Genomic DNA, 55810 nt, shown 5'->3' on the forward strand with positions numbered 1-55810 from the left:
CTGGTTTCTGGCGGTGATCCAGATCGTCAACAACATCACCATCCTGGCCATCGTCCTGACCGGCACTGCGCTGCTGCGCGAGCGTGAACACGGCACCCTCGACCACCTGCTGGTCCTGCCACTGACGGCACTGGAAATCATGCTCGCAAAAATCTGGAGCAACATGCTGGTGGTGGTGCTGTGTACCTGGATATCGCTGGAAGTCGTGGTGAAATGGGCCCTCGGCGTGCCGCTGGCGGGGTCGTTGACCCTGTTTTTACTGGTAACGGCACTTTACCTGTTTGCCAGTACCGCACTGGGAATCTTCCTCGCGACCCTGGCCCGCTCAACGCCGCAGTTCGGTTTGCTGGCGATCCCGGTGATCATTCCGATGCTCCTGCTATCGGGCGGGAGCACCCCGCTGGACAGCATGCCCGAATGGTTGCAATGGGTGATGCAGTGCTCGCCCTCGACGCACTTTGTGAGCCTGAGTGCGGCGATATTGTTTCGCGATGCGGGGGTAGAAGTGGTGTGGCCGGACCTGTTGGCACTGACCACTATTGGCCTGGTATTTTTCGCCATTGCCCTTGCGCGGTTTCGCAAGAGCCTGGCGTCTTAGTCATGGGACTGAACACATGCCTGCAGACGCCAGGCCCGGACACTTACTGAACGATTAAATTGTTAAACAGCAAATCCTCGACCATCGGCTTGCCGGTCTCTTCGAGCATCACCTGCTGAATCTGTTTCAAGGCCTCCTGGCGCAGCTTCTCCTTGGCTTCAACGCTGCCCAGGCTTGCGCTGGTCTGCTGGGTAAACAAACCCACCAACTGATTACGAATCAACGGATCATTGGCTTTCACCGCCTTGGCCGCCTCGGCTCCGGACACGCGCAACGAAATGTCCGCCTTGTACACCTTGAGCCTGGAACTGCCATCGAGCCCGTAGTTACCCACGAACGGCGGGTTCAGGGTGACATAGCTGACCTTGGCAGCGCCCTCTTCGGCTTCTTCTGCAAGCGCCACCATCGGCCAGGACAGGGCCAGCATCAATACAATCCACGCTTTCACAATTCGCTCCTCGGTACGGGTTGAAGAAGCAGCCGGGGCTGCTTGCACATCTATTTCTGGTTATCGGCCAGTTAGCGCAAAGCCGTAGGGCTCCGATCCTGGCGTGAGACAGATCCGAATAAACGGACAGACCTGCCCTTTAATTTTTTATCCACAGCCCGTTTCTCCAGGCCTGTGGACAGTTTGACCCGTTGCGTCTGCCAAGCGGGCTGTGGAAGGTTTCACCCCCGGGCAACAGGTTCACAAATGAAAGTGCTCTGTGGGATTTTTCCTATAACAGCAGAAAGTAAGGCCTGTCATTTTCAGTAACGAAAATGTAACGTTCGCGCTCGCTGATATAACAAGAAATTTGGAGCTCTTGAATGTTTGCTTTCTTTCGACCTGCCGCACACCAGGCGCCCCTGCCTGAAGAAAAAATCGACAGTACTTATCGACGTCTGCGCTGGCAGATTTTCGCGGGTATTTTCTTTGGCTACGCGGGTTATTACCTGCTGCGCAAAAACTTCTCGCTGGCCATGCCGTACCTGATTGACGAGGGTTACACCCGGGGTCAACTGGGTCTGGCCATGTCCGCGATTGCCATCGCTTATGGTTTGTCCAAGTTCCTCATGGGGCTGGTGTCCGACCGCTCCAACCCGCGCTTCTTCCTGCCCTTCGGCCTGCTGATTTCAGCAGGCGTGATGTTCATTTTCGGTTTCGCACCCTGGGCCACCTCCAGCGTCACCATGATGTTCATTTTGCTGTTTATCAACGGCTGGGCCCAGGGCATGGGCTGGCCGCCAAGCGGTCGGACCATGGTTCACTGGTGGTCGCAGAAAGAACGCGGCGGTGTAGTGTCAGTCTGGAATGTGGCGCACAACGTTGGCGGAGGCTTGATCGGGCCGCTGTTTTTGCTGGGTATGGCCTGGTTCAACGACTGGCACGCGGCATTCTATGTACCGGCTACCGTTGCCCTGCTGGTCGCGCTGTTTGCGTTTATCACCATGCGCGACACCCCGCAGTCCGTGGGCTTGCCACCGATCGAGCAATACAAGAATGATTACCCGGCCGGTTACGACTCCAGCCACGAAGACGAATTCAGCGCCAAAGAGATTTTCGTCAAATACGTGCTGCGTAACAAAATGCTGTGGTACATCGCCCTGGCTAACGTATTCGTTTATTTGCTGCGCTACGGCGTCCTGGACTGGGCTCCGACTTACCTCAAGGAAGCCAAACACTTCACCGTGGACACCACTTCGTGGGCGTACTTCTTCTATGAGTGGGCAGGTATTCCGGGCACGCTGCTGTGCGGCTGGATGTCAGACAAGATCTTCCGCGGCAATCGCGGCCTGACCGGCATTGTGTTCATGTCCCTGGTGACCGTCGCCACGCTGGTTTACTGGCTCAACCCGCCGGGTAACCCGAGCATTGACATGATCGCGCTGTTCTCCATCGGCTTCCTGATTTACGGCCCGGTGATGCTGATCGGCTTGCAGGCCCTGGAACTGGCGCCGAAGAAAGCAGCCGGTACTGCCGCAGGCTTTACCGGGCTGTTCGGCTACCTGGGCGGTTCGGTGGCAGCCAGTGCGGCCATGGGCTATCTGGTTGACCACTTCGGCTGGGATGGCGGCTTTGTACTGCTGATCAGCGCATGCCTGTTGGCGATTGCGTTCATGATCCCGACCCTGCGCCACAAGAATGTCGCCAGTGCCGAGCGGGCAACCGACGCTTAAGACAACGACATGCAACGCTTGAGCCGCGCCTCCAGATTCAGATCTGGCATGGCGTGGCTACGCAGGGCGCTTACGGTCTGCTCGACATAATCGCGAGTAGTGCCGTAACGCCCGTTGGCGTTGGCCAGTACCTGGCTGAGTACACCGTCCGACAGGTTGCCCGCATAGCTGGGTAGATGTCGCTCCAGCACAAACCCCAATGCCTGCACCTGACTGCCATCCTCCAGCCGGCAGGTGAGCCAGTGCGGCCGATAAGACGGCACCGGCATTTCACGCAGCCACAGGGCATAGAGCGAGGCATCGAGGTTGTCTTCAGGCAGCCGATAGGCAAAACCGCTGCACGAACCGCCCCGGTCCAGACCAAACACCAGCCCCGGCCATTGCGGCGTGCCACGATGTTCGTGGGACCACAGATACAGCCCGCGATGATAGCCATGCACCCGCCCGCGCTTGCGCTCGACCGCCGAACACTCGGGGCGCCAGATCAGTGAGCCATAGGCGAATAACCAGACGGGGCCGCCTTGATGACAGGCCATGGTGGCTTGCAAGGATTGCTGAAGTTGTTCTGGGGTCAACGGCGCCCCAAGATCGAGTCGCGGAGGGTAATCCGGGTTTAAACACACAGATTCAATAACAGTCATAACTAAGGCTTTTGGATCCTGCTCGCATTACATGATGTAAACGAAAGTAACGACCTGAATGGTATAGCACTAAAAAGCAAATGACTTGCAGGTCCGGACCTGTGGCAACCTAGAAAAACCGGCCTGGCTTATTACACTTTTGTAAGGCGCAGGTTCAGGTAACTGGCACCACAGATCTCTATAGTGTTGCGCCCCAATATAATGACAGAGGCCACCCTATGAGAAAGTCAGGAATCTGTTGCCTGTTTATGTTGGCTCATGCCAGCTTTGCGCTGGCCCAGGATGACACGCAGCAAAAAGACAAAGACTTCTGGTACGTGCAGACCAGTGTCTATACCAGACACTTTTCGCCAGACCCCGAGCACAATAACAATCAGGATCTGATCGGCCTGGAATATAACGACGCTTCAGGCTGGCTTGCGGGCGGAGCAACTTTTCGCAATTCATTTAGCCAGCGCTCTTATTACGCCTATGCCGGCAAACGCTTTGACAGTGAAAACTACCCGGTCTATTTGAAGCTGACCGGTGGCTTGCTGGAAGGCTATCACGGCGAGTATCAGGACAAGATCCCGCTCAATCGCTTCGGAGTTGCGCCGGTGATTATCCCCTCGGTCGGGGCCTATTACGGGCCCGTGGCGGCCGAGCTGGTGTTGCTCGGTTTCAATGCCGCCATGATCACCGCCGGACTGCGGATCTAAGGCTTGAAAACCTGCAGGAGCGAGCTGTTGGAAGCTCGCTCCTGCACAGATTTCAAGGGCGCGGGCAGTAGGCAAATACATCCGCGCGCATCTGGTGCGGGTCCATCCCGGCATTGACCAGTGCATCGAGGGTTCCATAGATCATCGCCGGGGAACCGCTGGCATAGACATGCACCGCCTTCAGATCGCTGATGTCTTCACACACGGCTTCATGCAACAGACCACAGCGGCCCTCCCAGCCACACAGGTCACTGACGACCTTGTGCAGGAACAGATTGGGAATCTTCTGCCAGGCGTCCCATTCCTCCAGGGTGTAGAAGTCTTCAGGGCGACGCACCCCCCAATACAAGTGCACCGGGTGCTGGAAACCCTTCTCACGGCAATGCTCGATCAGGCTGTGCATTTGCGCCATGCCGGTACCGGCTGCGATCAGGACCAGCGGGCCGTCCGGCAACTCGGACAGGTGCGTGTCGCCAAACGGCAGCTCAAGGCGGACCATCCTGTTACGCTGCAACTGCTCGATCAGGCTGCGGGCGCTGTCTTCGCGCACCAGTACGTGCAGCTCAAGATCACGCCCGGAGTGCGGGGCACTGGCCAGGGAAAAAGCCGATTTCTCGCCATTTTCCCGCTCCAACATCACGTACTGTCCTGCGTGATAACGCGGCGGTTTGCCCGCCGGCGCACGCAAACGTACGCGCCAGACATCGCCGCCCATATCGACACATTCAATCAACTGACACGCCAGGCTACGCACCGGTAACTCTCCCAACGCAAGCACCCCGTCCCACAACACCACGCAGTCTTCAAGCGGCGCTGCCAGGCAGGTATAAAATTCGCCGTGATCGCGGACTTCTCCCGCCTGCTCCACCTGGCCTTCAACCAGCAAGGCCGCACAGACATGACAATTACCATTGCGGCAACTTTGCGGGCATTCATAGCCCAGGCGTTGCGCCGCATTCAGAATCCGCTCTCCAGGCAAAGTTTCCAGCACCGCGCCTGAAGGCTGCAAGGTTACACGCATCAATCTATTCCTAATTGATTCCAGATGTCATCGATCCGGCGTGTGACCGCCTCATCCTTGACGATGACCCGACCCCATTCACGGGTGGTCTCACCCGGCCATTTGTTGGTTGCATCCAGCCCCATTTTCGAACCCAGACCGGAAACCGGCGAAGCGAAATCGAGGTAATCGATTGGAGTGTTGTCGATCATTACCGTGTCACGCTTGGGATCCATGCGCGTGGTAATGGCCCAGATCACGTCATTCCAGTCCCGGGCATTGATATCGTCGTCTGTCACGATAACGAACTTGGTGTACATGAACTGGCGCAAGAACGACCACACACCCAGCATGACGCGCTTGGCGTGGCCCGGATATTGTTTCTTCATGGTCACAATGGCCATGCGGTACGAACAACCCTCTGGCGGCAGATAGAAATCGGTGATTTCCGGGAACTGCTTTTGCAGAATCGGCACGAACACTTCATTGAGCGCCACACCTAAAATCGCTGGCTCATCCGGTGGCCGGCCAGTGTAGGTGCTGTGGTAGATCGGTTTGATCCGATGGGTGATGCGTTCAACGGTGAACACCGGGAAGCTGTCGACTTCGTTGTAGTAGCCGGTGTGGTCGCCGTAAGGACCTTCGGGGGCCATCTCGCCAGGGTGGATCACGCCTTCAAGGATGATTTCGGCAGTGGCAGGCACTTGCAGATCATTGCCACGGCACTTCACCAGCTCGGTGCGATTGCCCCGCAGCAAGCCTGCAAAGGCGTACTCGGACAGGCTGTCAGGCACCGGCGTTACGGCACCGAGGATGGTCGCCGGGTCTGCACCCAGGGCCACCGCTACCGGGAACGGCTGACCCGGGTGTTTCTCGCACCAGTCACGATAGTCCAGCGCGCCGCCACGATGGCTCAGCCAGCGCATGATGACTTTGTTGCGGCCAATGACCTGCTGGCGATAAATACCCAGATTTTGACGGTCCTTGTTCGGACCCTTGGTCACGGTCAGGCCCCAGGTAATCAGCGGCGCCACGTCGCCCGGCCAGCAATGCTGAACCGGCAGCATGGCAAGGTCGACATCGTCACCTTCAATGACCACTTCCTGACACACCGCGTCCTTGACGACTTTCGGGGCCATGGCAATGATCTTGCGAAAGATAGGGAGCTTGGACCACGCGTCTTTCAGACCTTTAGGCGGCTCAGGCTCTTTGAGGAAGGCCAGCAGCTTGCCAATTTCACGCAACTCGCTGACCGACTCGGCCCCCATGCCCATGGCCACGCGCTCAGGCGTGCCAAACAGGTTGCCGAGTACCGGGATCGTATGTCCTGTCGGGTTTTCGAATAGCAGCGCCGGGCCCTTGGCCCGCAGCGTGCGGTCGCAGATTTCTGTCATCTCCAGCACAGGAGACACGGGAATCTGGATGCGTTTCAACTCTCCGCGCTGCTCTAACTGCTGCACGAAATCCCGAAGATCCTTGAATTTCATTGACGTTGGCACCCTCAAAATAGGCGTACATCCTACCTGCTATGGCGTGAGCTGGCAGCTTATCGCTGCTCAGCGGGCCGTATTCACCTCACTCACGCCGGTCAACTCTTGAGCTGCCGCCTCTTCGAACACCGGCGCCAACACTGGCAGCATTAACCGGGCACCCGCCTCTGACAGATGATTGTCGTCGGTGTACAACGAATGACCATCGCGCTGCGCACGACACAGACCCGAGGCGTCGCAAAGCGCCGGGGTCGGATCCAGCACCATGACACCGGCGTCAGCTGCTGCAATTTGCGCGAACAAGCGGTTAATGAATGCTTTTTGCTTGAGGTGGTCGGCCAATGGAAATCCAACGTCGGCTGTCGGTTTATGCAGCATGGCCAGGCGGCTTAGTCGGTACGGCGGATTGAACGGCTGCAGCGGTACATCTTTCATGAGCCAGACCCGATAGCCGGCCTTGCGCAACTGCTCCACCCTGGCCCGCACGCCGTCAGCAAGCCTCTGCTCGGCAACGGCTGGGTCATAACGGCCATCGGCACCCTTCAGTGCATGGCCGTGATCGCCCTTGGCGTCGCCATATAGGTACAGGCCCCAGCGGGCCACCAACAATACATCCGTGAACGGTTCCGTCTTCAGGGCCTGCTCCACGCGACGGTTGTAATTGGCACAGCGCTCGCCATGTTCCAACCCCTCAAGGGGCAAACAGCCCGCCGAACTGGCCAGCATCACGTTAACCCCGTGCTGCCGGGCGTTGGCGTCCAGCGCCGGAATCAATGCCGTGGCATGACTGTCCCCCCAAACCAGCAACTGCGCGGGCTCGAACCCGGAAGCGCTATTGCCGTAGCGGCAAAAAGGCGTATCGGCAGGGCTCTTGTCGTCGGTGATACAGGCCATCAACTCAGGACGCCAGTGGCTGGCATTGGAGTACTGCAACGCATGCTCGGACAAGCGGGACGGCAAACCGTCAGTCCAGCGCAGCGTTTGCCCGGCCAGTCCCAGTACCAGGATACCCAGACCCGCAGCGAGCAAAATCTGACGCCGCCCTGCCAACAATCGACGCTCACGAAACGGGGTTTCGATGTAGCGCCAGGACAAATATCCAAGTACCAGTGTCAGTGCGATCAACGCACCGGTGAGGACAGGACCTGGCTCATCCACGTCGGCATAGCTGGCGAAAACAAACACCGGCCAATGCCACAGGTACCAGGAATACGAGATCAGGCCGAGCCCTACCAGCAGGCGGGAACTCAAAATACGCCCTACCCAGGTGCTGTGATGCTCATTGGCCCAAATCAGGGCAACCACACCCAGCACCGGCAACAGTGCTGCTGCTCCAGGGAACGGGGTGTTTTTGTCGTAAGCGAAAACCGCGATAAGGATCAGTCCGAGCCCGAGCAAGCTTATGCATTGCGCGGCGGCGGCTGTAAGGCGCGTCTTACTGACCGGTGCGACCGCCAGCATCGCGCCAGCCAACAGCTCCCAGGCCCGCATCGGTAACAGGAAAAAGGCCTTTTCAGGGTGTTGCGCAACAGCCCACACGCTTAATCCGAACGAGATCAGCAACACACCAAACAAGGCCAGACGCCAATGCCTGAAGCGACTGGCCAACAGGGTCAGCAGCAGCGGGAAAACAATATAAAACTGTTCTTCAACCGCCAGCGACCAGGTATGAAGCAGCGGTTTTAAATCGCTGGCCACATCGAAATAGCCATCCTGGCGCATGAACAACAGGTTGGAGGCGAACATCACCTGGTATCGAACTGACTGGCCCAGTTGCTCGTAGTCCTTGGGTGCCATCAAGAACCAGCCCACCGCGAGCACGACTGCAATCATGGCGAACAATGCGGGCAGGATACGCCGCGCACGCCGGGTCCAGAACTCGACGAAACTGAAGCGACCGGCCTCGCGCTGGCGCCAGATGATCGAGGTGATCAGATACCCCGAGATCACGAAAAATACGTCGACGCCGACGAACCCGCCGGTCAGCCCCGGCACCCCGAAGTGAAACAAGACGACAGCAATGACGGCAATGGCGCGCAAGCCATCGATGTCCCGGCGATATACAAGAGAGCTCATCAATGTCCAAATCCAGAAATATTGTTTTTATTGACCGGTACCAGCCCAAAAGCTTCCTTTTAAATGCAAAAAAATGGCGCCCCTAGGGACGCCATTTTTTAAGACCCGAAAACGTATTACTTACGCTTCATCGACAAGAAGAACTCATCGTTGGTCTTGGTCTGCTTCAACTTGTCGATCAGGAACTCGATGGCTGCAACTTCGTCCATCGGGTGCAACAGCTTGCGCAGGATCCACATGCGTTGCAACTCGTCATCGGCAGTCAGCAACTCTTCGCGGCGAGTGCCGGAACGGTTGATGTTGATCGCCGGGAAGACGCGCTTTTCAGCGATCTTGCGGTCCAGAGGCAGTTCCATGTTGCCGGTGCCTTTGAACTCTTCGTAGATCACTTCATCCATCTTCGAGCCGGTTTCAACCAGCGCGGTAGCGATGATGGTCAGCGAGCCGCCTTCTTCGATGTTTCGCGCAGCACCGAAGAAACGCTTTGGCTTCTCAAGGGCGTGAGCATCGACACCACCGGTCAGTACCTTGCCGGAGCTAGGGATAACGGTGTTGTAGGCACGAGCCAGACGGGTAATGGAGTCGAGCAGGATCACCACGTCTTTTTTGTGTTCGACCAGGCGCTTGGCCTTCTCGATCACCATTTCAGCAACCTGCACGTGGCGGGTTGGTGGCTCGTCGAACGTGGAAGCAACCACTTCGCCACGAACGGTACGCTGCATTTCGGTAACTTCTTCCGGACGCTCGTCGATCAACAGAACGATCAAGTGCACTTCAGGGTTGTTACGCGAGATGTTGGACGCGATGTTCTGCAGCATGATGGTCTTGCCCGCTTTTGGCGGAGCAACGATCAGACCACGCTGACCTTTACCGATCGGGGCGCACAGGTCGATCACACGACCGGTCAGATCTTCGGTGGAACCGTTACCGATTTCCATCTTCATGCGTACGGTCGGGAACAGCGGGGTCAAGTTCTCGAAGAGAATCTTGTTTTTCGCGTTCTCTGGACGATCGTAGTTGATCGTGTCGACTTTCAGCAGGGCGAAGTACCGCTCGCCTTCTTTTGGCGGACGGATTTTACCGACGATGGTGTCGCCGGTGCGCAAGTTGAAGCGTCGAATCTGGCTTGGCGAGACATAAATATCGTCTGGGCCGGCCAGGTAAGAAGCGTCAGCGGAACGGAGGAAGCCGAAGCCGTCCTGGAGAATCTCCAGCACGCCATCACCGGAGATTTCCTCGCCGCTTTTCGCGTGCTTTTTGAGCAGGGAGAAAATCACGTCCTGCTTGCGCGAACGGGCCATATTTTCTATGCCCATCTGTTCGGCCAATTCGAGCAGTTCGGTAATCGGCTTTTGCTTGAGTTCAGTCAGGTTCATATAGGAATGACGTAATCATTTATGGAGGGGGAAATTAAGCTTTTGGCTTAATGAGGCCGCGCCGCAGAGAAGGCGACAGGATCGCGTACTAATTCGATAAGGAGTGCGTCGGCGACGGCTTGCAGGGGGCAGTGGAGAAACCAGTGCGGGGCCGAATGTACCACTTGAGTTTCATAGCGTCTAGTCCCTGAGCCATGAAAAAGCCCCGCATTTTGCGGGGCTTTTATCGACGCTTAAATGTTGGCGTCGAGGAATGCTGCCAGCTGCGACTTCGACAATGCACCAACCTTGGTGGCTTCGACGTTGCCGTTCTTGAACAACATCAGCGTTGGAATACCACGTACGCCGTGCTTGGCCGGGGTTTCCTGGTTCTCATCGATGTTCAGTTTGGCAATAGTCAACTTGCCTTTGTAAGTCTCGGCGATCTCGTCCAGAACTGGCGCGATCATTTTGCAAGGGCCACACCATTCAGCCCAGTAGTCGACCAGTACAGCGCCTTCAGCCTTGAGAACATCGGCCTCAAAGCTAGCGTCGGTGACGTGTTTAATAAGATCGCTGCTCATGGAAGTCTCCGTGGTTGTAAGCAAAAACGTAGCACATCATAGCTGTCATCACCGCGTTCAGGAAGCTGACCCTTGATTGACTCTTACTATAGAGCTGCTTGAGCAAAGGTATCGCCCGTACCTTTGCCCCGGCGCCATCGACGGGACGGGCCCGATTGCGGCGACCCATGAAATGCGCTTCGCCCGGGAAGTCGGGGACAAACGGGGGTTTATGCATCAGGGTAAAGCCCACGGAGCTGGCGAATTTCATCGGCACCAACCCGCTGCAGGAACGAGCTTGCTCGCGAGCCGTGCAAAGGGATTAACAGCACGCTTCTACAAAAAAGAAGAATCGCACAGCAAAATACGAACCGGCCGGGAGCAGCTAACGTCATTGCTTACGTGCGCCACATCAATGCATCTGATACTACGCGTTGGCGCGAGCGTTTGATCGTGGCACGATGGCGAAGTTATCGACCGAGACCCTTCAACCATGCCCCAATCCCAAAGCAAGAATCCATCCCTGATCGCCGCTATTGATCTGGGTTCTAACAGCTTTCACATGGTGGTGGCCAAGGCCCAGAACGGAGAAATCCGTATCCTGGAGCGACTTGGTGAGAAGGTTCAATTAGCTGCCGGCATCGACGAAGAACGCAAACTCAACGAAGAATCCATGCAGCGCGGGCTTGATTGCCTGAAGCGCTTTGCCCAACTGATCAACGGCATGCCGTTGGGCGCCGTGAGAATCGTGGGCACCAACGCCCTTCGAGAAGCCCGCAACCGCAACGAATTCATCGTGCGCGCAGAAGAGATCCTGGGTCACACCGTCGAGGTCATTTCTGGCCGAGAAGAAGCGCGCCTCATCTATTTGGGCGTATCGCACACCCTCGCCGATACTCCGGGCAAACGCCTGGTCGCTGACATCGGCGGCGGCAGTACCGAATTCATTATCGGCCAGCGCTTTGAACCGCTGCTGCGCGAAAGCCTGCAAATGGGCTGCGTGAGTTACACCCAGCGCTATTTCCGCGACGGCAAAATCACTCCGGCCCGTTACGCCCAGGCCTATACCGCTGCCCGCCTCGAAATCATGAGTATTGAGCACGCGCTGCACCGCCTGACCTGGGACGAGGCTATCGGCTCCTCCGGCACCATTCGCGCCATCGGCCTGGCCCTCAAGGCTGGCGGACACGGCAACGGTGAAGTCAACGCCGAAGGGCTGGCCTGGCTCAAGCGCAAACTGTTCAAACTGGGCGAAGCGGACAAAATCGACTTTGAAGGCATCAAGCCTGACCGTCGTACCATTTTCCCGGCGGGCCTGGCGATTCTTGAGGCCATCTTTGACTCCCTCGAACTGCAGCGCATGGACCATTGCGACGGCGCGCTACGTGAGGGCGTGCTGTATGACCTGCTGGGCCGTCATCACCATGAAGACGTGCGTGAGCGCACCCTCAGCTCGCTGATGGACCGCTACCACGTAGATCGCGAACAAGCCGCAAGGGTCGAGCGCAAAGCGCTGCGTGCCTTCGATCAAGTGGCCAAGTCATGGGAGCTCAAGGACGGGATCTGGCGTGAACTGTTGAGTTGGGCGGCCAAGGTGCATGAAGTCGGGCTGGATATCGCCCACTACCACTACCACAAACACGGCGCCTATCTGATCGAGCACTCCGACCTCGCCGGGTTCTCCCGTGAAGACCAGCAAATGCTCGCGCTGCTGGTACGCGGCCATCGCCGTAACATTCCCAAGGACAAATTCGCCGAGTTCGGCGCCGAAGGCATCAAGCTGATTCGCCTGTGCGTGTTGCTGCGCTTTGCGATTTTGTTCTACCACATCCGTGGCAATCAGGAAGCGTCGCAGGTGAAGCTGCGTGCCGAGGGCGACCATCTCGAGGTGATCTTCCCCGAAGGCTGGCTGGAGCAAAACCCCTTGACCCAGGCCGACTTCGAGCAAGAAGCCCAATGGCTGACCCGGGTCGGGATTGTTCTGACAGTGTCCTGATCAAGCAAACACTTCTGCAGAAACCAGCTTGCCTGGCGATGGTATCAACGCGGTGCTCAAGAATAACCGCGGCTTATTCATCGCCAGGCTGGCAGGCTGCTGCAGGGCCGGGGTTTACACCGATGGGCCGGTGCTCACCGTCAACACCGGCAGGCTCAGACGCTCCAGCAGGGTTGCCTGGGCACTGCGCGGGTTTTGATTCCCGGTGGGCGTGTTACGAATGTAACGGCCGTCCGATTGCAGGCTCCAGCTGTGGGTGTTGTCCGTCAGATAGCATTCCAGCTCCTTCTTGACCCGCAGAATCAGCTTTTTGCCCTCCACCGGGAAGCAGGTTTCGACCCGCTTATCCAGGTTGCGCTCCATCCAGTCAGCGCTCGACAGGAACATCTGCTCTTCGCCGCCATTGAGGAAGTAGAACACCCGCGTGTGCTCCAGGAAGCGACCAATGATCGAGCGCACATGAATGTTGTGCGAGACCCCCGGAATACCCGGCCGCAGGCAACACATCCCGCGCACTACCAAATCGATCCGCACCCCGGCCTGACTGGCCTTGTACAGCGCCCGGATGATTTTCGGGTCGGTCAGGGAGTTGAACTTGGCGATGATATGCGCAGGTTTGCCCTCCGACGCGAACTGGGTCTCACGGGCAATCATGTCGAGCATGCCCTTCTTCAGGGTGAAGGGTGCATGCAAGAGCTTTTTCATGCGCAAGGTCTTGCCCATGCCGATCAACTGGCTGAACAACTTGCCGACGTCTTCGCAGAGCGCGTCATCCGATGTCAGCAAGCTGTAGTCGGTGTAGAGCTTGGCGTTGCCCGCGTGGTAGTTACCGGTACCCAGGTGCGCATAACGCACGATCTCCCCCGCCTCACGGCGCAGAATCAGCATCATTTTGGCGTGGGTCTTGAAACCGACCACGCCATAGATCACCACGGCACCGGCAGCTTGCAGGCGGCTGGCCAGCTGCAGGTTGGACTCTTCGTCAAATCGCGCACGCAGTTCCACAACGGCAGTCACTTCTTTGCCGTTACGCGCAGCATCCACCAGCGCATCAACGATTTCAGAGTTGGCACCGCTGCGATACAGGGTCTGGCGCACAGCCAGTACATGCGGGTCTTTGGCGGCCTGACGCAACAAATCAACCACAGGGGTGAACGACTCAAACGGGTGCAGCAGCAAAATATCCTGCTTGCTGACGACGCTGAAAATGTTCTCGCTGTTCTGCAACAGCTTCGGAATCGCCGGAGTGAATGGCGTGTATTGCAGCTCGGGATGGCTGTCCAGACCGGTGATGCTGAACAGGCGCGTGAGGTTTACCGGGCCATTGACCGTATACAGCTCGGTCTCATGCAGGTTGAACTGCTTGAGCAGGTAATCGGACAGATGTTTGGGGCAAGTGTCGGCCACTTCCAGACGCACCGCATCGCCATAGCGACGCGAGAACAACTCGCCACGCAGGGCGCGGGCCAGGTCTTCTACATCTTCAGTGTCCACCGACAGGTCAGCGTTGCGGGTCAGGCGGAACTGGTAGCAGCCCTTGACCTTCATGCCCTGGAACAGGTCATCGGCGTGGGCATGAATCATCGAGGACAGGAACACGTAGTTGTCCCCTGTACCGCCGACGTCTTCAGGCAACTTGATCACCCGCGGCAACAGGCGCGGGGCCGGGATAATTGCCAGACCCGAATCACGGCCGAAGGCGTCGATGCCTTCCAGCTCGACGATAAAGTTCAGGCTCTTGTTGACCAGCAACGGGAAAGGATGCGTCGGATCAAGGCCGATCGGGGTGATGATGGGCGCAATTTCGTCGCGGAAAAACTTGCGCACCCAGGCTTTGATCTTGGTGTTCCAGTGGCGGCGGCGAATGAAGCGCACCTGATGCTTTTCAAGCTCGGGCAACAGGATATCGTTGAGGATCGCGTACTGGCGGTCGACATGGCCATGTACCAGCTCACTGATCCGCGCCAGCGCCTGATGCGGCTGCAGGCCGTCAGCGCCCGCCTGCTCTCGGGCGAAGGTAATTTGCTTCTTCAAGCCCGCGACACGAATCTCGAAAAACTCATCCAGGTTGCTGGAGAAAATCAGCAGGAACTTCAATCGCTCCAACAACGGATAGGACTCATCCAGCGCCTGTTCCAGCACGCGAATGTTGAACTGCAACTGCGACAGCTCGCGGTGGATATACAGACTGCTGTCATCCAGACCCGGAATGGCAATCGTCGGGTGCGCCGCAGGCGCCTCAGGCACGACAGCGACGTGACCTTGCGGCACGGGCGGGGTCTGAGCGACCGGTTCAACAACCGGCTCGGCCTCTGTAGCAACGAGTTCTGTCTGTCCTTCGGTATTCATTGAGTGTTCCTGTAAGAGCGGGTTTGACTCTCGTAACAGTTAAGCGGCGCGTGCAATCGAGCTGCCAGAATGCCACCAACGCCAGTGGGTTTAAACCGCTCGAAGTCGCTTTATGCGGGCTGGAGCCGAGTTAGAGGGTGATTTGTCGAAATTGTTCTGAGCTATGGCCGCGATCTTCAGTGAGCCGGCCTGCCGGCGACCGTGACTGCCCGGCGTTGCAGGATCGTGGGCCTGCCAGCCGCCACAGGTTGAGCACTCAAAACAGCTACGCGCGATGGTTATATCCACCCGCCATGAACACTAGATGACAACACCAATGATGTAAGTCAAATACACACCATTTGTAGGAATTGTTAACGCCAAGACACATTTCGATACTTTCCTGAATGTCCCTTAAGGCGTAGGCTGCGCGTTCATTTCGCCAGCATCCAGACAATGCTCCAACAATTTCTTCAAGAGTTTGGCTACTTCGCCCTGTTCCTTGGGACGTTCTTTGAAGGTGAGACCATTCTGGTTCTCGCAGGCTTCCTGGCGTTCCGCGGATACATGGACCTCAAGCTGGTGATGATCGTGGCATTCCTCGGCAGTTATGCCGGCGACCAGCTGTGGTACTTCCTGGGGCGCAAGCACGGCCGCAAATTACTGGCGCGAAAACCGCGCTGGCAACTCATGGGCGACAAGGCACTGGAGCACATTCGCAAGCACCCGGATATCTGGGTCTTGAGTTTCCGCTTCGTCTACGGCCTGCGTACCGTCATGCCTGTAGCCATTGGTCTGTCGGGCTACCCGCCGGGCCGCTACTTGCTGCTCAACGGTATTGGTGCAGCCATTTGGGCCATTGCCCTGGCAACCGCCGCCTACCACTTCGGTGCCGTGCTTGAGGGCCTGCTGGGCAGCGTCAAGAAGTATGAGCTATGGGTGCTGGGCGCCTTGCTGGTACTGGGCCTGGGCTTGTGGGCGCGTCGGCGCTTCAAAAATGCCCGTCTGACCAAAAAGGCTGCTCTCGAAGAAAAAATCCGGGCCGCTGAGGAAGCTAACAACCCGCCAGCTGAGTAACCCGGTTTCTGCACATATAGAGACCGGCCACGCTTAACAGGCTGTAGCTGAACAGGCCGGCCCAGCCCAGTGCGCTGGCCGGCCATAGTCCCGCCCACGGGGCGAGCCACAGCAGTGGCAGGTTCAGCGCCAGGCGCAGCCATTCAAGCTTCAGTGCCCAGGGCCGGTTCTCCAGCCCGGCCCCCAGCACAAACAAACCCAGCCCCATATATCCCCACCCCAAAATCAACGCCGTCGGCGGCAAAGTCTCGCCCAGATTCAGCAGATAACTGCCGAGCGCCACATAGACCACAAATTGCAGCGCGATATACAGCTGCTGGCGAGGCGGCAATGCCACTTCGAATTTCTCGAACTGGCTCAGGTCCGACTTGTGCAGCGGGTACCTCGCGGCGACATCCGCAGGCCGCCAACCGGTGGGCATAAACCAGATACGCAACTTGTCCCGCCAGCGTTGGGTGCGCCGCGCATCCGCCAGCAACTGACCATAGAACTGCCAGTTGGCCCACAGCGGATTCCAGCTCTTGAGCGGTGTCGTGACCCCGAAAATCACTGGCTCGGCGTCGTCCTCTTCCTGAAAGGTACCAAACAGGCGATCCCAAAAAATGAACACCCCGCCGTAATTGCGATCCATGTAGAGAGCATTTTGCGCATGGTGAGCCCGGTGATTGGACGGCGATACAAAGAACCACTCGAACCAGCCCAACTTGGGGATATGCCGCGTGTGGACCCAGAATTGATAGAGCAGATTGAGGGTCGCCACCGTAACGAACACCAACAACGGCACCCCCAAAACGGCCATTGGCAGGTAGAAAATCCAGCCAAATATAAAGCCGGTGCTGGTTTGGCGCAGGGCCGTGGACAGGTTGTAGTCCTCACTCTGGTGATGCACCGAGTGCGCGGCCCACAGCACGTTGCGCTCATGCCCCAGACGGTGATGCCAGTAGTAACAGAAGTCGTAGAATACAAAGGCAAACAGCCAGACCCACAGGCTGTCTTCAGGCAGTTCGGTAATTGCCAGATATTTCAGGGCGACGCCGTAAGTAACCAGTCCTACACCCTTGGTCAGCAACCCGGTGGTGGTCGACAGCACCCCGGTGCTCAGGCTGTTGATCGTGTCTGCAAGGCGATAGGTAGGCATTGCACGCCAGCGGTCGACCAGCAACTCCACCGCGATCAGCACAAAGAAGAACGGCACTGCATACAGAATCAGCTTCATTGCACACCTCACCCCAAGATCAACCAAGCGTAGGCGTTCCCGGGACAACCCCCTATGGCGTCAAACGCCAAATCAGGCGACATTAACGCCACGAACAAGGAGACCCAACATGACCCACAAAAAAGTTGCCGTGATTCTCTCTGGCTGCGGCGTCTACGACGGTGCCGAGATCCACGAAAGCGTCATCACCCTGCTGCGCCTGGACCAGCGCGGCGCCAAAGTGCAGTGTTTCGCACCCGACATCGCCCAGCATCATGTGATCAACCACCTGACCGGCAACGAGATGCCCGAGTCGCGCAACGTGCTGGTGGAGTCGGCGCGGATCGCGCGCGGTGAGATCAAGGATATTCGTGAAGCCAATGTCGATGACTTTGATGCGCTGATCGTTCCGGGCGGGTTTGGCGCGGCAAAAAATCTTTCTGACTTTGCCGCCAGGGGCGCCGAATGCACCGTGCAACCTGACGTGCTGGCCCTGGCCGAAGCCTTTGCCCAGGCCTGCAAGCCAGTGGGGTTGATGTGTATTTCTCCGGCCATAGCCGCCAAGATCTACGGCCCTGGCGTGACCTGCACCATCGGCAAAGACCCTGAAACAGCAGCAGCCGTGGGCAAAATGGGTGCAACCCACAAAGAGTGCGAAGTGACTGACATTGTTGAGGACAAAGCCCGAAAACTGGTCAGCACCCCGGCCTATATGCTCGCCCAATCGATCAGCGAAGCAGCTTCAGGCATCAACAAAATGGTCGACCGGGTACTGGAGCTGACCCACGAGGCCTGATCAGCCCCGCGCCAGCCGGGTCAGGATCCGGTCCAGTGAATTGGCGAACGCCTGTTTTTCGCGTTCGCCATAGGCGCCCTGCCCGCCGCCCATCTGGCCTTGCTCGCGCAGATCAGTAAACAGATTACGCACCGCCAGCCGCTCGCCCATGTTTTGCGGGTCAAACTCCTTGCCCCGCGGGTCCAGCGCGGCCACGCCCTTCTTCACCAGCCGGTCGGCCAAGGGCACATCGCTGCAAATCACCAACTCACCGGGCACCGCGTGCTCCACCAGATAATCATCCGCCGCATCCGGGCCGCTGGGCACCACAATCAGTTTGACCAGCGCGTACGTCGGCTTGACCTGGCTTTGCCCCGCCACCAACACCACCTCAAACTGACGTTTGAGCGCGAATTTGATCACTTGATCCTTCGCGGCCTTGGGGCAAGCATCTGCGTCAATCCAGACACGCATGGGGAAACTCCTTTATCAAATGACTTGCAGGCGCGAGCTGTTGAAAGCTCGCGTCTACAAGATATGGGGGCAATTACGCGGTGTGCACGGGGCGCTTGCCACCCGGCTTGCTGCGGCCGTAGAGCACAATAATCGCCACGATTGCCAGCGCCTGCGCGCCCAGCGAGTAAGCATCGGCATGAATGCCCAGCCAGTCAAACTCGAAGAATGCCACTGGCCGCGTGCCAAAGATCCCGGCTTCTTGCAGTGCTTTGACGCCGTGACCGGCGAATACCACCGACAGTGCGCACAGCAATGCGGCATTGATGCCGAAGAACAGGGCCAGCGGCAATTTGGCCGAGCCGCGCAGGATAATCCACGCCAACCCCATCAACAGCACCAGCGCCGTGGCACCGCCCGCCAATACCGCGTTGTGGCCTGCCGGACCGGCTTGGAGCCACAGGGTCTCGTAGAACAGGATCACTTCGAACAACTCCCGGTAAACCGAGAAGAACGCCAGGATCGCAAAGCCGAAACGCCCACCACCACCGACCAGGCTGCTCTTGATGTAGTCCTGCCACGCTGCCGCATGGCGGCGGTCGTGCATCCACACCCCCAGCCACAGCACCATGACGCTGGCAAACAAGGCCGTGCAGCCTTCCAGCAGTTCGCGCTGGGCGCCACTGACATCAATCACATAGGCCGCCAACGCCCAGGTCGCAAGGCCTGCAACCAGAGCCAGGGCCCAGCCCGCATTGACGCTGCGCACCGCCGATTGCTGGCCGGTGTTACGCAGGAAGGCGAGGATCGCCGCCAGCACCAGAATCGCTTCCAGGCCTTCGCGCAGCAGAATCAGCAAGCCCGAGATAAAGCTCAGGGACCAGCTCAAGCCATCGCTGCCCAATAGCCCGGCGGACTGCTTAAGCAAGGCTTTGGCCGCGTCCAGACGCTGCTCCACCTGTTCGGTGGGCAAGCCGTCCTGCAACGATTGCCGATAAGCCATCAGGGCTTTTTCGGTACTTTTACGCACGTTGCTGTCGACGTTATCCAGGGAACTTTCGACCAGCTCAAAACCTTCCAGGTAAGCCGCTACCGACAAGTCGTAGGCTTGTTCGCGATCACCGGCACGATAGGCCGCCAGGCTTTTGTCGAGGGTTTGCGCGGTGTAATCGAGCAACTGCGCCGGGCCGCGCTTGACCTGTGGTGGCACGGCGCGCTGAGCACGGAAAGTGGCGGTCGCTTCAGGCCCCTCAGCAACCAGCACCTCGTTAGGTGTGAGACGGGCAAGGTCTGCCAGGTTGTACGTCTTGTCCGCTTTGGCAGCCGCCGGATTGACACTCAACCCCGCGATATAGGTCGCCAGGTCCCAACGCTGACGCTCATCCAGCTGATCGGCAAACGACGGCATATCAGTGCCTTCAATGCCCAGGCCCAGGGTGTTGAAAATCCCATAGAGGCTCAGACGATCAAGGCGTTGTGCATCGCGCAGGTTGGCCGGTGGTGGCGTCATGCCGACGCCTGCCGGGCCATCGCCAGCCCCGGTCGGGCCATGGCACACCGAACAATGCTGGGCAAACAATGGTGCACCGCGGGTCGGATCCGGGGTGATGACAGGGGCCTGGCTGACCTCGTAGGCCAGTGCCAGTCTGGCGCCCAACTGGCGCGCCTCGCGGGCCACGCTCGCACCATCGGTACGCTGCTCAATGGCTGACTGCAAGGCACTGACGCCCTGCACCAGTTCCGCACGCTCAGGGCGGTGCGGCAAGTCTGCGACCAGACCCTTGAGAACCGTCAAAAACTCCAGCTGTTCGCGGTACTCGGTGTCATCGATGACCTTGCCATCTTCAACTGTAGGCGGGTAGTCCGCACCGATGTAGTCGATCAGATGCAGCGCTTGTGAGGCGCCTTCCGGGGAGTTGGCATACACAGCAAGGCTGCACAACGCGAACACTGGCACTATCAGCCAGGCTAAAAAACGCGAGCGGGCGGTCATTAATAAATCCGGATGGAAATGAGAAGTAACACATTGTTCACTTCCAATGACCGTGACTCAAGATCTTTAGCTGGTGGCGCGGTGCAGCGTCGCCAGAAAGCCTGCCGCACCGACGAACAAACCGGCAAAAGTGCGGTTCATGCGTCGCTGTTGCGTAGGCGTGCGCAGCAAGCGCAGGACTTTCGAAGCCAGACCGGTGTAGCCGGCCATGACAATAAGGTCGACACAAATCATGGTCACACCCAGGGTCAGGTACTGGCTCACCAGCGGTGCACTCGGGTCGACGAACTGCGGCAGGACCGCAAGCATGAATACCAGCGCCTTGGGGTTGCTGACATTCACCAGAAATCCTCTGAAGATCAGCGCCAGCGGCTTGCCAATGGGGCGCACGGCAGCGTTATCGCTGAGGTCCGCCGGCAATGCACGCCATTGTTTGACCGCGAGGTAAACCAGGTAAGCCACGCCAAACCATTTGATCGCATAGAAAGCGGTGGACGAGGCGGCGAGCACTGCGCCAACACCGGCGGCAATAATCGCAATCTGCAGTGCCAGACCCAGTTGCAGGCCCAGGGCATTCCAGTAACCACGCCAGAAACCGTATTGCAGGCCACACGACATCGAAGCAATAGCACCCGCACCGGGCGACAGGCTGATGACCCAGCAAGCAGCGAAAAAGGCCAACCACGTTTCCAACGACATCCCACACCTCGGACAAATGCTGTAACAAGTCCTTAAGCTAATGCGCTGGCTGAAAATTGACCACTGATTTTTGTAGTTGGCCGCTATCTGTGGGAGCCGGCTTGCCGGCGATGCTCACGACACGGTCTGACCGGGCTGCTGCAGGGTGCTATCGCTGGCAAGCCAGCTCCCACATCGGGCAGGGTCAAAGATCGCCTTCGCGCCAGCGCCGTACAGAGCGCTGGAAGAACAGGCTGTTGGGCACTTGCACCATGCTGCTGCCACTGCCGGATTCTGCAGGCTCGATCAGGGTGGTGTAGAGCAGGTTGATGGCCACGACCCGGCCTTTGACCCCTGGCTTGTCCAGGGTGTCGAGCAGTTCCACCACGTCGCCAATCCGAAACGGGCCCACGGTGAAGATCAACACCGCACACAGCAGGTTGGACAGCACGCTCCACATGGCGAAGAAGGCAATCGCCGCAACCGCGACAAAACCCGAGAGGGCCGTCCACAGCACCGTGGCCGAAACGCCGAGGCGCTCGAGAACGAAGATCAAGGCACTGCCCATGATGAACCAGCGCAAGCCGCCCCGCAGCGGCATCAGCAGCTGCGGCGGGAACGGATAACGCTCGCTCAGTCGGGTCAGGAACCGGGCCACGATGCGCTGCGAGAAGTACCCCGCCAGCAGGATCAGCAAGATCTGCAGGGCAAGCCACAGCGGTGCTATCAGCTCGGCGGGGACTGGCAAATGCAGGGCTTCCATCAGGACAGGGCTTCCAGCTCGGCCTGCAGGGTTTCCAGCAGCTCCAGGGCTTCCATCCAGCGCTCTTCGAGCTGACCTTCCAGCTGTTTGAGCTTGGCCTGATCGGCCAGCAACTCGCGCAATTCGTCTTTGCGCGCGGCTTCGTAGACGCCGCTGTCGCCCAGACTGGCTTCAATTTTGGCCAGTTTTTCATTGACCTTGCCCAGTTCGCTTTCAAGCTTGTCAGCTTCGCGCTTGTGCGGTGCCAACTGCTGACGCAGCGCTGCTGCAGCCTGACGCTGAGCCTTTTTATCGGTCTTGTCAGGATTGACCGGCGTGTTGCTGGCCGGCGCGTTGCGCAAGCGATAATCAGCCAGCCAGCGGGCGTAGTCTTCGAGGTCGCCGTCGAATTCCTGCACCTTGCCGTCTGCCACCAGCAGGAACTCATCCGTGGTGCTTTTGAGCAAATGCCGATCGTGGGACACCACCAGTACCGCACCGCTGAACTCTTGCAGAGCCATGGTCAGCGCCAGACGCATTTCGAGGTCAAGGTGGTTGGTGGGTTCGTCGAGCAGCAGCAGGTTCGGCCGGCCCCAGGCGATCAGCGCGAGGGCCAGACGGGCTTTTTCGCCACCCGAAAAATTCAGTACCGGCTCGTCGATGCGCGCACCACGGAAATCAAAACCGCCCAGGAAGTCGCGCAGGGTTTGCTCGCGCTCGGCCGGCGCCAGACGCTGCATGTGCAACAACGGGCTGGCTTTTGAGTCCAGCGAGTCGAGCTGATGCTGGGCAAAATAGCCGACAACCAGGTTCTCGCCTCGGGCCAGACGGCCCGACAACGGCTCCAGCTCGCCTGCGAGGTTTTTGATCAAGGTCGATTTACCGGCGCCGTTGGGGCCGAGCAAACCGATACGGGCGCCCGGGACCAACTGCAGCTTGACCTTCTCCAGGATGGTTTTGTCGCCATAGCCCAAACGGGCATCGGACAAATCCAGCAGCGGGCTGGACAGTTTGACCGCCTCGCGGAACACGAAATCGAACGGCGAGTCGACATGGGCCGCGCTCAGCTCTTCCATGCGTTCCAGGGCTTTGATCCGGCTCTGGGCCTGACGTGCCTTGGTGGCCTGGGCCTTGAAGCGGGCAATGTAGCTTTCCATGTGCGCACGTTGCGCCTGCTGCTTCTCGTAGGCCTGTTGCTGCTGGGCCAGACGCTCGGCACGGGCGCGTTCAAAGGCGCTGTAACCACCGCGGTAAAGGGTGATTTTGCGCTGGTCAACGTGGGCGATGTTGTCGACCACGGCATCGAGGAAGTCCCGATCGTGGGAGATCAGCAGCAAGGTGCCCGGATAATTCTTGAGGAAGTCTTCGAGCCACAGGATGGCGTCGAGGTCCAAGTGGTTGGTCGGCTCATCGAGCAGCAACAAGTCGGACGGGCACATCAAGGCCTGCGCCAGGTTCAGGCGCATCCGCCAGCCACCGGAGAAATCGGCTACCGGCCGATCCATCTGTTCGTTGGTGAAGCCCAGCCCGGCGAGCATTTTGCGGGCGCGGGCATCGGCGGTGTAGCCGTCCGCGCTGTCCAGCTCGGCATGCAGGCGCGCCTGTGCGGCGCCATCCTCGTCGGCTTCGGCCTTGGCCAGGTCGGCCTGCACCTGGCGCAGGCGCAAGTCGCCATCGAGCACGTAATCGATCGCGATGCGGTCGAGGGTGTCGATTTCTTGCCGCATGTGGGCAATCCGCCAGTCGGCCGGCAGCAGACAATCCCCGGAATCAGGCGTCAACTCACCCAGCAACAAGGCGAACAAAGTGGATTTACCGGCGCCGTTGGCGCCGACCAGACCGGCTTTGTGGCCGGCGTGCAGGGTCAGCTCGGCGTCTTCTAGCAGACGTTGCGGGCCACGCTGTAAAGTCAGGTTCTGAAGTCGGATCATAATGGCGGCGGAGTCTACCAGCTTCCCTCTCAACTGGCGCGAATTGCACTATGCAGACTGACCTGTGGAATTACTGTTTGAACCTCTATGCCCGGCCCGGGGTAGAGCAAGCGTGTCTGAGCCTGCAAGCGCAGGGCCTGGATGTGTGCCTGTTGCTCTGTGCGGCCTGGTTGCAAGAGCGCGGGGTGGCTTGCAGCGAAGCGCGCCTTGAACATTTAAAAGTCTGCGCCGGGCCATGGCAACGCGAAGTGGTGCAACCGTTACGCCAGCTGCGGATCCGGTGGCGCGATGCGGCCGCACAGGATGATTCGCTGAGCGCGCTACGCATGCAAGTCAAGGCTTTGGAGCTGGAGGCTGAGCGTACGTTGTTGCAACGCCTGGAGGCGGCAACACAAGGCTGGTCGTCAACCCGGTCCGGGGACAATTGCGACTGGTTGAACAAGATGGCGAGCAGTGCCAGCCATCCTGATTGCGACGCGCTGCACAGGCTGCGCGCCGCAATCAACCGCGCTTAGGAAGCGCTGGAGGGGGTTGTAGCCGGGGTTGCTGCAGGTGCCGGAGTTGGCGCCGGCGCAGTGGCCACTGGTGCCGCAGCGGGGGTTGTAGCCGGTTTGGCAGCAGTGGCGGCCGGCTTGGCTGCCACAGGCTTTTTAACAGCCGGTTTGGCTGGTGCCTTGGCGGCTGGTTTAACCACAGGCTTGGCCGGCGCTTTGGCGGCTGCGGCAGGCTTGGCGGCAGCAGGTTTGGCGGCGGGCTTGGCCGCTACGGCAGGCTTGGCTGCTGGTTTGGCCGCAGGCTTGGCGGCAGCGGTTTTGACCGCAGGTTTGGCCGCGACTTTGGCAGGGGCTTTAGCCGGTGCTTTGGCCGCAACCGCTTTGGTCGCTGCCGGCTTGGCCGCAGGTTTTGCAGCAGCTGTTTTGGCGGCTGCTGGCTTGGCGGCAGGGGCTTTGGCTGCTACCGGCCTGGCCGCAGGTTTCGCTGCCGGCTTTTGTGCAGGCGCTTTGGCGGCAGGTTTGGCGGCTGCTTTGACCGGGGCCTTCGCGGAGGATTTAGCGGAGGCTTTTGCTGCCGATTTTTTGCTCGACGCTGCAGGCTTGGCATCGCGAGTCGACAGGGCTTTGCTTACTGCCTCTTTGACCCGGCCAATGCCCTGGGCCAGTTTCAGGCTTTCCTGGGCATCGCGTTTGAGCTGCAAAATGTAGGTACGGGTTTCGGTCTGACGATCCTTGAGTGTATCGAGCAGATGCTCGAGCTCTTTAACCCCAGCCTTGGCTTTGGACTGCGCCTTGGACTTGCCTGCGTTAGCAGCGTCCTGCAGTTTTTCACGCGCCTTGTGCAGTTTTTCCTGAGCTTTGCCGCGCTGTTTTTCAAGCTTGGCGAGCAGTTTCTCAGCATCAGCCAACGCTTGAGAACAAGCGTTTTCCAAATGCTCAAGCAGACTGCCTGAGAGCTGTTGGAGCAGGTGCAACGGCGTATTAACAGGCTTCTTGTTGGCCGACATGGTTTACCTCCTGGCTGAAGTGAGTGCGGCTCATACTAGACCTCTGTAGTAAGCGCCGCTAGGGCATGTTGACACTAACGATAGCTGTGGGTTGCATGGCACTGAGAAACTTGTGCCAGATCAATCTTTAAGCTGCGCCCCGAGTAATTTTGTCGGGTGGCCAAACGTTTTTAAACCCCGAATAAAATCCGGAGTGCGCGCGTCAGCGCTGGCATAATCCCCCGCACTTCAGGCCGGAGAGTGCCCATGCCGCGTTACCTATTCTTGACGTTGTTGTGCCTTGCCCCTTTGACCCATGCGGCCACAACGCCAGGCTCCGATGCTGCCCATGACCTCGCTTACAGCATGGGCGCAAGCCTGGGTGAGCGTCTGCGTCAGGAAGTCCCCGAACTGCAACTGCAGGCGTTGATCGAAGGTCTGCGTACGGCTTACCAGGGCAAACCGCTGGCCTTGAGTGATGAGCGCATCGAGCAGATCCTCACCCTGCATCAGGCCCAGGCCGAAACCGCGTCAGCCCGCCCGCAGAGTGAAATGGCACTCGGCGCCGAGCGTGACTTTTTGTTGAAGGAAAAACAGCAACCACAGGCACGGGAGCTGGCTGACGGCATCATCCTCACCGAGCTCAAGCACGGCACAGGAGCCAGACCCGGCGTACAGGATTCGGTGTTGGTGAACTATGTGGGGCGGCTACCGGACGGCACCATATTCGACCAGAGCACTCAGCCTCAGTGGTTTCGCCTGGACAGCGTTATCGCGGGCTGGCGCAGTGCGCTGGTGCAGATGCCGGTCGGCGCCAAGTGGCGGCTGGCAATACCTTCCAGCCAGGCTTACGGCACAGAGGGTGCGGGAGATCTGATCGCGCCCTACACGCCCCTGGTATTTGAAGTCGAGTTGCTCGGTATCAGAAAGTGAGCGGCCCATAACGAAAAATGGCGCGCCATGCGCACCATTTTCAACCCCGCCCCACCTAAGCCTCGATGGCTTGAACTTCTTCTTTTTGCTTGTGCGCGTTGTGCAGCACTTCAATCAGACAGTCTTCGAGTTCAAACCGCTCATGCAGCAGCTCTCCAAGCACCTGGAATTTCGCCGCCAGCTTTTCGCAGTCCGGACGGTGTTCCTTGCCATCGCACTGGTCGTTAAAATCCAGCGCGGCTTGTGTAATGGCTTCAAGTCTTGGGTAAATGGTACTGGCGACTTCAAGGCCTTTATCGTCTTCGAACGCTTTGGCTTCGTCGTTCAGCTGCTCATAAATTTCGAAATGGCCTGCCGAAACGTAATCGACCAATACCTGGCAAAACTCCTTTTGGGTTTTACGCTTGGGATTGGAAGACCTTTGCTCTACATCGACGGCATCGTAAGCCTTCACAAGTTCGCGGCGCTCATGCAACCAGTTATCAATTAGCTTGTGGACGCCATTAAAACGTTCCTGAGCACTCTGACATCTTTCTAGCATGACGGTCTCTCTTCCCTTGTGGGCCCACGCCGCCTGACTGTAGCCAGGCCTGTCTGAACCCAAATGTGCAAAGCGCACCGGTATTGGGCGGCATAATTCCAATAATGCGTGCGGGCCAGATTATGCCCGCACGGCAACTGCTTCAAGGTACCCACGAGAGAATGTTCATACAAGCGTTTAATACTTACTGCTACTCCGGGTCGCAGGCGCACGGGGTTTGCGATAGTAAATCGAGCTGACGACCTGAAAGCCGCCAGCGATACTCAAGCCGACAAAGGCCAGCAGGCTTAGCTCGGGAATGCTCAGATCAAGCACGGTCCAGCTAATGTGTGCGCATACATCGTTTCCCCGATAGATCATCGAGAAAATTTCATTCAGGGACAGGTCGCGCCAGATACTGGCCAGATCGGGTTGGCAAAACATCAGCTGTTCGGGCGCCAGACGTTGCATCAGCACCTGCCTCAGTGCGCTCGCAGCGCCACCCAGGGCCAGCAGCATGGACGCAATGGAATAGCCCCACATGCCCGCACGACGCGGGCCATGCACATAGCCCATCAGGTTGACCAGGCATATCCCCAGCAAAAAGCCGCGTTGCGCCTGGCATAACAGGCAGGGCTCGAGCCCCACCCCGTATTCCAGGAACAATGAAGCGCCCATGGTCAAAGCCGCGGCCAGAAACACTAAAAGAAAAATGAACCGTGAGCATGCCAGGGACATGGCTTTTCCGTAACAAAATAGACAGTCGATTACGGTAGATGAAAGCCATCAGCCCTTTCAAGGTCGCCCGCTAGGAACTGTCCGAAAGAACGTACGCAATTGCCAATAGATCAGGTAATCCTTACGAATGGTCTTCGTAAGACATGTCAGCCAGTATCGCGCAATCTGACCTGCAACGTCCGGCTTGCGCCCATGCGCAAGCCGGACTGCGCCATTTACAGGCTGGTGGCCGTAGCCGGCAAAGGCAGCGCCAGCAAACGCTCATCCAGCAGATTCAAACCTTCCTGAAACAACTGGTTGCTGCGTGTCGTGTCGCCCAATTGCGCCAACAGTCGCGCCAGCTCGGCACAGGCTTCAGGGTTGCGCTCGATTTTCAGGCTGCTTTCAAGATAGTCCCGCGCCTTGCCCCACAGACTGTTTTGCAGACACAAACGACCCAGGGTGAGCAGTAAACTGGCGTCGCCGGGATGCGTCTTGAGCCAGCCTTCTGCGGTCTGCAACTGCTTCACTGGATCGCTGCCCCGCAGCAGGCCATAGAGGCGCACCAGATGGCTGTCGTAGTTGCGCTTGAGCGCTCCACGCAGGACTTCCTCTGCCTCGGCTTGCGCACCCAGACGGCGCAATTGCTCAGCGTATGCCAGCACCAGAGCGGGCTCCTGGCGCTGAGCTGAGGTGAGTTGTTGCCAGGCGCGCTGAAGCGATTGCAGCCCTGCTTCGCCTTCGGTTTCGCGCTGAGCCGCGAAGCTGAGATTCTTGCCCCAGGCACGACGCTCCAGTTCCGCCAGCTCACTGGCCGGCAGCACTTTGTCTTTGCGTAACTCGGGCAGTAACCGGATCAGTGCCGTCCAGTCACCACGCTGTTGATACAGGCGCTGCAACTGACGCAATACCTGAGCATTGTGCGGATGGCGCTCATGCATGGCTTGCAAGGTGGTCAACGCACCTTGGGTGTCAGCGCGATCCATCTGCAACTGGGCATGACTCAGCGCTATCGCCAGTTCGGCCTGGGGCTGACGCTCCAGAGCACGCTCAAGCAAGTTGTCGCTCTCTTCGTAGTGCCCCAGTTCGCTGGCTGCCCGTGCCGCCCCCAGGTAGTACAGCAAAGGCTGGCGCTCGGCTTCGGCGGCGCGTGTCAGGTGTTTCTGGGCACTGGCCCAGCGCCCTTCAGCGAGGTCAATTTGCCCATTCTCGATGGCAATCTGCGTGCGCCGGCTGCGGTTGCGCCGCGACCACGGATTGACCAGACCGGTCGACGCCGTGACCAGCTCGACCAGCAGCTTGATGCCCCAGACCAGCAACCAGAGCACCACCAGCAGCGCCAAAGTGGCCCATAGGCTGGATTCGTAACGGAAGCTTTTGTAGGCGATTAATACGTAGCCCGAGTCTTCGGCGATTGCCAGGCCGATGCAGGCCGCAGCTGCAATCAACAAAAACACAATCACATAAAAGCGTCTCATGGGCTGGTCTCCTGCGCCGGGTTGGCAGCCGCCTTGCCCGGTTCATCAGCATTCACGTTGCGACGCTCAAGATAGGCCTGTACCGCACTCAAGGTGCCAGCAAGATCCGGGGTTTTCACCGTGACCGGTTGCTTGCTCAGCTCAATCACCTGTTCAAGGATTTTTTTGCTTTGCGTATTGTCCGGATTGAAGTTGCCCTTGAGCACTTCTTGCGCTTGCGCCAAAGCCTGGGCGTAGACCGCTTCCTGGCCGTTCAGGGCGGCCCACTGGGCCTGTTCCAGCGCCAGACTCAGGGCCAGGCGCACCTGCGTCAGGCTCTGACCTGCCAGCAGTGGCCGCACATTTTTATCGGCGTTGAAATCAATGCGGATGTAGTGCGAGATTTCATCCCACCATTGCGCCCAGCGGCTCGCACCATCGCCATCGGCCGTAAGGCCCAGCAGCGAGTCGCCAGCATCCTTGTATTGCGGAGCCAATGCATTGAGGTCTGCCACCTGATCGCGCAAGGCGCCCAGCTTGAGGAACAGCCCGGTACGGTCCGGCTGCTCAACGCTGCGCAATGCGGTCAAGCTTTTGGCCAGCTGTTCACGTGCGGCGAAAGAGCCGGGGTCATTCTGCTCGCGAAGAATGTCATCGGCGCCCTGCACCAGTGCCTGTGCGCTGCTGATGTCCTGCAATGCCGACAAGCGCAGGCTGGCCAGGCGCAGCAAGTGCTCGGCCTCGGCCAGACGCCAATCCTTGCGGCTGGCGCCCAGTACCGTCTCCAGGCGCTGATTGAGGCGCTGTTGATCGCCTTGCAACTGCACGACCAACTGGCGCTGGTTATCCAGCTCGCTGGCGGATGGCAGCTGGTTAAGGCGCGTCAGCAGGACTTGCTCGGTTTGCTTGATCGACAGTGTTTGTGCCGCCAGGGCCTGGACTTCGCCCAGTTGTTGTTCGGTGTTGGTTTGCAGGTGACGCACCTGCCACACCCCCCAACCGCCGACAGCCACACCGGCGGCACCCAGCAGCAGTGCAACCACGGCCAGGCCATTGCCCCGACGCTCCGGCGTCGTAACAGGCTTTTGAGCCAACGCTTCCGGCGCCGGCTGCACGTGTTCTTTTGGCACGACTGTATCGCTATCGCTCACGTATCCATCCTTTGCATTAGAAAGCGGGTACGGGATGCTCCCGTAGCGCCGCCAGCAAAGCCGCGGCACTTGCGCCACGACAATCCACAACGTTTTTCGCCCCTGCGCTGCGCGCTATCTCGGCAACCCGAGGGCTTGGAACAAACAACGGTAAACGTGCCAACCCGGGCCAGGCAAGGCCCGACAAGCGGTGTAAATGTTCAAAGCCCTGCCCACTGCTGACCACCAGACCGTTCAGGCGTTCCACTTTGACCCGCTCGGGCAGTACCTGCGCCGGGTATGACGGCAACTCTCGACGGTAAAGTTCAAGGTAGTCGACCCGGGCACCCAGACCTCGAAGGCGGTCAGCCAGCAGCTCTCTGCCGCCCTCGCCACGCAGGATAAGAACCCTGGGATCAGCACACCCGACTGCCTGGATAAACACCGGCAGCGCCAACAGGGCTTCGCTGTCGTCACCGCTTTGAGGGTAGCTAACATCAAGGCCGTGGTCGGTGAGAATCTGCGCCGTGGCGGCACCGACGCTGAACCACTTTTGAGCGGGCGCTTGCCGCCAGTACTGCTTGACCAGCGCAACGCCAAGGCGGGCCGCCGGCTTGCTGACCACAATCACCGCGCAATAGCGGTCAATATTGGCAATCAGCTCCAACTGCTCATCAGTCAGCGCCAGCGGATGGATTGCCAGCAAGGGCAAGCTGCTGCTGGAAACCCCGGCGGCGGCCAGCTCGCTCGCCAAAACCGCCGACTCGTCAGCGGGCCGGGTCAGTAACAAGCGCCAGCCTGTCACTCGTGCCCTGCCTCACCGTAGACCGCCTGCAGAATGGCACCCGCTCCTTGAGCCAGCAGATCTTCAGCCACCTGTACCCCAAGCTCCGTAGCGGCACTTTGCGGGCCACGCGCCTCGGCGCTCAGGAGCAGTCCTCCGCCAGGGTCGCCCACCAGACCCCGGAGCCAGACTTGCTCACCTTCGAGTACCGCATAGCACGCAATCGGGACCTGACAGCCACCGTTCAAATGCTTGTTCAGCGAGCGCTCGGCAGTGACCCGCACAGCCGTGTCGGCATGGTGCAGCGGCGCCAGCAAGGCGTGAATTTCAGGGTCGCTGCTGCGGCACTCAATACCGACCGCGCCCTGCCCACCTGCCGGCAGACTGTGCTCAATGCTGATTGGCGAAGTGATGCGATCTTCAAAGCCCAAACGAATCAGGCCCGCAGCAGCAAGGATGATGGCGTCATATTCACCCGCATCCAGCTTGGCCAGACGGGTATTGACGTTACCGCGCAGGAAGCGGATTTCGAGGTCGGGGCGACGGGTTAAAAGCTGGGCCTGGCGGCGCAGGCTCGAGGTGCCGACAACACTGCCCTGGGGCAAATCGTCGAGGCTGGCGAAGGTATTGGAGACAAAGGCATCGCGCGGGTCTTCGCGCTCACAAATGCAAAACAGGCCCAGACCTTCAGGGAAGTCCATGGGCACGTCTTTCATCGAGTGCACTGCGATGTCGGCTTCGTTTTCGAGCAAAGCCGTTTCAAGCTCCTTGACGAACAGACCCTTGCCGCCGATTTTCGACAGTGGCGAGTCCAGCAGCTTGTCGCCACGGCTGACCATGGGCACCAGCGTCACCACAAGAGCCGGGTGAGCCTTCTCCAAACGGGCTTTGACGTATTCGGCCTGCCACAGAGCCAGGGCGCTTTTACGGGTAGCGATGCGGATTTCGCGAGAGGACATGGATCAATCCGTACTGAAAAGATACGGCTGATAATAACAGCTCAGCCAAAACAGCTTTGACTTGTATCAGAAGTACCCGGCCTCCCTGGCCCAAAACCCGGCCCCGCGCCTGTTGGCGCGGGTTAGAGTTGCTGCATCATTTTGCGAACACCCGCGACATGCCGGCGGCTGACAATCAGCGCATCACCATTCAAGCCCCTGAGAAACAGCTGGAAGTGCCCCAGCGGCGTTCGCTGCAGACGCTCGATCCGGTCACGGGCGACCAACGCATTACGGTGGATCCGTACGAAGCGCTGACCAAACTCGTCCTCAAGGGCTTTGAGTGGTTCGTCGAGCAGGACTTCGCCGCCTTCGTGGCGCAAGGTCACGTATTTATGGTCAGCAATAAAGTAAATCACCTGGTCGATAGGAATCAGCTCAATCCCTTTACGGGTTCTGGCACTGATGTGACTGCGTGGGCCACTGCCGGTTTGCGCGGCAGGACGGGTGAGGGCCGCCAGTTGAACGCGGTTGGGCCGGTGCGCCTCTTTCAATGCAGCAACCAGGGCTTCGGCGGTTGCCGGCTTGAGCACGTAGCTGACACCGCTCTCTTGCAGGGCCTGCAGGGAAAATTCGTCAGGGGCCACGGAAAAGACAACCGAGGGCGGTAATTCGCGCTCACATAATTTGGCTGCAACCTGCAGCCCATCGAGCCCCGGCAGGCGGATATCAAGTAACACGACATCCGGCTTGAGGTTTTCGATCAGGCTCAATGCCTCTTCGCCATGAGAGGCGCCAGGCTCCAGCAACGTGTAACCCCCGAGCGTACGGAGCACATCGCTCAAGTGCTCGCGGGCCAGAGGTTCGTCATCAACGATCAGGACATTCATATAGCGCTGTATTCCTGCGTGAGTCTCGCACAAGGATAGCGTAGACAGGTGATGTGACGGCTGTCACGGCGATCCACGCTAAGACTAGCGAAAAGGCCAAAAAGTGCCGCAAACCTCGCAGCAAAAAATCACCTGCATCTGTTGCTCGATTTAATACCGGATGCGTCTGGCATTCTACAAAGACATGCAATGACTCATCCATACGAGCAACTGTAGACGGTTGCCAAGACGAAAGTACTCAATCAATACATTTCGTTCCGGTATTTGTTTATACCTTACTTCCCCTGAAACCTGCCGACCTGGGTCAACGCCACGATTGGCAACCCTGTTATGATCTGCAGTAACTTTCTGTGTAACTCCCCTCAGCCGATTACGAGCGAATCCATGAGCACCGACAAGACCAATCAGTCCTGGGGCGGCCGCTTCAGTGAACCCGTCGACGCCTTCGTTGCGCGCTTCACTGCCTCCGTCACTTTCGACCAGCGCCTTTATCGTCACGACATCATGGGCTCCGTGGCCCACGCCACTATGCTGGCCAAGGTCGGCGTGCTGACTGATGCCGAGCGTGACAGCATCATCGAAGGCCTGAAAACCATCCAGAGCGAAATCGAAGCCGGCACCTTTGACTGGCGCATCGATCTGGAAGACGTGCACATGAACATCGAAGCGCGTCTGACCGACCGCATCGGCGTAACCGGCAAGAAACTGCACACCGGACGTAGCCGCAACGATCAGGTCGCCACCGACATCCGCTTGTGGCTGCGCGACGAGATTGACCTGATCCTGTCTGAAATCACACGTCTGCAAAAAGGTCTGCTGGAGCAGGCCGAGCGCGAAGCCGAGACCATCATGCCCGGCTTCACTCACCTGCAAACCGCCCAGCCGGTGACATTCGGTCACCACATGCTGGCATGGTTCGAGATGCTCAGCCGCGACTACGAACGTCTGGTCGACTGCCGCAAACGCACCAACCGCATGCCGCTGGGCAGCGCGGCACTGGCCGGTACCACCTACCCGATCGACCGCGAATTCACTGCTCAGTTGCTCGGCTTTGATTCCGTGGGCGGTAACTCGCTGGACAACGTGTCCGATCGCGATTTCGCCATCGAGTTCTGCGCTGCGGCCAGCATTGCAATGATGCACCTGTCACGCTTCTCCGAAGAGCTGGTGCTATGGACCAGCGCCCAGTTCCAGTTCATTGATCTGCCAGACCGCTTCTGCACCGGCAGTTCGATCATGCCGCAAAAGAAAAACCCGGACGTGCCGGAACTGGTTCGTGGCAAAAGCGGCCGTGTCTTCGGCGCTCTGATGGGCCTGCTGACCCTGATGAAAGGCCAGCCACTGGCCTACAACAAGGACAACCAGGAAGACAAGGAACCGCTGTTCGACGCGGCTGACACCTTGCGCGACTCGTTGCGTGCGTTTGCAGACATGATCCCTGCGATCAAGCCCAAGCACGCGATCATGCGTGAAGCGGCATTGCGCGGCTTCTCGACCGCCACTGACCTGGCCGACTATCTGGTTCGCCGTGGCCTGCCGTTCCGCGACTGCCACGAAATCGTCGGCCACGCCGTGAAGTACGGCGTGGAGACCGGCAAGGATCTGGCTGAAATGAGCCTCGAAGAACTGCGCCAGTTCAGCGATCAGATCGAAGACGACGTCTTTGCCGTACTGACCCTGGAAGGCTCGGTCAATGCCCGCGACCACATCGGCGGCACTGCACCTGCACAGGTCAAGGCTGCGGTTGTTCGTGGCAAGGCACTGCTGGCCACTCGCTAACGCTATAACCGCTGCTGCAGGCAGCGGCTACAAGGTTTTGCGGGTTATAAAAAAACGGGCGCCATTTGAGCGCCCGTTTTTTATTGCCCTGCAAATCCCGGCAGGGTTATTTCTTGCTGCTGATCCAGGCCAGAAATTGCGGCATGGCCGCTTCCTTGTCGGCCACAATCCGCTGCACGTGGGGGTTGCGCTGCAGACGCTCCAGCAGTGCCCGGGCTGCCGGATGCTCTGCCAGCAGGTCCAGGCCGAACACCTTATGGCCAACAGCACAGGCCAGATCGACGCTGAACACAAAGTAAATGTCCGCCAGACTCAGCTTGTCACCTGCCACATAAGGCGCGAACTTGCCGTGTCGGCCCAGAGCAGCAATGCCCTCCAGCAACTCGACCCGGGCTTTGTCCCTGATCGCCTCGGGCACTTGCATGCCAAAGAAGGCTTCTCCATAACAGGCGCGCGCCGGCAATTCGATGTACAACTCGATTTCCTTGGTCAGCGCCAACACCTGGGCACGCTCAAACGGATCGGACGGCAGCAGTTTTTCCCCCTGCTGGGTCTGTTCCAGGTATTCAAGAATTACACTGGTTTCGTTGATGAAGCCCTGATCGACGCCCAGCACCGGGACCTTGCCACGCGGACTGATCGCAAGTGCCTGCGGGGTCTGTCCGGCAAAAAACGGGACTTCTTCGAATGGGACGCCCTTCTCCAGCAACGCCAGCTTGACCATGTTGTAGTAGTTGCTGACTGCGAATCCATAAAGCTTGATCATTACGAAGCCTCCAGGCCGTATCGGGGTTGGCAGCCGTTGTTATAGAACTTCGCCACTACACTGGCTAGCAGCATCAGCCACGTGAATACAGTTAGACTGCCCGCCTTTACTTGAGGAGCCTGCCCATGAGCGAGCCAGTTGATATCGATAACGACGAAGAAGAGTTCGCCGAATCCACACTGATCCAGGCGATTGAAAACCAGATCGAAAGCGACAACCCGCCTGCAGCCAAAGCCACGTTCAACAAGTTGACGCTGGTGGGCTACGAACGCGAAGAAATCCTGCAGATGATGGCCCACGTGCTGGCCGTAGAGATTGACGCGATCCTCGAAGAAGATCGCGCCTTCAACACCGAGTGGTACGAAGCAGCCCTGCGTGCACTGCCGACCCTGCCACCCGAGAAAAACTGAGTGGCGGCTCAGGGCCCAATGGCGGGGGCTCGCTGCCAGTCCAGTTCACTGGCAGGCATCGGGCGCCCAAACCAGTAGCCCTGGCCCAGATCACATTTCAAGTCGAGCAGGAACTTCGCCTGCGCGGCTTGCTCGATACCCTCGGCATGTACTTGCAGGCCCATGCTTTGCGACAACGCGATGACCGCCCGGACAATGGCCACATCGTCATTGTCATCCGGCAGCCCCGCGACAAACCCCTGATCGATCTTGAGTTTCTGCACAGGCAATTGCTTGAGCCGCAGCAGTGATGAAAAACCCGTTCCAAAATCATCGATGGCCAGTCTCAAACCCAGCTTGCGCAAACGGTGCATCTGCTCAAGGGCCCCCTGGGAGTCCTCCATCACGGCACTTTCAGTGACTTCCAGCTCCAATAGCGCCGGGTCCAGACCGGTATCGGCCAGCACCGTGGAGACCAGGTTGTACAGCTCGGGACGGGCAAACAACCGGCTGGAAATATTGACCGCGACAAACGACAACTCTACCCCGGCAGATTGCCACTGACACATCTGCCAACAGGCCTGTTCCAATACCCAGGCGTCGATTTCGGCAATCAGCCCGGTACGTTCGGCAATGGGAATAAATTCCCCCGGCGCCACCAGCCCGCGCAGTGGATGTTGCCAGCGCACCAGTGCTTCAACGCCGATCAGTCGACTGTTCTGCAGGTCGTGAACCGGCTGGTAGTACACACGCAGCTCTTGCTGCTCCAGGGCCCGGCGCAGATCGCTGGCCACCTCGATCCGGTACTGCGCATGGACGGTCAACTCTTCGGTGTACAGGGCGTAGCCTTCGCGGCCCGATTTTTTGGCCTTGAACAGGGCCGAGTCGGCGTTGCGCAGCAGTTGTTCAGCGTTCACTGCATCATTGGGAAACACACTGATGCCAACACTGGCACTGACAAACAACTGATGTTTATCGATCTCGAACGCGCCCTTCATCAGCTCCAGCACCTGCTGTGCCAGTGCGGCAGCCTGAGTCACCTGGGGACAACTTTCGACCAGCACGGCAAACTCGTCACCGCCCAGTCTGGCCACGGTGAAACCTTTGCCAAACACGCTCTGCAAACGCTCGGCAACAGCCTTGAGCAACAGGTCGCCGACGTTATGGCCGAGGCTGTCATTGATGATTTTGAAATGATCGAGATCGATCATCAGCAACGCACAGCCCGATGCGTGACGTTGTGCCGAGGCCAGCGCCTGTTCGGTACGATCGGTGAACAACAGTCGATTGGGCAGCTCTGTCAGTGGGTCGTGGTGCGCCAGCCGCGCCAGTTCGGTCTGGGATTTTTTAATCGCCGAGATATCGGTAAAGACCGCGACGTAATGGGTGACTTGCCCCTTGGAATCGGTGAGCGCACGCACGATTTGCCACTGCGGGTAGATCTCGCCACTTTTGCGCCGGTTCCAGATCTCGCCTTGCCAGTCACCGTTTTCCTGCAATGACTTGAACACCGCCTGATAGAACTCGGGGCCATGGCGCCCCGACTTGAACATGCTGGGCCGCTGGCCCAGAACTTCTTGTGCCGGGTAGCCGGTGATTTCCACCAGTGCGCGATTCACATGCACAATCACGCCATTGCGGTCGCTTACCAGCACTCCTTCGCGGGTACAGTCAAACACCACTGCTGCTTGGCGCAGACGCTCTTGATCCTGCCGTTGACGCTTCAAGCTGACGCCCTGCCCCAGAAAACCGGACAGGCGGCCAAGGGCGATAAAAATCAGGAAGGTGCTTATAAATGCCCAAACGTAACCATTTATGAGCTGCCAATGGGCCAACTGCGCTGAATCATCGAAATAACTGTTCAATAAATGATCAGTTATTTGCAGCCATAAAACCGATAACAGCCCGTATGACAAGGCCGCGCGCAAGGCATCGCGATAAGAAACCGACATAAGAAAGTCAAAGTACCTACAAAAAAAGGGGGATTATAAAGTAAGAAACATCAAGGCACTCTTATCTGAAAGGGCGACTGGTTTTATCTGGCTGCATGGGGATAATGCGTGTTGCAGTTTTTTTTATCTTCCCGAGGGCCAAACAGCCTATGTGGTACAACGGTTTTCTCGACTTGTCAGCCTGGCAGCTGGTTGCAGTCACCCTGTTGATGACCCACGTGACCATTATCGGCGTCACGGTTTATCTACACCGCTATTCAGCGCACCGCTCCCTGGAGCTTAACGGTGGCCTGAAACACTTCTTCCGTTTCTGGCTGTGGCTGACCACGGCACAAAATACCCGCGAGTGGACAGCCATCCACCGTAAACACCATGCCAAGTGCGAAACCGCTGATGACCCCCATAGCCCGGTCATCAAAGGGTTATCGACCGTTTTGCGAAAAGGTGCAGAGCTATATCGCGAAGAGGCGCAGAACCCCGAGACGTTGCGTATTTACGGCAAAAACTGCCCTGAAGACTGGATTGAGCGCAATCTTTACTCGCGCTACAAAATGCTGGGTGTCAGTTTGATGCTGGTCATCGACCTGCTGCTGTTCGGTGCCATCGGCCTGACAATCTGGGCCATCCAGATGATGTGGATCCCGGTATGGGCAGCGGGCGTGGTCAACGGCCTGGGCCATGCAGTGGGCTATCGCAACTTTGAATGCCGCGATGCCGCGACCAATCTGGTGCCATGGGGCATCATCATTGGCGGCGAAGAACTGCACAACAACCACCATACCTACCCCAACTCGGCCAAGATGTCGGTCAAGAAGTGGGAATTTGACCTGGGCTGGGCCTGGATCAAAGTCTTCAGCTTTTTGCGTCTGGCCAAGGTTCAGCGTGTTGCTCCGATCGCCCACCGGGTTGAAGGCAAGGGCAGTCTGGACATGGACACCGCGATGGCGATCCTCAACAACCGTTTCCAGATCATGGCCCAGTACCGCAAGCTGGTGATCGCGCCGCTGGTGCAACAAGAACTGGCCAAGGTTGATCATTCGGTTCGCCACCAGTTCCGCCGCGCCAAGCGCCTGCTGTCGCGCGAAACCAGCCTGCTGGAAGAACGCCATCACCAGCGTATCGAAACCATGCTCGAGCATAGCCACTCGCTTAAAGTGATCTACGAGAAGCGCCTGGCCCTGCAACAGATCTGGCTCAAAACCAGCACCAATGGTCACGACATGCTGGCGGCGATCAAGGAATGGGTACATGAGGCAGAAGCCAGCGGAATTCAGTCGCTGCGCGAGTTTGCCCATCAGCTGAAAACCTACTCGCTGCGCCCTGCAGCGGTGTAAAGGCTACACAGCTCCCGCATGTCCCTGTGTGGGAGCTGGGTTGCAGCTCCCACAAAGGGTTCGATAACTCAGACGCAGCCCTCTGGCGCCTGGATCAGCCGCAACAACTCTGGCGTGCCGACTCTCAGCAAACGTGCCGTTTTGCAGTTGGCCAGTTCACTGATCTCCTCTTCAGTCGTCAGTGTCACCATCTGGCCCACAAGGTTCATTACCAGCGCCTCACGGGAATAGACCCCTCCGCCCAAGTGATAAATCGCCGCAATCAACTCTCGCAGTTCCAGCGGCAAGCGCCAGCGTGTGCGCAAGGCCGAGCCATAGGCTGCTCCGAATTCGGCCAGTGACTCGTCAATGACCCTGGTGTCGAGCGCACCACCGGCCAGCTGCCACTCCTGCAAGCAGCGCAACACCGCCAGGTCACCCAGGCGGTGCAGCAGCCCCGCGCAATAGCAGCGTTGATGATCAAGATTGAGCATCCGCGCCAGCGCGTAAGCATATCCGGCCGCACGCCGCGACACGGCCCACTGCTGTTCGGCGTAGTCCGAAAGACAAGGATCACTCAGTTGCCCACGCTGCTTGAGGGTCAGCCCCAGCACCAGATTCATGCTTCGACCCGGACCCAGGCTCTGCAGCGCTTGTGACAGCGTCTGCGCCGGGCTCACAGGGTGCCGGGCCGCACTGTTGGCCGCGGCAATCAAGACGGCACTGATTTGCGGATCGGTCCGCACTTGTTGCTCAAGCAACGCGAGATCCGGTCCGACGGGGCCGATACTGTGTCTGACTGCCGCCTCTGCATCAATCATTAGCGGCGCACCATCGGATGTTGCACGGTGCTGCGCCAAAAAGCGTATCAGGGTCATGCCGGGCGCCAACCCCGGCACCCCACACAAGACTTCTTGCCCGGCACTCAGCAACAGACCTTGCAAGCGCCGGGTCAGCCCACTGATATCCAGCGGTTTCGTCAGGTAGGCCGTGGGGGCCAATGGCAAGACCTCGCGCACACTGGCAATGTCGCTGCGGTCGCTGAGCAAAATAAACGCCCGCACTGGACTGCTCCGGCGCTGGCGTACTGTGCGCAGCAAGTCCAGACCGCCCATTGCGGGCAGGTCTGCGTCGGCGATCACCAGGTCATAGGTTTTCTGGCTCAACAGGGTGAACGCCTGCCGACCTTCTTCACACACATCCAGCTGCACATCACAGCGCACACTCAGTACTACGTGTTTGAGCAAATCCCGGGTCCACGGATCAGACTCGGCAATCAGTACGCTCGGTACTGCCATTGAATCTACAACTGTCATGCATTTAGCTCCCGGCGTAAGGCCTGCACCTTAGTCAAAGGCAGCCGGTGGATACACCCGAATGAATCGCTCAAAGCAAAAAAAACCGCCGAAGCGGTTTTTTTTGTCTATCGAGTCACAACTTGCGAGTCAGGACTCAAGCCAGTTCAGCGAAGCACTCTTCGATGATGGCCAGGCCTTTGTCCAGCTGCTCGTCCGGCGAGGTCAGCGGCACCAACACCCGCAGCACGTTGCCGTAAGGGCCGCACGACAGCAGGATCAGACCCTTGTCACGTGCCTTGGCAACGATTTGAGCCACGGCGGCTGCGTTTGGCTTATGCGAATCACCGCCTTCGAACAACTCGACGGCGATCATTGCGCCCAGCGCACGGACATCACCGATGACCGGGTGCTTCGCCTGAATGGCCTTCAGCCCGGTGACCAGACGCTCGCCAACTGCCTTGCAACGGTCCAGCAGGTGCTCTTCTTCAAACACTTCGAGCACTGCCAGCGCAGCCGCGCAAGCAATCGGGCTACCGGCGTAGGTGCCGCCCAGGCCGCCTGGAGCGATGGCGTCCATGTACTCGGTCTTGCCGCATACACCGGCCAGCGGGAAGCCGCCAGCGATGGATTTGGCGAATGTGGTCAGGTCGGCAGTAACGCCCATTTGTTCCATGGCGAAGAAAGTGCCGGTGCGGCCAGCGCCGGTTTGCACTTCGTCCGCGATCAGCAGGATGCCGTGCTTGTCGCACAGTTCGCGCAGGCGGGCCATGAACGCTTTCGGAGCCACGTAGAAACCACCTTCGCCCTGTACCGGCTCGATGATGATTGCAGCGATATCTTTAGGCTCAGCGTCATTTTTGAAGATGCGTTCGATGCTGGCGATGGAATCGTCAACGCTGATGCCGTGCAGTTCACACGGGTAAAGGGCACGGAAGATACCGCCTGGCATCAGGCCCATGCCGGCCGAGTAAGGCACGACTTTACCGGTCAGGCCCAGGGTCATCATGGTGCGGCCGTGGTAAGCACCGGTAAAGGCGATCACACCGGCACGGCCAGTGGCAGCACGGGCAATTTTCACGGCGTTCTCGACCGCTTCGGAACCGGTGGTGACCAGCAGGGTTTTCTTGTCGAAATTGCCCGGCACCTTGGCGTTGATTTTTTCGCACAGCTCAACGTACGGCTCGTAAGCCAATACCTGGAAGCAGGTGTGGGTCAGCTTGGTCAGTTGCTCTTGCACGGCGGCAATGATTTTCGGGTGCAGGTGACCGGTGTTGAGTACTGCGATACCGCCGGCGAAGTCGATGAACTCACGGCCTTCTACGTCAGTAACCGTGGCGTTCTTTGCCGACTCGGCGAAGATCGGGTGAATCTGGCCAACACCGCGCGGGACAGCGGCTTCACGGCGTTTCATCAGGGATGCGTTGGTCTTGTTGCTCATAGTGTCCTCATTCGCCGCGAATCAAACGGCGTGGTTCAAGGCTGACGCGCCAGGGAGACAGCAATGCCAGCATGCGATGATCGACTGGCATGGGGCTCCCGGCCACAGAAATTAACGATTTGAAACACAGAGGGGGCAGCGCTCTCGTGCCCCTCCTGCTGAACCACCCGCCGGGTTAGATGCCCAGGCAGAGATATTTGATTTCCAGATAGTCTTCGATGCCGTACTTGGAACCTTCACGGCCCAGGCCCGAGGCCTTGATGCCGCCGAACGGTGCGACTTCGTTGGAAATCAGCCCCGTGTTGACGCCAACCATGCCGTATTCCAGGGCTTCAGCCACACGGAACACACGGCTCAGGTCACGGGCATAGAAGTACGACGCCAGACCGAATTCGGTGTCGTTGGCCATCGCGATCACTTCGGCTTCGTCTTTGAAGCGGAACAGTGGCGCCAGCGGACCGAAGGTTTCTTCCTTGGCCACGGCTGCGTTTTTCGGCACGTTGATCAGAATGGTCGGCTCGAAGAAGCTGCCTTCCAGGCTGTTACCACCGCTCAACAGAGTGGCGCCTTTGCTCAGGGCATCGGCAATGTGCTCTTTGACCTTGGCTACGGCCTTGTCGTCGATCAGGGGGCCCGTGGTGGTGCCTTCGTCCAGACCGTTACCGATCTTCAGCTTGGCCACCGCCACTTTCAGTTTTTCGGCAAACGCGTCGTACACCGAGTCCTGAATGTACAGACGGTTGGCACAGACGCAGGTCTGGCCGTTGTTGCGGTACTTGGAAATGATCGCGCCTTCGACGGCCTTATCCAGATCCGCGTCGTCGAACACGATAAACGGCGCGTTGCCGCCCAGTTCCAGCGAAACTTTTTTGATGTCCTTGGCGCATTCAGCCATCAGCTGACGACCGATTTCGGTCGAACCGGTGAAGGACAACTTGCGCACGATCGGGTTGCTGGTCAGCTCGCCGCCGATGTCGCCAGCGCTGCCGGTAACTACGCTCAGCACGCCTTTGGGGATGCCGGCACGATGCGCCAGCTCAACCAGGGCCAGGGCCGAGAACGGGGTTTGCGAAGCAGGCTTGATGACCATGGTGCAGCCAGCGGCCAAAGCCGGGCCTGCTTTACGGGTGATCATCGCGGCCGGGAAGTTCCAGGGCGTGATTGCAGCCGTCACACCGATAGGCTGCTTGATCACGATCAGGCGCTTGTCCGGCTGGTGACCCGGGATCACGTCGCCATAAATGCGCTTGGCTTCTTCAGCGAACCACTCGATGAACGAGGCAGCGTAGACAATTTCGCCCTTGGCTTCGGCCAGTGGCTTGCCTTGCTCCAGAGTCATCAGGCGACCGAGGTCATCCTGATTTTCAATCAACAGTTCAAACCAGCGACGCAATTTGGTTGCACGTTCTTTGGCGGTCAGTGCGCGCCAAGCCGGCAAGGCCTTGTCGGCAGCTTCAATCGCGCGACGGGTTTCGGCTGCGCCCATTTTTGGCACGGTACCGATGATTTCACCGGTAGCCGGGTTGTTGACCTTGATCGTCTGACCACCGTCCGCATCCACCCAAGCACCATCGATGTAGGCTTGTTGGCGGAACAACTGTGCGTCTTTGAGCTGCATGTTGGCTTTCCTTAACAGCACCGCGCAGGCGCGGAGCGAATTATTGATAGTAGAAAGGCGCCATGGAAGGCTGCCGTCAGGAAGTCATTCACTGCCAAAGTATCTAAATAACGCACTAAATTTTAGCCGTGCGGTTCAGCACTCAGACAAGAGCGTTTGAAATCTCAAACGAATCCTAGGATCAATGGGGGTAAAGGACAATAGGCTGTTCGAAAAAAAGAACAAGCGGCTGTCTATTACCCATTTTTCCCCCGGCATCCATTAATAGCCCAAAACGCGTCCGGAAACACCTGACGAATCAGCAGCATGGACGGACGCCACACAGATGAGTATTATGGCGCCCGCATTGCACCAGTAGCTCAGCTGGATAGAGTACTGCCCTCCGAAGGCAGTGGTCGTGGGTTCGAATCCCGCCTGGTGCACCATCTTCTTTCCCTTGTATTACAGGGGATAGCGCTACTGACAGAAACCTGTCCTGGTCCTGAAAGTCGTTTTTGCCAAAAATTTTCCACACTTGAACGTGGCGGGAATGGTCGAAATGGCAACCATCAGGAATCGCGGCGAGTATCAGTGGTAAGCGCAGATCCGTCGCAAGGGCTATCCAGCCCAACGCAAAACCTTCGAAACCAAATCCGACGACGCTCAAGCCTGGGCACGAATGATCGAAAGCCACCTTTCTGATTCAACTCTCCAATGTGCGCGTGCGAAAAACCGAGAACGAATAGAGCGGCAACATCGTCACGATGTCAGCGCTCGATTTGCCGAGCGCATCGTGTCTTTGGCCTGCTTCAGTTGAACTGATATCTACTTGCCATGTATCCCCAGCGGCTATGTCGGTCATAGGCCTGCTCCGGATAGGTGAGTAATGGCTCCATCAGCCCATTGGGTGTCGAACACTGCATGAAGCCGCGCCTGCGTGCTGATCACCTCCGCCGGTCTCAGCGCTTGGCTGAACGCGTGGATAACCAGATCATTGGTTAACAGCTCCAATTGATGATAGGTGGGAGCCAGAAAAAACCACCACAACCAGCAAAAGCGCGCCGACCGGCAAACACCCCGCCGCCCATGCCACTCGAAATAGCCCCCAAACCAGTCTTATGCCGCCTCCTGAATCAGTGAGTGGAGGCAAAATAACTGAAAATCAGATATAGCTTGATCAGCCGCACCTTGCCCGGATACGGCTATGAACAAGGCTACTTATCACAGGTGTTTAAATTCTTCTTTCAACAACTCGGAAAACTTATCTTTTGCACGATGAAATTCAACGTTTTTGTTCGATATGAAATAATTTTGCACAGGCAATAAATCTTCAAACATATATTCACTTATACTTCCGAACCGCCCGAACTGCTCAAACAAACCTTTCGGAACTAACGACACGCCTGCGCCGGAACTTACGCACCCCAGGATTGTGCCATAACTGGCTATGCTTGTTATGGGGATTGATACTTCATGCCTCTCCAGCCAACTTACCAACGCCTTCCTGTAAGGGCATCCTTCAGGCCACATGAATATATCAGTGCCACTCAAGTCCTGCGGCTCATTTATCCGCCCCGCAGCCGGAGAGGCGATCAAGACCAACTCCTCCTTGTAAATCTCAATGATTTCAAGATCCGGGTGCTCAGGCCTGACAGCGATGATTGCTCCATCCAGTTCATGGCTGACCACATCGTTTGATAATTGCGACCAATCCCCCGTACTAAACTGCATTTGTACAGAAGGATAGAGCTGATGGAACTTTGATAACAGCTTGGGCAACCTGCCTGTGGCGGATGACTCTATAGCGCCAATTTTCAAGTTTCCCGACGGCGCTGCGGCGGGATCGAGGGCTCTTTTTGATTCCTCACTCAAAGACAGGATCTTGTTAACGTAGCCAAGAAACAACCGCCCGGAAGGGCTGATTACAAGCCCCCGGCCTCTCCTTATAAATAACGAGACCCCGAGTTCTCTTTCTAAATGCTTGATTCTGTTTGTGATGTTTGACGGAACACAGTGCAACAGTTCAGAGGCGCGGATAATGCTTCCTTGATCGGCCACTGTTTTGAACATCGCTAACTGAGACAACTCCATGTCATTGCTCACTTAAAGTGAATGATGTAATAACTATAAGTCACTTGTTGCAAGCATTCAACTCGTTTAATTTGTAGATGACGGTATGTACGGCTACATGACCGCAGCGTTTGGCGCCACGGCCTGGGTTGAAGTCAAATATAAAATACGCGAATGTAACGAATTTTCAGAGTTTCTGTACAACACCGGCGTAGCAAAACATAAGGCAGCTTTGAGTTCAGACGAGCATAAATACTCAATCATGGAGGCGATGATGGTTTCTATCGCTTCAGAGATTTGGAATGGTCGAGAGTACAACTTCATTGCCCAATACATAGAGGACAAGTTACTCACGCTCAATCCTTCTCTGAAAACGAACACTCAGAGTTTGCGTAACGCTAAAGGATAGGTCATGGGACATTCTGGTGAAGTGGAAAACAAGCATGGCTTGCATGCTTTAGCTGCAGCACAAGCATATGCTCGAACGGTCGATATAACTTTCAAGTTGGGTCGACTGAAAGAAACTATGCTCAATTACAATGAAAGAGCAGGAAACGCTTTTGCGGCTATGCACCAAGCCCTGACCTCATAGAGCCAGTTTCTATAGCCAGAAGGATATACCGATTATCTTTGTTCAAATGAGCCATAGGCTAATCGGTATATCTCGAAAAACGCAGAGCTCAAACCAAGAGAAATGTCATGGTTTATTGTTGGAAATTTAAGTTACACAAGGATCCATTATATGGATCTTGAACAAACTTTGATCGCGCTAGGTTTTTTTGCCTTTTGCGGCGGCTTGATAGATGCTGCAGTCGGTGGTGGCGGTCTTGTACAACTGCCGGCACTTTTACATGCCCTTCCTCAGCAAAGTCTAGCTACTGTTTTCGGAACCAATAAACTGGCTGTTTTGGCGGGCAATTTATCTTCCATATGCAGCTATGTAAAGCGAATAAAAATCATGTGGAAGTTAATGCTTCCCACCATGCTTTCCGCATTTTTATTTGCCTTTCTTGGTGCCTTCTCAGTATCTATCGTGCCAAAAAAACTAATGGAGTTTGTTGTTTTTTTCATCCTGATAGCCATGGCCATTTATACTTTCATGGAAAAAAAATTAGGCTTGGTGGCGTCTAATAAACATTGCGGATCAAAGGAGATTATCTCAGGGGTTTTGTTTGGTGGCCTCATTGGTTTCTATGATGGTGTCTTTGGCCCTGGCAGCGGTAGTCTTCTGCTTTTTATATTTGTAAAATTTTTTGGCTTCGATTTTTTAAACGCATCGGCCTCTGCAAAACTGGTTAATCTGGGTACGTTTAGCGCAGCGCTTATGTTTTTTGTTCCGTCTGGCAACGTCTTATGGACTATCGGCGGTGTAGTTGCTCTGTGCAATATGGCAGGTTCTCTCACCGGTGTTTTCTTGGCACTCCGTTACGGAAGCGGCTTTATCAGGATATTTTTCCTGATTCTGCTTATATTTTTGATAGGCAGAATGGGCTTGTCTCTATTTTCGTAGGGGATAAGCTCAAGCTTTAATCCCTGCGGCCAGCCACTCGCTTCGACTGATCACCGGTTGGGGGCATGACTCGGATCGATCCTCCGGACACATGCAACCCGACAAAGCCCGCCCTGTGCGGGCTTTGTCGTTTCTGCCTGCCGTCTCCTCTCATGCTGTGGCTGCCCCGGACATTGCCGGCAGGACGGTTCAGTCCTATCGTTCCCCGGTCCTGCTGAAGCTGCACGCCAGCAGCCTCAATCGCACAAAACAAGGAGCGAAACCATGAAGCAAGCCCTGGCCACCAAGGACCGTGTGCGAATCCAGCAAGTTGAAGTGCTGTCGGACAACTGGTACGTGCTGCGCAAGACCACCTTCGACTTCCAGGGACGGGACGGGATCTGGCGAAAGATGTCCCGGGAGACCTATGACCGCGGTAACGGTGCGACGATCCTGCTGTACAGCCCGCTGAAAAAAACCGTGGTGCTGACCCGCCAGTTCCGCTTCCCCGCCTTCGTCAACGAACATGACGGCATGCTGATCGAAACCTGCGCCGGACTGCTGGACCAGGATGATCCACACACCTGTATCCGTAAGGAAACCCAGGAGGAAACCGGTTATCGCATTGAAAATGTACGCAAGGTGTTTGAAGCGTTCATGAGCCCCGGTTCGGTTACCGAGCGCCTGCATTTTTTTGTCGGGGAATATTCCGACCAGGACAAGGTCAGCGAGGGTGGAGGCCTTGAAGCCGAGGGCGAGGAGATCGAAGTTCTGGAGTTGCCTCTGGACGACGCACTGGCAATGATCGACACGGGAGAAATCAAGGACGGCAAGACCATCATGCTCTTGCAATACGCGAAGCTGCACGGACTTGTGGATTGCTGAGTTTTTCACTTCGGGAGATTGCTTATGTATAGCCATATCCAGATCGGCGCGCGGGATGTACCGGCGCTGGCTGTCTTTTACGACGGGGTGCTGGCCACTCTGGGCCTGGTGCGCATTGTTCATGATGATGAAGACCGCGGGCCTGCGGGTGCGGGCTGGCAGCGCCCCGGACTTTACTGGCCGCAGTTTTACATTCAGTCGCCGATCAATGGTTTGCCCGCGACCTGGGGCAATGGTGTGCAGGTGAGTTTTGCCGCGCACTCGATCGAGCAGGTGCAAGCGGCCTGGGATACGGCCTTGCGCCTCGGCGGCACGGATGAGGGTGCTCCGGGCAACCGGCCACAATATGGCGACGATTATTACGGCGCCTATTGCCGTGACCCCGAAGGCAACAAGCTGTGCTTTGTGTTTGCCAGGTCGATGGCCATTGCGTAGGAGCGAGCTTGCTCGCGATCTTTCAGCCAATGGAAAAGATCGCGGGCAAGCCTGCTCCTGCAGATCAGCGGGGTTTACAGGTGGTCGGGGCCACTGCCAAAGCGGGTCATCATCACGTTGATGAAGTCTTCAAGGCTCATTTTTTGACCATTGAAATCCACTTCCCCAGCGGCATAGTTGAGGGATGCCAGGATGTTGTTGCCATCCACTTTTGCCAGGCCCGTTTGCACGGCCATGACACCCGCCATTTCGCTGTTGGCGCTGGCCATTTTCGCGATGGTTTGCGGGTCGGTCTGGCCGGCCAGTTGTGCCTGAACGGCGGACAGGTCGGCAATCATGGGTTTGGACAATTGCAGCTTGGCGTCCAGGGAGGTCAGCGTTTGCTTGGTGACTTCGATAGGCGGCTGCTCGAACGAAGTCGGCTGAGCCAGGCTCACCGCAAGGTTGAACTGACTTTCGCCATTGGTGGTTTTAAGGGTGAGTTTTTCCAGCGCCAGCTGTGGTTTGGCCGCCAGCAGTTTTTCGACCTCGGCTTGCATCTGCGCTTGCTCTGCCGGGGTCAACTGCGCCATAGGCATTGTGCCGTCGGCTTGAGGCTCGAATTTGGTTTGGTAGATCTGCAACAGCGATTGCATGGCCGGAATGTCCAGGCTGCTGGCCGTCATGACCATTTGCGCGCTGCCCACCGGTTTGTCGTCCAGGGTGATGTCGCCCACGTTGTACGACAGACGCCCTGACATCAGGCTGCCGTTGGCAGAAGCCGAGCCGGCATATTCGAAGTTTTTGATCTTGGCCACCGACTGGCGCTCGCCAAAGGTCAACTGGCCCTCACTCAGCTCCAGCACGTTCTGCCCCAGGTAGAAGCCATAGCTGCTTTTGGTCAGGTCGCTGGCCAGGGTCAGACCATTGAGCTCGACGCGAACTGGCGGTTGCCCGGGCGTGGCGGCCTGAAGCACCAGATGGTCCATGTAGCCTTTGGCCTTGAGGTTTATGCCCTCGGCATCTGTCTGGCCATCCATGGTCAACCCGGAGAAGCTGATGCTGGAGTTCTCGTCAACTTGGGCTTCAAACGGCAGCAGCTCCATGCTCCCGTCAACCGAGCGGTTGTAGCCCAGGGTAACCTGGCCTTTGAGCGGAGACTGGTCCTTGGCGGCGGCGAACCATTTTTCGGTGTACGGAGTTTTTTCCAGCGAATAGTTGCTGGTCGCCATCACTGGCATCCACTTGAACGTCTTGATCCGCGACCATGGCAACGGACCATGTTCGATATTGTCCACAAACAGCAGTTCTACCGGCTGGGCGTCCGGGCCTGCGGCGTCGTCCTGCAGATTCACACGGTAGTGCGCAGTGCTGCTGTACAGGTGGCGGTCAAGGGAAACCAGTTCGATAGTGCCGTGGGTGGTGGTGCCTTGCAGCTGGGACGCCAGTTCCTTGTTGGCTTCCTGGATCGAGGTCTTGAGTACATCCTCAAGCTTGGTGCCGGTGTACCACGCGCCTGCGGTGTTCAGGGCACCTGCAATAACAACAATCCCTACCAGTACGCCTAATGGTTTATTCATCAATTGACCCGTTCAATGTCCGTTGTGTTGAAAGATATGCGGTCTTCAGCAAGCCCGTCATAGGCCGAAAAGTGCAAGCAGGTTAACACTGGCAACGGGCTGGACGCTGTTTTTCGGCACCGTCCGATATGGCGCAGATCACGCGTAGCGCAGCTCCATTTCGTCGAGTTGATGATCGAAGCTCTTGAGGCTGGCGCTCCAGGTATACACCAGCACTTCCAGCTCGTGGTCGACCGAGGTTTCGCCGACAGCGTTGAGTGATATGCCTGAGTAATCCAGTTGATAGCGTTCCCGGGCCATGGCTGAGGCTACATCTGAAAGCGCATGGGCGTGGTCGAGCCATTCACGATCCTCAGGCGCCAGGGCCCTGTCGAGTTTCAGACATTGGGATTTCAGGGCCTCGAGGCTTTTTTCCAGCGGGGTGCCGGTGAGTTCACCCATGAACTCCTGGAAGGTGCGACCCGGCTGCCAGTAGCTGCCCCAGAAATAGCGGTCGAATACGGTTTCAACCCGGCGCAGCGCGACTTTGGTGTCCCAGATCATGACCCGCGTCTGGCCCTTGTCTATTTGCCGCTGCTGGATTTGCCTGGTTTGCACCGACGCCCAGGCCACAACGACGATGGCCAGCACGGCGATCAGGGCACTGGCACTGTCGAGGAAGACCATCGCCTTGTCGATCTGGTGCGCCAGCATGATGCCGTAGAAGTAAGTCGCAGAGAGCAGCACCAGGGCTGCGACTGCGCACCAGAAACCGGGAGCATATGGATTTTTCATTATTAGTATCCCCATCAAGCACTGCTTGCGCGATGGGGAGGACTTGAGACCCGCGTATGCCCTGAACCATCGTTCCGATACCGACCCTTCAAAGCATAGCAACCCTGTCAGGGTTTAGCGTGCTCCGGGGCTTTCGCCTGTGCATTTTCCCAGCCGCCACCGAGGGCCAGAAACAAGTCGATCTGGCTCATGGCAACCTGGGTGTTGGCGGTGGCCAGTTGCGCTTTCACGTCGGTGTAAGTGCGGGTGGCTTGCAGGTCTGCAAGAAACGATTCACGCCCGGCGAGGAAGAACTGGTGCGTTTGCTCGGCAGCCGTTTTAGCCGAATCGCCTGCCAGGGCCAGGGCATCCCGACGCTGGAGCAAGGCGGTGTATTGCACGAGACTGGTCTGGGTCTCACGAATGGCGTTAAGCACCACGCCGTCAAACCTGGCCAGCGCGCCCTGGGTCACCGCCTCGGCTTCACGAATACGGGCCCGCGAACCGTTGGTCGGGATGGTCCAGCTCAGCAACGGGCCAAAGCCCCAGCGGTTGGTCGGTGCCGTGCCGAGGTTTTCCAGCAGGCCCACGGTACCCACGGTCGCGCCGATACTGATGTCCGGATACAGCGAACCGGTGGCTACACCGATCTCGGCCGTGGCGCTAGCCAGATGACGTTCGGCCTGACGTACGTCTGGCCGACGCTTTAGCAGCGCTGCGCCGTCGCCCACGGGCAGCAGTTGGGCGATGTGTGGCAGCTCTGCGCAATCGGCAACGCCGGCGGGCAGTTGGTCGAGGGGTTTGGCAATGAGCATCGACAGGCGAAACAACCCTGCCTGACGCAGCGCCTGGTAGCGCGGGAGTTCGGCGCGTAATGATCTGAATTGAGTTTCGGAACGCGTTACCTGGGTTTCGTCGCCCCGGCCCGCATCGCGCAGACGCTGCGTCAGCTGGGTACTCTGCGATTGCAACTGCAACGACTCTTCGGCGATATGCCGTTCTTCATTGGCCGCGCAAACTTGCGTATAGGCGCGCACCACGTCGGCCACCACTGTGATACGTGCGGTATCGGCTGCCGCCTGGGTTGCATCGGCATTGGCCTGCGCCGCTTCGATACCGCGTTGCAACGTGCCCCACAGGTCGAACTGATACGAGGTGCTGAGGCCAAGGTCACCGACGTTGGCTACCGGGACCTTGTCCGTCAGCAGGAAGGCTTCACCGGACTCCTGAAGACGCTGGGCGCCAGCCTTCGCCGAACCGCTCCAGCCACCCGCAGACTGCGCCTGTTCAACTTGAGCCCGCGCCCGCGACAGGTTGGCCGCCGCCACGCGCAGATCCGTATTGGAAGCCATGGCCTGGCGCACCAGCTCGTCAAGTCTCGGGTCCTGATACAGTTTCCACCAGTCGGCCGGTACAGGCGCCGACACCACATTCGCGCCCTCACCCGCCAGCTCGCCCTGCAAATCAGGACGCTGCATGGCCGAGTCCTTGGGCAGGTGGTAATCCGGCCCCAGCATCTGGCAGCCGGACAGCAGCAAGCCCAGCCCCAGGGCTGCCAGGTGGACCGCTTTCATTGCGCAGTCTCCTGCGCCGGTTTGTCTTTGACCTTGTCCGCGACGATCGAAACGGTCGCGGTACGCCCGGCGATCATGCGGAAATCGGCTGGCACATCATCAAACACGATGCGTACCGGAATCCGCTGCGCCAGCCGCACCCAGCTGAATGCCGGGTTGACGTTGGGCAGCAGGTTCTGGCCGCTGGTGCGGTCGCGGTCTTCAATACCGGCCACGATGCTTTCGACATGGCCACGCAAGCGTGCATTGTCGCCGATCACGCGGATCTCGACGCTCTGACCGACATGGATGCCGTCCAGTTTGGTTTCTTCAAAATAGCCGTCGATATGGAACGAGCTGCTGTCGACAATCGACAGCACGGGCTTGCCGGCCGTGACGAACTCATTGACCCGGGGAGCGCGGTCGTTGACGTAGCCATCAACCGGGCTGCGCACGACGGTGCGATCCAGATTGAGCTGCGCGCTGTCCACGGCGACTTCGGCTTCAGTCAGGGCTGACTGCGCACGCAGTTCCCGGGACTGGCTTTCTTCAAGCAGCTCGCGGGCTACCAGATTGCCCAGCCCGCGGTTGCGTTTGCTTTCGCGCTGGGCCTGGGCCAGCGTCTCCTTGCGATCGGCAACCACTGCCTGGGCCTGGCGCAAGGCCAGACGGAAACGCTCCTGATCGATGATGAACAGCACCTGATCACGGGTGACGGGCTGGTTGTCACGCACATCCACCTGCTTGATCAGGCCCGACACATCGGGGGCAATCTGCACCACGTCGGCGCGAATGTGGCCATCGCGCGTCCAGGGGGCAAACATGTAATACATGGTCATGCGCCAGACCACGACGCAGGCGAACGCCACCACCAACAAGGTGAGAACGACACGGCCCAAGGTCAATAGAGGTTTTTTCATGTCATTAGATATCGACTAAACGAATCCACAACGCCGAGTAGCAAAGCGTAGAGACCGACGTTGAATAAAGCCCGGTGCCAGACCAGGCGGTAAAAGTGCATACGCGTCAGGAGCGCGTGAACCAGCAAAAACAATATGTAAGTGATGCCCATCAGCACCAGGAGCGTGGGCAGAAACACCCCGCTGATATCTACGTCACCGATCATAGCGGCGCTCCGTCAATGCCATGGGCATGGGACTGTGGCAGGTCGTGCTCATCAACGATGAACTCCACACCCGGTAATAGGGCCAGGCGCAAACCGCTCAAGGCGTGGAGCAAGTGCACCCGGGCCTCGCCCTCGTCCTGCATTTCGCGGGCGTTAAGCGCACGGCGGGTGCGGTCCAGGGTCATTTGCAGACCATTGGGCATTGGCAGGCGTTCACCGGCCTTGAGGCAAGCGCTGAAGTACTCCCCCACCTCGCTGACTACCTGGCCCAGCAGGCGTTGCCGCTCGCCGGTGACCCGGGGTGAGTAGGCCAGCAAATCCAGGAGGTTGAGCGCCACTCGCAAGTCACGCAGGGCGCTGCCTGTGTCCTGGCCGGTCATCGCCAGACGCGGCAGGTGCTGCATCAGCCGATCAAGCATTTGCGCGCCCATGTGCCGGTGCTCGGCCAGGGTTGCGGGCCGGGTCAGCGTGACGATATCGCGCCAGCTGAAACGCGTCAGGCGTTTAGCCGCCAGTTCGGCGCCAAAGGGGCGGGCGATAAGGGTCCAGACGAAAGCAAAGAGCAGGCCGATGGGACCGGCCAGGTTGGCGTTGATGAACACCATGAAGTCTGCGTCGTAGGCCCCCTGAATGCTGATGAATGAGGCCGTGTTGACGATGGTCAGCAAGGTCCCCAGGTAAAAGCGCGGTTGTACCGTCAGCGTACCGACACAGATAAAGGGCACGGCGAACGCCAGGACCAGCATCGGGAAATCGTGCAGGTTAGGCAGGATCACAAACAGGTACAGGCTGGCGAACAGTACCGACAGCGAGGTCCAGAAAAAGAACCGGTAGATCTGCGGCGCCGGGTCGTCCATCGCGGCAAAAAAACTGCAGGCCACGGCCGCCAGAATCACCGCGCTGGCGCCGTCCGTCCAGCCGAGCAAGATCCACAACACCGAGGCGACAACAATTGCCGTCACCGTGGAAAATGCGGAGTAAAGCATCAGGCCCCGATCCAGAAACGGTGTCAGCCGGCCCAGGCGCCAATGCCGGTAAACCGCGCGCCAGATATCCTGACTGCCCGTTGCAATCGCCTGTTGCAGGCTGCGGCAGTCTTGCCACAAATCAATCCACTCGCCCAGCCGGTAGAGCGCATTGGAGAACACCAGCTGGCGTCGCTCATCCAGCGCTTCGGCACTGGGCTGCAAGAGTTCCAGTTCATGGCGCAGAGCCTTCCAGGCCTCGACAGGAGCGCCTTCGCGAGTGCTTTCGAGCCAGTCCCGGCTTTTCGCCAGCAAGGGCGCTATTTTGTCCACCAGCTCGGGGGTACGCCGCTCCAGGGCATACAGCGCGTCATCCAGCGCGTCGACCACCGGCAGCAGGTTGATCATGCGCCCGCGCAGTTCTTTGGTGTTGCGCACGGTCTGCGGCAACGCACCTTCGTGGGGCAATTGACCGATCATCAACTCCAGGCTGTTGAAGGTTGCCACCATAGATGAGCGCAGGCCGCTGGCTTTACTCGGCTCTACGTCGCGGGCCAGAAAATGCTTGCTGTAGCTGGCGGCGTCGCCAAACCACTTGGCGGCGGAATCAACAAACACCGGGGCCAGCCGCCGGGGCCAGAACATGCTGCCCACCACGGCCGCACAGACAATCCCGAGGAGGATTTCTTCGGTGCGCGAGACAGCGATGTCGAATACGTTGAGCGGGTTGTCCACGATCGGCAAGGCGATCATGGGCATGGTGTAGCCCGCGAGCATGAAGATGTAACTGTTGGCCGTGCGCAGGTGCAGCGACAGGAACAACAGGATGCCGGTCCAGAGCGCGACCACCAGCACCAGCAAAAACGGGGTTTGTACAAACATGGGTACAAAAAATACCGCCGCCGAAGCACCCAGTAGCGTGCCCAGGGCGCGGTACACGGCTTTGGAACTGGTGGGGCCGACGAAGGGGCTGGAGACGATGTAGACCGTGGCCATTGCCCAATATGGTCGGGGCATTTCCATCCACAGGGCGATGTACAGCGCGATCATCGAGGCGGCAAAGGTGCGCACGCCATAGAACCAGTCGCGGGCGGGCGGCATGCTGCTGAAAAAACCGTTCAAGAAGCGGCTCCATCAGGCAATTGGCCGGCAGCTTCGAAGGCCTTGATGACGCGTAATGCGGCTTCCTGATCTGCCACTGAGACCCCCGCCAGCGCTGTACGCCTGAGTTGTACAAGCTGCGCTTCAATCGACTGCACCAGGGAGCGCCCGGTGTCAGTCAGGCTGAGGGTTTTGGCCCGGCGATCGCTGGCGTCTTCATGACGCAGCACGTAACCGGCCTTGCACATCTGATCGAGCAAGCGCACCAGCGACGGGCTTTCCATACCGGCGGCCTGGGCCACGGTGACTTGGCGTGCGCCTTCTCCCAGACGGCCGATAATCAGCAACGGCATGGCGCAGGCTTCGGAAATTCCGTAATTGACCAGCGTGTTCTGGCAGACGCGACGCCAGTGGCGAGTCGCAACCACCATACCGGTGCTGATGCTCATCTGGAGTTGATCAAGAGTGTCAGGCAAGGGGCATCACATAAAGTTAGTTTGCTAACTATTAATATTGCGCGGGCAAATGATCTCAGTCAAGTGTTACCAGTTAATTCTGCTTACCGGTGACCGGTTTTGTGCGCAGCATCAGATTCAATTGATCAACAACCTCTGCCCAGTCGGCGTCTTCATTTATTTCATCGCGCAGGAAAGCCGCCTGAGCCGGCGTCCAGAAAAACGCCTCGTGCAACTTCAGATCCGGCTTGAGTGGCGAGTGCGAAGAGACAAATTTCTCAATGTCTGC

At 58.2% G+C, this 55810-nt stretch carries 52 protein-coding genes, 1 tRNA gene and 2 pseudogenes (2 of these 55 running past the window's edge); 17 read left to right on the forward strand and 38 right to left on the reverse strand.

The features are described from left to right. A protein-coding gene (locus tag FEZ21_RS02785; RefSeq protein WP_010656875.1) for an ABC transporter permease crosses the window boundary here: on the forward strand, positions 1–598 show its 3' portion. 521 nt of this gene lie to the left of the window's left edge; the window shows 598 of its 1119 coding nt (coding positions 522–1119); its start codon lies beyond the left edge, outside the window; the stop codon is at positions 596–598. 43 nt (positions 599–641) lie between these two features. Here the strand turns inward: FEZ21_RS02785 and FEZ21_RS02790 are convergent, their stop codons facing one another. Then, positions 642–1046 (reverse strand): flagellar basal body-associated protein FliL, encoded by a 405-nt coding sequence (locus FEZ21_RS02790; RefSeq protein ID WP_010656876.1) that lies wholly within the window; start codon positions 1044–1046, stop codon positions 642–644. A gap of 362 nt (positions 1047–1408) precedes the next feature. On the opposite strand from FEZ21_RS02790, the gene glpT reads away from it, so the two are divergent. Further along, positions 1409–2758 (forward strand): glycerol-3-phosphate transporter, encoded by a 1350-nt coding sequence (gene glpT, locus FEZ21_RS02795; RefSeq protein WP_003438307.1) that lies wholly within the window; start codon positions 1409–1411, stop codon positions 2756–2758. Here glpT and FEZ21_RS02800 read toward each other — a convergent pair. Next, positions 2755–3399: a gamma-glutamylcyclotransferase gene (locus FEZ21_RS02800; protein WP_003438305.1), complete on the reverse strand. Its 645-nt coding sequence runs from the start codon at positions 3397–3399 to the stop codon at positions 2755–2757. The genes glpT and FEZ21_RS02800 overlap by 4 nt on opposite strands. Positions 3400–3647: 248 nt before the next feature. On the opposite strand from FEZ21_RS02800, the gene FEZ21_RS02805 reads away from it, so the two are divergent. After that, entirely contained in the window at positions 3648–4097 is a 450-nt protein-coding gene (locus FEZ21_RS02805; protein WP_010656878.1) for a hypothetical protein, read from the forward strand. 52 nt (positions 4098–4149) lie between these two features. Here FEZ21_RS02805 and FEZ21_RS02810 read toward each other — a convergent pair whose 3' ends face one another. The 5 genes from FEZ21_RS02810 to trxA form a co-directional block, all read right to left on the reverse strand. Next, positions 4150–5118 (reverse strand): CDP-6-deoxy-delta-3,4-glucoseen reductase, encoded by a 969-nt coding sequence (locus tag FEZ21_RS02810; RefSeq protein ID WP_003438302.1) that lies wholly within the window; start codon positions 5116–5118, stop codon positions 4150–4152. Beyond that, positions 5118–6584, reverse strand: coding sequence for a 4-hydroxy-3-polyprenylbenzoate decarboxylase (ubiD, locus tag FEZ21_RS02815; protein ID WP_003438295.1), 1467 nt, complete (start codon positions 6582–6584; stop codon positions 5118–5120). The genes FEZ21_RS02810 and ubiD overlap by 1 nt, the downstream gene beginning before the upstream one ends. Before the next feature lie 69 nt (positions 6585–6653). Next, positions 6654–8663: an acyltransferase family protein gene (locus FEZ21_RS02820; RefSeq protein WP_160626403.1), complete on the reverse strand. Its 2010-nt coding sequence runs from the start codon at positions 8661–8663 to the stop codon at positions 6654–6656. Between the two features lie 116 nt (positions 8664–8779). Next, the gene (gene rho / locus FEZ21_RS02825; protein ID WP_003438291.1) at positions 8780–10039 is read right to left on the reverse strand and encodes a transcription termination factor Rho; all 1260 of its coding nucleotides are present in this window, start codon (positions 10037–10039) and stop codon (positions 8780–8782) included. A 233-nt stretch (positions 10040–10272) separates the two neighbouring features. Further along, the gene (gene trxA / locus FEZ21_RS02830; protein WP_003438289.1) at positions 10273–10602 is read right to left on the reverse strand and encodes a thioredoxin TrxA; all 330 of its coding nucleotides are present in this window, start codon (positions 10600–10602) and stop codon (positions 10273–10275) included. 133 nt (positions 10603–10735) lie between these two features. Between trxA and FEZ21_RS02835 the strand changes: the two are divergent. Further along, positions 10736–10846: pseudogene (locus FEZ21_RS02835) on the forward strand (amino acid ABC transporter ATP-binding protein); the annotation flags it as partial. A gap of 228 nt (positions 10847–11074) precedes the next feature. Next, positions 11075–12577, forward strand: coding sequence for an exopolyphosphatase (gene ppx, locus FEZ21_RS02840; RefSeq protein ID WP_003438287.1), 1503 nt, complete (start codon positions 11075–11077; stop codon positions 12575–12577). 114 nt (positions 12578–12691) lie between these two features. Here ppx and ppk1 read toward each other — a convergent pair whose 3' ends face one another. Further along, positions 12692–14926, reverse strand: coding sequence for a polyphosphate kinase 1 (ppk1, locus tag FEZ21_RS02845; RefSeq protein WP_003438285.1), 2235 nt, complete (start codon positions 14924–14926; stop codon positions 12692–12694). Positions 14927–15361: 435 nt separating this feature from the next. Here ppk1 and FEZ21_RS02850 point away from each other — a divergent pair, with 435 nt between their 5' ends. Then, positions 15362–15982 carry a DedA family protein gene (locus tag FEZ21_RS02850; RefSeq protein ID WP_003438283.1) on the forward strand — a complete coding sequence of 207 codons (621 nt, stop codon included), beginning with the start codon at positions 15362–15364 and terminating at the stop codon, positions 15980–15982. Here the strand turns inward: FEZ21_RS02850 and FEZ21_RS02855 are convergent. Then, positions 15960–17198, reverse strand: a complete 1239-nt coding sequence (locus FEZ21_RS02855) for a sterol desaturase family protein (protein ID WP_010656880.1) — start codon at positions 17196–17198, stop codon at positions 15960–15962. The genes FEZ21_RS02850 and FEZ21_RS02855 overlap by 23 nt on opposite strands. Positions 17199–17307: 109 nt before the next feature. Between FEZ21_RS02855 and elbB the strand changes: the two genes are divergently transcribed. Then, a complete protein-coding gene (gene elbB, locus FEZ21_RS02860; RefSeq protein WP_003438276.1) occupies positions 17308–17973 on the forward strand; it encodes an isoprenoid biosynthesis glyoxalase ElbB in 666 nt (221 codons plus the stop codon). Here elbB and FEZ21_RS02865 read toward each other — a convergent pair whose 3' ends face one another. From FEZ21_RS02865 to FEZ21_RS02885, 5 genes are all read right to left on the reverse strand, one after another. Further along, on the reverse strand, positions 17974–18426 hold the full coding sequence (locus FEZ21_RS02865) for a YaiI/YqxD family protein (protein WP_003438273.1): 453 nt from the start codon (positions 18424–18426) through the stop codon (positions 17974–17976). A 73-nt stretch (positions 18427–18499) separates the two neighbouring features. After that, entirely contained in the window at positions 18500–20398 is a 1899-nt protein-coding gene (locus FEZ21_RS02870) for a cytochrome c/FTR1 family iron permease (protein ID WP_160626405.1), read from the reverse strand. Positions 20399–20464: 66 nt separating this feature from the next. After that, positions 20465–21097: a LysE family transporter gene (locus FEZ21_RS02875; protein ID WP_003438269.1), complete on the reverse strand. Its 633-nt coding sequence runs from the start codon at positions 21095–21097 to the stop codon at positions 20465–20467. Between the two features lie 184 nt (positions 21098–21281). Next, positions 21282–21839: a mechanosensitive ion channel family protein gene (locus tag FEZ21_RS02880; protein WP_003438267.1), complete on the reverse strand. Its 558-nt coding sequence runs from the start codon at positions 21837–21839 to the stop codon at positions 21282–21284. Beyond that, positions 21839–23749: an ATP-binding cassette domain-containing protein gene (locus FEZ21_RS02885; protein ID WP_003438265.1), complete on the reverse strand. Its 1911-nt coding sequence runs from the start codon at positions 23747–23749 to the stop codon at positions 21839–21841. The genes FEZ21_RS02880 and FEZ21_RS02885 overlap by 1 nt, the downstream gene beginning before the upstream one ends. 50 nt (positions 23750–23799) lie before the next feature. Here FEZ21_RS02885 and FEZ21_RS02890 point away from each other — a divergent pair, with 50 nt between their 5' ends. Beyond that, positions 23800–24264, forward strand: a complete 465-nt coding sequence (locus tag FEZ21_RS02890) for a TIGR02444 family protein (RefSeq protein WP_160626407.1) — start codon at positions 23800–23802, stop codon at positions 24262–24264. Here FEZ21_RS02890 and FEZ21_RS02895 read toward each other — a convergent pair. Continuing rightward, a complete protein-coding gene (locus FEZ21_RS02895; RefSeq protein WP_160626409.1) occupies positions 24261–25250 on the reverse strand; it encodes an AlgP family protein in 990 nt (329 codons plus the stop codon). The genes FEZ21_RS02890 and FEZ21_RS02895 overlap by 4 nt on opposite strands. 246 nt (positions 25251–25496) lie before the next feature. Between FEZ21_RS02895 and FEZ21_RS02900 the strand changes: the two genes are divergently transcribed. After that, positions 25497–26162, forward strand: a complete 666-nt coding sequence (locus FEZ21_RS02900; RefSeq protein WP_160626411.1) for an FKBP-type peptidyl-prolyl cis-trans isomerase — start codon at positions 25497–25499, stop codon at positions 26160–26162. Positions 26163–26217: 55 nt separating this feature from the next. Here the strand turns inward: FEZ21_RS02900 and rsd are convergent, their stop codons facing one another. From rsd to FEZ21_RS02940, 8 genes and pseudogenes are all read right to left on the reverse strand, one after another. After that, positions 26218–26703, reverse strand: a complete 486-nt coding sequence (gene rsd, locus FEZ21_RS02905; RefSeq protein WP_160626435.1) for a sigma D regulator — start codon at positions 26701–26703, stop codon at positions 26218–26220. 177 nt (positions 26704–26880) lie between these two features. After that, on the reverse strand, positions 26881–27420 hold the full coding sequence (locus FEZ21_RS02910) for a disulfide bond formation protein B (RefSeq protein ID WP_010656885.1): 540 nt from the start codon (positions 27418–27420) through the stop codon (positions 26881–26883). Positions 27421–27635: 215 nt separating this feature from the next. Further along, positions 27636–28877 (reverse strand): heme biosynthesis protein HemY, encoded by a 1242-nt coding sequence (locus tag FEZ21_RS02915; protein WP_003438249.1) that lies wholly within the window; start codon positions 28875–28877, stop codon positions 27636–27638. Then, positions 28874–30007, reverse strand: a complete 1134-nt coding sequence (locus tag FEZ21_RS02920; RefSeq protein ID WP_003438247.1) for a uroporphyrinogen-III C-methyltransferase — start codon at positions 30005–30007, stop codon at positions 28874–28876. Before FEZ21_RS02920 ends, FEZ21_RS02915 begins: the two co-directional genes overlap by 4 nt. Positions 30008–30023: 16 nt before the next feature. Beyond that, entirely contained in the window at positions 30024–30791 is a 768-nt protein-coding gene (locus tag FEZ21_RS02925; protein ID WP_160626413.1) for a uroporphyrinogen-III synthase, read from the reverse strand. After that, the gene (gene hemC / locus FEZ21_RS02930; RefSeq protein WP_160626415.1) at positions 30788–31729 is read right to left on the reverse strand and encodes a hydroxymethylbilane synthase; all 942 of its coding nucleotides are present in this window, start codon (positions 31727–31729) and stop codon (positions 30788–30790) included. The genes FEZ21_RS02925 and hemC overlap by 4 nt, the downstream gene beginning before the upstream one ends. Positions 31730–31851: 122 nt before the next feature. Continuing rightward, on the reverse strand, positions 31852–32598 hold the full coding sequence (locus tag FEZ21_RS02935; protein WP_160626417.1) for a LytTR family DNA-binding domain-containing protein: 747 nt from the start codon (positions 32596–32598) through the stop codon (positions 31852–31854). Then, positions 32595–32717: pseudogene (locus FEZ21_RS02940) on the reverse strand (sensor histidine kinase); the annotation flags it as partial. The pseudogene FEZ21_RS02940 and the gene FEZ21_RS02935, both read right to left, overlap by 4 nt. 265 nt (positions 32718–32982) lie before the next feature. On the opposite strand from FEZ21_RS02940, the gene argH reads away from it, so the two are divergent. Then, positions 32983–34377, forward strand: a complete 1395-nt coding sequence (gene argH, locus FEZ21_RS02945) for an argininosuccinate lyase (protein WP_003438234.1) — start codon at positions 32983–32985, stop codon at positions 34375–34377. Between the two features lie 106 nt (positions 34378–34483). On the opposite strand, the gene FEZ21_RS02950 is transcribed toward argH, so the two are convergent. Beyond that, positions 34484–35143, reverse strand: coding sequence for a glutathione S-transferase family protein (locus FEZ21_RS02950; protein WP_160626419.1), 660 nt, complete (start codon positions 35141–35143; stop codon positions 34484–34486). A gap of 125 nt (positions 35144–35268) precedes the next feature. On the opposite strand from FEZ21_RS02950, the gene FEZ21_RS02955 reads away from it, so the two are divergent. After that, positions 35269–35553 (forward strand): hypothetical protein, encoded by a 285-nt coding sequence (locus FEZ21_RS02955; protein WP_003438228.1) that lies wholly within the window; start codon positions 35269–35271, stop codon positions 35551–35553. An 8-nt stretch (positions 35554–35561) separates the two neighbouring features. Here the strand turns inward: FEZ21_RS02955 and dibA are convergent, their stop codons facing one another. Continuing rightward, a complete protein-coding gene (gene dibA / locus FEZ21_RS02960) occupies positions 35562–37484 on the reverse strand; it encodes a phosphodiesterase DibA (protein ID WP_003438225.1) in 1923 nt (640 codons plus the stop codon). Positions 37485–37633: 149 nt separating this feature from the next. Here dibA and desA point away from each other — a divergent pair, with 149 nt between their 5' ends. Then, on the forward strand, positions 37634–38818 hold the full coding sequence (desA, locus tag FEZ21_RS02965) for a delta-9 fatty acid desaturase DesA (protein ID WP_003438223.1): 1185 nt from the start codon (positions 37634–37636) through the stop codon (positions 38816–38818). A 68-nt stretch (positions 38819–38886) separates the two neighbouring features. Here the strand turns inward: desA and FEZ21_RS02970 are convergent, their stop codons facing one another. From FEZ21_RS02970 to gabD, 3 genes are all read right to left on the reverse strand, one after another. Continuing rightward, positions 38887–40113 carry an HDOD domain-containing protein gene (locus tag FEZ21_RS02970; RefSeq protein WP_160626421.1) on the reverse strand — a complete coding sequence of 409 codons (1227 nt, stop codon included), beginning with the start codon at positions 40111–40113 and terminating at the stop codon, positions 38887–38889. A gap of 136 nt (positions 40114–40249) precedes the next feature. Beyond that, the gene (gene gabT / locus FEZ21_RS02975; protein WP_003438216.1) at positions 40250–41533 is read right to left on the reverse strand and encodes a 4-aminobutyrate--2-oxoglutarate transaminase; all 1284 of its coding nucleotides are present in this window, start codon (positions 41531–41533) and stop codon (positions 40250–40252) included. A gap of 175 nt (positions 41534–41708) precedes the next feature. After that, a complete protein-coding gene (gene gabD, locus FEZ21_RS02980) occupies positions 41709–43151 on the reverse strand; it encodes an NADP-dependent succinate-semialdehyde dehydrogenase (RefSeq protein WP_003438213.1) in 1443 nt (480 codons plus the stop codon). A 348-nt stretch (positions 43152–43499) separates the two neighbouring features. Here gabD and FEZ21_RS02985 point away from each other — a divergent pair. Beyond that, positions 43500–43576, forward strand: a tRNA-Arg gene (locus FEZ21_RS02985). A gap of 257 nt (positions 43577–43833) precedes the next feature. Here FEZ21_RS02985 and FEZ21_RS02990 read toward each other — a convergent pair. Both FEZ21_RS02990 and FEZ21_RS02995 read right to left on the reverse strand, forming a co-directional pair. Continuing rightward, positions 43834–43992, reverse strand: coding sequence for a hypothetical protein (locus FEZ21_RS02990; protein WP_160626423.1), 159 nt, complete (start codon positions 43990–43992; stop codon positions 43834–43836). Between the two features lie 359 nt (positions 43993–44351). Continuing rightward, positions 44352–45221 carry a LysR family transcriptional regulator gene (locus tag FEZ21_RS02995; RefSeq protein WP_160626425.1) on the reverse strand — a complete coding sequence of 290 codons (870 nt, stop codon included), beginning with the start codon at positions 45219–45221 and terminating at the stop codon, positions 44352–44354. An 85-nt stretch (positions 45222–45306) separates the two neighbouring features. Here FEZ21_RS02995 and FEZ21_RS22515 point away from each other — a divergent pair, with 85 nt between their 5' ends. The 4 genes from FEZ21_RS22515 to FEZ21_RS03015 all read left to right on the forward strand — a co-directional run bounded on the left by FEZ21_RS22515 (position 45307) and on the right by FEZ21_RS03015 (position 48009). After that, the gene (locus FEZ21_RS22515; RefSeq protein ID WP_178092357.1) at positions 45307–45609 is read left to right on the forward strand and encodes a hypothetical protein; all 303 of its coding nucleotides are present in this window, start codon (positions 45307–45309) and stop codon (positions 45607–45609) included. 333 nt (positions 45610–45942) lie between these two features. Next, positions 45943–46710 (forward strand): TSUP family transporter, encoded by a 768-nt coding sequence (locus FEZ21_RS03005; protein WP_160626427.1) that lies wholly within the window; start codon positions 45943–45945, stop codon positions 46708–46710. A gap of 264 nt (positions 46711–46974) precedes the next feature. Next, the gene (gene nudK / locus FEZ21_RS03010; protein ID WP_003438202.1) at positions 46975–47574 is read left to right on the forward strand and encodes a GDP-mannose pyrophosphatase NudK; all 600 of its coding nucleotides are present in this window, start codon (positions 46975–46977) and stop codon (positions 47572–47574) included. A gap of 24 nt (positions 47575–47598) precedes the next feature. Next, complete coding sequence (locus FEZ21_RS03015; RefSeq protein ID WP_003438199.1) at positions 47599–48009, forward strand: VOC family protein; 411 nt, start codon at positions 47599–47601, stop codon at positions 48007–48009. 74 nt (positions 48010–48083) lie between these two features. Here the strand turns inward: FEZ21_RS03015 and FEZ21_RS03020 are convergent, their stop codons facing one another. The 8 genes from FEZ21_RS03020 to FEZ21_RS03055 all read right to left on the reverse strand — a co-directional run. Further along, a complete protein-coding gene (locus FEZ21_RS03020; protein ID WP_127195653.1) occupies positions 48084–49568 on the reverse strand; it encodes a YdgA family protein in 1485 nt (494 codons plus the stop codon). A gap of 138 nt (positions 49569–49706) precedes the next feature. Further along, positions 49707–50342: a hypothetical protein gene (locus FEZ21_RS03025; protein WP_003438193.1), complete on the reverse strand. Its 636-nt coding sequence runs from the start codon at positions 50340–50342 to the stop codon at positions 49707–49709. 107 nt (positions 50343–50449) lie between these two features. Continuing rightward, complete coding sequence (locus FEZ21_RS03030; RefSeq protein WP_003438190.1) at positions 50450–51895, reverse strand: efflux transporter outer membrane subunit; 1446 nt, start codon at positions 51893–51895, stop codon at positions 50450–50452. Continuing rightward, complete coding sequence (locus FEZ21_RS03035) at positions 51892–52794, reverse strand: efflux RND transporter periplasmic adaptor subunit (protein ID WP_003438189.1); 903 nt, start codon at positions 52792–52794, stop codon at positions 51892–51894. The genes FEZ21_RS03030 and FEZ21_RS03035 overlap by 4 nt, the downstream gene beginning before the upstream one ends. Then, on the reverse strand, positions 52791–53000 hold the full coding sequence (locus FEZ21_RS03040) for a DUF1656 domain-containing protein (RefSeq protein WP_003438187.1): 210 nt from the start codon (positions 52998–53000) through the stop codon (positions 52791–52793). Before FEZ21_RS03040 ends, FEZ21_RS03035 begins: the two co-directional genes overlap by 4 nt. Then, on the reverse strand, positions 52997–55087 hold the full coding sequence (locus tag FEZ21_RS03045; RefSeq protein ID WP_003438184.1) for an FUSC family protein: 2091 nt from the start codon (positions 55085–55087) through the stop codon (positions 52997–52999). Before FEZ21_RS03045 ends, FEZ21_RS03040 begins: the two co-directional genes overlap by 4 nt. After that, positions 55084–55515: a MarR family winged helix-turn-helix transcriptional regulator gene (locus tag FEZ21_RS03050; RefSeq protein ID WP_003438183.1), complete on the reverse strand. Its 432-nt coding sequence runs from the start codon at positions 55513–55515 to the stop codon at positions 55084–55086. The genes FEZ21_RS03045 and FEZ21_RS03050 overlap by 4 nt, the downstream gene beginning before the upstream one ends. A 100-nt stretch (positions 55516–55615) precedes the next feature. Then, positions 55616–55810, reverse strand: partial view of a DUF2789 domain-containing protein gene (locus tag FEZ21_RS03055; RefSeq protein WP_003438182.1) — the 3' portion only. It continues 63 nt past the right edge of the window; only the last 195 of its 258 coding nucleotides appear in the window; its start codon lies off the right edge, out of view; it ends in the stop codon at positions 55616–55618.

This window comes from Pseudomonas sp. 9.1(2019) (genome assembly GCF_009910445.1).
Lineage (GTDB): Bacteria > Pseudomonadota > Gammaproteobacteria > Pseudomonadales > Pseudomonadaceae > Aquipseudomonas > Aquipseudomonas paraversuta.

What these genes read in the sequence shown, in the direction of transcription:
- FEZ21_RS03040 (WP_003438187.1), bottom strand. Translation starts at nt 53,000, where the DNA reads ATGATCGGTGACGTAGATATCAGCGGGGTGTTTCTGCCCACGCTCCTG.
- dibA (WP_003438225.1), bottom strand. Translation starts at nt 37,484, where the DNA reads ATGTCGGTTTCTTATCGCGATGCCTTGCGCGCGGCCTTGTCATACGGG.
- FEZ21_RS02850 (WP_003438283.1), top strand. Translation starts at nt 15,362, where the DNA reads ATGCTCCAACAATTTCTTCAAGAGTTTGGCTACTTCGCCCTGTTCCTT.
- gabT (WP_003438216.1), bottom strand. Translation starts at nt 41,533, where the DNA reads ATGAGCAACAAGACCAACGCATCCCTGATGAAACGCCGTGAAGCCGCT.
- rsd (WP_160626435.1), bottom strand. Translation starts at nt 26,703, where the DNA reads ATGCTAGAAAGATGTCAGAGTGCTCAGGAACGTTTTAATGGCGTCCAC.
- FEZ21_RS02880 (WP_003438267.1), bottom strand. Translation starts at nt 21,839, where the DNA reads ATGGAAGCCCTGCATTTGCCAGTCCCCGCCGAGCTGATAGCACCGCTG.
- FEZ21_RS02995 (WP_160626425.1), bottom strand. Translation starts at nt 45,221, where the DNA reads ATGGAGTTGTCTCAGTTAGCGATGTTCAAAACAGTGGCCGATCAAGGA.
- FEZ21_RS03015 (WP_003438199.1), top strand. Translation starts at nt 47,599, where the DNA reads ATGTATAGCCATATCCAGATCGGCGCGCGGGATGTACCGGCGCTGGCT.
- ppx (WP_003438287.1), top strand. Translation starts at nt 11,075, where the DNA reads ATGCCCCAATCCCAAAGCAAGAATCCATCCCTGATCGCCGCTATTGAT.
- FEZ21_RS02855 (WP_010656880.1), bottom strand. Translation starts at nt 17,198, where the DNA reads ATGAAGCTGATTCTGTATGCAGTGCCGTTCTTCTTTGTGCTGATCGCG.
- FEZ21_RS03020 (WP_127195653.1), bottom strand. Translation starts at nt 49,568, where the DNA reads ATGAATAAACCATTAGGCGTACTGGTAGGGATTGTTGTTATTGCAGGT.
- FEZ21_RS03030 (WP_003438190.1), bottom strand. Translation starts at nt 51,895, where the DNA reads ATGAAAGCGGTCCACCTGGCAGCCCTGGGGCTGGGCTTGCTGCTGTCC.
- FEZ21_RS02865 (WP_003438273.1), bottom strand. Translation starts at nt 18,426, where the DNA reads ATGCGTGTCTGGATTGACGCAGATGCTTGCCCCAAGGCCGCGAAGGAT.
- trxA (WP_003438289.1), bottom strand. Translation starts at nt 10,602, where the DNA reads ATGAGCAGCGATCTTATTAAACACGTCACCGACGCTAGCTTTGAGGCC.
- FEZ21_RS02910 (WP_010656885.1), bottom strand. Translation starts at nt 27,420, where the DNA reads ATGTCCCTGGCATGCTCACGGTTCATTTTTCTTTTAGTGTTTCTGGCC.
- FEZ21_RS02820 (WP_160626403.1), bottom strand. Translation starts at nt 8,663, where the DNA reads ATGAGCTCTCTTGTATATCGCCGGGACATCGATGGCTTGCGCGCCATT.
- FEZ21_RS02875 (WP_003438269.1), bottom strand. Translation starts at nt 21,097, where the DNA reads ATGTCGTTGGAAACGTGGTTGGCCTTTTTCGCTGCTTGCTGGGTCATC.
- FEZ21_RS02900 (WP_160626411.1), top strand. Translation starts at nt 25,497, where the DNA reads ATGCCGCGTTACCTATTCTTGACGTTGTTGTGCCTTGCCCCTTTGACC.
- FEZ21_RS02950 (WP_160626419.1), bottom strand. Translation starts at nt 35,143, where the DNA reads ATGATCAAGCTTTATGGATTCGCAGTCAGCAACTACTACAACATGGTC.
- FEZ21_RS02970 (WP_160626421.1), bottom strand. Translation starts at nt 40,113, where the DNA reads ATGACAGTTGTAGATTCAATGGCAGTACCGAGCGTACTGATTGCCGAG.
- FEZ21_RS02915 (WP_003438249.1), bottom strand. Translation starts at nt 28,877, where the DNA reads ATGAGACGCTTTTATGTGATTGTGTTTTTGTTGATTGCAGCTGCGGCC.
- FEZ21_RS02800 (WP_003438305.1), bottom strand. Translation starts at nt 3,399, where the DNA reads ATGACTGTTATTGAATCTGTGTGTTTAAACCCGGATTACCCTCCGCGA.
- ubiD (WP_003438295.1), bottom strand. Translation starts at nt 6,584, where the DNA reads ATGAAATTCAAGGATCTTCGGGATTTCGTGCAGCAGTTAGAGCAGCGC.
- argH (WP_003438234.1), top strand. Translation starts at nt 32,983, where the DNA reads ATGAGCACCGACAAGACCAATCAGTCCTGGGGCGGCCGCTTCAGTGAA.
- FEZ21_RS02810 (WP_003438302.1), bottom strand. Translation starts at nt 5,118, where the DNA reads ATGCGTGTAACCTTGCAGCCTTCAGGCGCGGTGCTGGAAACTTTGCCT.
- FEZ21_RS02805 (WP_010656878.1), top strand. Translation starts at nt 3,648, where the DNA reads ATGTTGGCTCATGCCAGCTTTGCGCTGGCCCAGGATGACACGCAGCAA.
- ppk1 (WP_003438285.1), bottom strand. Translation starts at nt 14,926, where the DNA reads ATGAATACCGAAGGACAGACAGAACTCGTTGCTACAGAGGCCGAGCCG.
- FEZ21_RS02895 (WP_160626409.1), bottom strand. Translation starts at nt 25,250, where the DNA reads ATGTCGGCCAACAAGAAGCCTGTTAATACGCCGTTGCACCTGCTCCAA.
- hemC (WP_160626415.1), bottom strand. Translation starts at nt 31,729, where the DNA reads ATGTCCTCTCGCGAAATCCGCATCGCTACCCGTAAAAGCGCCCTGGCT.
- FEZ21_RS02890 (WP_160626407.1), top strand. Translation starts at nt 23,800, where the DNA reads ATGCAGACTGACCTGTGGAATTACTGTTTGAACCTCTATGCCCGGCCC.
- FEZ21_RS03025 (WP_003438193.1), bottom strand. Translation starts at nt 50,342, where the DNA reads ATGAAAAATCCATATGCTCCCGGTTTCTGGTGCGCAGTCGCAGCCCTG.
- FEZ21_RS02885 (WP_003438265.1), bottom strand. Translation starts at nt 23,749, where the DNA reads ATGATCCGACTTCAGAACCTGACTTTACAGCGTGGCCCGCAACGTCTG.
- FEZ21_RS02935 (WP_160626417.1), bottom strand. Translation starts at nt 32,598, where the DNA reads ATGAATGTCCTGATCGTTGATGACGAACCTCTGGCCCGCGAGCACTTG.
- FEZ21_RS03035 (WP_003438189.1), bottom strand. Translation starts at nt 52,794, where the DNA reads ATGAAAAAACCTCTATTGACCTTGGGCCGTGTCGTTCTCACCTTGTTG.
- FEZ21_RS03005 (WP_160626427.1), top strand. Translation starts at nt 45,943, where the DNA reads ATGGATCTTGAACAAACTTTGATCGCGCTAGGTTTTTTTGCCTTTTGC.
- rho (WP_003438291.1), bottom strand. Translation starts at nt 10,039, where the DNA reads ATGAACCTGACTGAACTCAAGCAAAAGCCGATTACCGAACTGCTCGAA.
- FEZ21_RS02870 (WP_160626405.1), bottom strand. Translation starts at nt 20,398, where the DNA reads ATGACCGCCCGCTCGCGTTTTTTAGCCTGGCTGATAGTGCCAGTGTTC.
- FEZ21_RS22515 (WP_178092357.1), top strand. Translation starts at nt 45,307, where the DNA reads ATGTACGGCTACATGACCGCAGCGTTTGGCGCCACGGCCTGGGTTGAA.
- FEZ21_RS02990 (WP_160626423.1), bottom strand. Translation starts at nt 43,992, where the DNA reads ATGACCGACATAGCCGCTGGGGATACATGGCAAGTAGATATCAGTTCA.
- gabD (WP_003438213.1), bottom strand. Translation starts at nt 43,151, where the DNA reads ATGCAGCTCAAAGACGCACAGTTGTTCCGCCAACAAGCCTACATCGAT.
- elbB (WP_003438276.1), top strand. Translation starts at nt 17,308, where the DNA reads ATGACCCACAAAAAAGTTGCCGTGATTCTCTCTGGCTGCGGCGTCTAC.
- glpT (WP_003438307.1), top strand. Translation starts at nt 1,409, where the DNA reads ATGTTTGCTTTCTTTCGACCTGCCGCACACCAGGCGCCCCTGCCTGAA.
- FEZ21_RS03050 (WP_003438183.1), bottom strand. Translation starts at nt 55,515, where the DNA reads ATGAGCATCAGCACCGGTATGGTGGTTGCGACTCGCCACTGGCGTCGC.
- nudK (WP_003438202.1), top strand. Translation starts at nt 46,975, where the DNA reads ATGAAGCAAGCCCTGGCCACCAAGGACCGTGTGCGAATCCAGCAAGTT.
- FEZ21_RS02955 (WP_003438228.1), top strand. Translation starts at nt 35,269, where the DNA reads ATGAGCGAGCCAGTTGATATCGATAACGACGAAGAAGAGTTCGCCGAA.
- desA (WP_003438223.1), top strand. Translation starts at nt 37,634, where the DNA reads ATGTGGTACAACGGTTTTCTCGACTTGTCAGCCTGGCAGCTGGTTGCA.